We start from the raw sequence: 56099 nt of genomic DNA, 5'->3' as shown, positions 1-56099 counted from the left end.
GGAGATCGAGTACGGCGACCGGGTCGCGGTGCTGGGCTCCAACGGTGCGGGCAAGTCCCACTTCCTGCGGCTGCTGGCCGGTCAGGACGTCGCACACACCGGCGGCTGGCGGCTCGGGTCGCGCGTCGTCCCCGGCTTCTTCGCCCAGACCCACGCGCACCCGGAGTGGCTGGACGAGACCCTGGTCGACCTGCTGTGGCGCGGTGAGGGCGACCGCCCCGGCGTCGACCGGGGCCGGGCGATGGCCACGCTGCGCCGCTACGGCCTCGCGCCGTCGGGCGACCAGCTGTTCCGGTCGCTGTCGGGTGGTCAGCAGGCGCGGTTCCAGGTGCTGCTGCTGGAGCTGTCCGGGGCGACCCTGCTGCTGCTCGACGAGCCCACCGACAACCTCGACGTGCTGAGCGCGGAGTCGCTGGAGGCTGCGATTGGCGCCTTCGACGGCACGGTGATCACGGTGACCCACGACCGCTGGTTCGCCCGCACCTTCGACCGGTTCCTGGTCTTCGGCTCCGACGGCCGGGTCCGCGAGACCCCCGAGCCGGTCTTCGACGAGGGCCGAGTCCAGCGCGCCCGCTGAGGCCCGCAACTCGCCGTCCCTGTTTCCGGGATCAGGTCAGCTGATCGTCCTTGCTCCTGGCTCACGGTGTGCGGTGAGCCAGGAGCAAGCACGCTGAGCTGAGCTGATCCCGGGGCGCCTGATCCCGGGGCGCCTGATCCCGGGGCGCTGGGGCGGCGGGGCTCAGAGGTCGGGGTCGAGGGTGCCGTCGCCGCCGATGCGGTCCAGCTCGGCCATCTCCACCGGGCCCAGCCGGCGCATGCCCGCCTCGAGGTTCTGCTCCAGGTGCTCGATCGACTTCGTGCCGGGGATCAGCAGCAGGTTGGCGGAGCGGGCCAGCAGCCAGGCCAGCGCAACCTGCATGGGCGTCGTCTCCAGCGTGCGGGCCACGGACTCCAGCGCCGCGGACTGCAGCGGGGAGAAGCCGCCGAGCGGGAAGAACGGCACGTAGGCCACGCCGTCCCGGGCGAGAGCGTCGACCAGGGCGTCGTCGGCGCGGTTGACCAGGTTGTAGTGGTTCTGCACGCACACCACCGGCGCGATCGACGCAGCCTCCGCGTACATCTGCGGCGTCACGTTGCTGACCCCGATGTGCCTGACCAGCCCCTCCTGCTGGAGCGCGGCCAGGGTCTCCATCGGCTCGGCCATCGAGCGCTGCACCGGCTCGGCGAACCCGGGCATCCGCAGGTTGACCACGTCCATGGCGTCGACGCCGAGGTGGTCGAGGTTGTCGTGCACGGCCTGGCGCAGCTCGTCCGCGCCCAGCGCCTCGGGCCACTGGCCGTCCGGGGTGCGGCGGGCGCCGACCTTGGTGACGATCGTGAGGTCGTCGGCGTAGGGGTGCAGGGCCTCGCGGATGATCTCGTTGGTGACGTGCGGGCCGTAGTAGTCGCTGGTGTCGATGTGGTCCACGCCCAGCTCCACCGCGCGGCGCAGCACGGCCACCGCGGCGTCCCGGTCGGCCGGCGGGCCCATCACGTGCGGACCGGAGAGCTGCATGGCGCCGTAACCGATGCGGTGCACCGTGCGGTCGCCGAGGGCGAACTGGCCGGACGTGCCGGCCGTCGGAGTGGTCATGAGCCGTGCCTACCCCCGGGCGGCGCGCCCGTACACCGTCAGGCCGGGCACACCGCTCAGGCGGCGCGCAGCGGGGCGGGGGTCTCGGTCGGGGCCTCCACCGGGGTGGCTGCGTCGCGGGCGGTCTCGGCCCGCTGGCTGCGCAGCGCGACCACCGACAGGCCGGCGCCCAGCAGCGCCAGCCCCGCGCCGACCCACATCGGGGCGCGGTAGCCCCAGCCGGCGTCCAGGGTGGCGGCACCCAGCGCCGCGCCGAGGGCGTTGGCGGCGTTGAAGGCGCCCTGGTTGGCCGCCGACACCAGGCTGCCGCCCTGCACCCGGGCCGCCTCGATCGCCCGGTTCTGCACGACCGGGCCGCCGGAGAACGTGATCGCGCCGAAGAGCACCAGCAGGACGACGGCGGCGACCTGGTTGACGACCACGACGGTGAAGACGACCAGGAGCGCGGTGGTGGCCAGCAGGCCGACGGTGACGAAGACGAAGCCGTACCGGTCGCCCAGCCGGCCACCGAGCAGCGTGCCCGCGGTGGTGCCCAGCCCGAACAGCGCTAGCACGAAGACGACGCGGCTCTCGCCCATGCCGGAGAGGTCGGTGAGGATCGGGCTGACGTAGCTGTAGACGGAGAACAGTGCCGCGAAGCCGATGGTGGTGACCCCCAGGGTCAGCCAGACCTGCCGGCGGCGGAAGGCGCCCAGCTCCTGCCGCAGGTCGGTGGGTGCCCCGGCGCCCCGCGGCATCCAGGCGACCAGCCCGGCGATGGTGACCAGCCCGATCGCCGCGGCGCCGCCGAAGACCAGCCGCCAGCTGAGCTGCTGGGCGACGAACGTGCCGATGGGGACGCCGATCACGTTGGCCAGGGTGAGCCCGACGAACATCAGCGAGATCGCCTGCGTGCCCTTCTCCTTGGCCACCAGCCCACGGGCGGCCACTGCGCCCACGCCGAAGAACGACCCGTGGGCCAGTGCGGTGATCACCCGGGCGGCCATCAGCGTCTCGTAGGTCGGGGCCGCAGCGGAGAGGGCGTTGCCCACCGTGAAGACCGCCATTAGCCCGATGAGGGTCTGCCGCGGGGTGAACCGCACGCCCAGCGCGGTCAGCGTCGGCGCCCCGATGACGACCCCGAGGGCGTAGGCGCTGATCAGGATGCCGACCGCGGCGACGGAGACGGAGAAGTCGTCGGCCACCTGGGGGAGCATGCCCATGATCACGAACTCGGACGTGCCGATGCCGAAGGCACCGATGGACAGGGCGAGCAGCGCGCGGGGCACGGCGGGGCTCCTCAGAGGTGGTGCGGGAGGGTGGGGGCGGCGCCCCGCTCCAGCCAAGAGCAGTGCGGCCGGTTCCGCTGCCCCTGACCTGCATGAGGCTGGTCACGTCGCCCTCCGCGACACGGGCCGCGCCGGGACGGACGTCCCGGGCGCGGCCCGTGTCGGTGCAGGTCAGGGCTGCAGCAGCACCTTCACCGCGCCGTCCTGCTTCTGCCGGAAGGTCTCGTAGGCCTGCGGCGCCTGCTCCAGCGGCACGTGGTGCGTGGCGAAGGAGTCCACGCCCAGGGGGTCGGCGTCGGTGAGCAGCGGCAGGATGTCGGGCACCCAGCGCCAGACGTTGGCCTGGCCCATCCGCAGCTCGACCTGCTTGTCGAACATCTGCGCCAGCGGCATCGGGTCGGTCGCGCCGCCGTAGACACCGGACAGCGAGATGGTGCCGCCACGGCGGACGGCCTCGATCGCGGTGTTCACCGCGGCCATCCGGTCGATCCCGGCGACCTGCATGACCTTCTCCATGATCGCGTCCGGCACGATCGCGCTGGCCTTCTGGGCGAACTTCGCGCCGGGGGAGCCGTGGGCCTCCATGCCGACGGCGTCGATGACGGCGTCCGGGCCACGGCCGTCGGTCTTGTCCCGCACCCAGGCGACCACGTCGGCCTGGGTGGTGGTGTCCAGGACGTCGATGCCGTTGGCGCGGGCGCGGGCCAGCCGCTCGGGCACGACGTCGGAGGCGAGCACCTGCCCGGCGCCCAGGTGCTTCGCGATCCGGGTGGCCATGTCACCGATCGGGCCGAGCCCCAGCACCAGCACCGAGCTGCCGGGCTCGACGTTGGCGTACTGCACGGCCTGCCAGGCGGTGGGCAGGACGTCGGAGAGGTAGACGAACCGGTCGTCGGCCGGACCGTGCGGGACCTTGATCGGCAGCGTGTTGCCGAACGGGACGCGCAGGTACTGCGCCTGCCCGCCGGGCACCTGGCCGTAGAGCTTGGTGTAGCCGAACAGCGAGGCGCCGTAGCCCTGCTCGCGGTTCTGCGTGGTCTCGCACTGGCTCTGCAGGCCTTGGTTGCACATCCAGCAGGTGCCGCAGGAGATGTTGAACGGGACGACGACCCGGTCGCCGACGGCGAGCTCGGTGACGCCGGCACCGACCTCGCGCACGACGCCCATCGGCTCGTGGCCCATCACGTCGCCCACGGTCATGAACGGCGCCATCACCTCGATGAGGTGGAGGTCGGACCCGCAGATGCCGGTGGAGGTGATCTCCACGATGACGTCGGTCGGGTCCTGGATCGTCGGGTCGGGGACGGTGTCGACGCGGACGTCGTCCCGGCCGTGCCAGGTGACTGCGCGCATGGGGGTGCTCCTCGGTCTCGGGGGCGCCGGGAGGTCCGCGACGGTGGTCAGCGGGGACCGCGCCCGGTGCGTGTCGTGTCCACCTACCCGGAGCGGCGCGTTCGAGTCATGAACCGCCGGCAGTCATGCCGTAACGGACCGTGCCCGTTTGGCAGTTGGTGTTGTGACGCTCGCCACTTGACCTGATGTGCATGCGTCCCTCGGCAGATCACGAAGTGATCACATCGTGTTTACATGGGCCCCGCCTCAGCAGGACGCCGACGGAAGACAGGTGCATGGACCCGCAACATCTCGCCCGGCTCGACGACGACGGGACGGTGCGCCGCAGTGCCCCCGTCCAGGCCGGCGGCTCCGCTGCCGCCCCGTCGCCCACGAGTCCCGAGGTGCCGGAGCCGGCGCCCGTCGGCACCCTCGTCCGCAGGCTCACGGGGCGGTCCCGGCGCCTGCGGGGCGCCTCGCCGCTGAGCGCCTCGACCACCTGCCCCGTGCGGACCGGCTCGGCCGAGCGGTCGCTGCCTGCCGGTGCCGTGCTGCCGGGGCACAGCGACGCCTGGCCGCTCGCCCTCGACGTCGACGCGCTGCTGGCCGCCGGCGCCGCCCGCCCCGAGCCCGTCGGTCGCACCCCGGTCGCCGAGCTCACCGCCGAGCAGGTCGTGGCACGGCTGGCCACCGGCGGGCGGCGTCACCGCCGGTTCACCCCGGTCAGCCGCCCGCGGCTGGCCGTCGCTGCGGCGCTGCTGGGCGTGACCGGGCTGGCCCTCACCGCCGCCGGCCACCCGGTGGACGTCGCCCGCGCCGCCGACGCCGACCAGCCGACCAGCGTCGCTGCCGAGCTGGGCCTGCTGCAGGCCGAGCAGCCTGTGCTCACCGAGGACGTGGCCGCCTCCCGGCTGCAGCAGCTGCTGGCCAGCCGGGCCGAGCGCGAGGACGAGCAGGCCGCCGCCGCCCGGGTCCAGGCCGAGGCTGACCGGGTCGCCTCCGACGCCGCCGCGGCCGCGGCCGCCGCCGCTGCGGAGGCCGCGCGCCCCGCCGTCGTGCTGCCCGTCCAGGGCGCCCGGCTCACCAGTGGGTTCGGCAACCGCTGGGGCACGCTGCACGCCGGCATCGACCTCGCCGCGCCGATGGGCACCCCCGAGTACGCGGTCATGGACGGCGTCGTCGTCCGGGCCGGCGCGGCCAGCGGCTTCGGTCTGGCCGTCTACGTCCAGCACGAGAACGGCGACGTCACCGTCTACGGCCACATGCAGGAGATCCTGGTCGCCGAGGGGCAGCGGGTGCGGGCCGGCGACCCCATCGCGCTGGTGGGCAACCGTGGCCAGTCCACCGGGCCGCACCTGCACTTCGAGGTGCACGTGGGCGGAATCGACGGCACCCGCATCGACCCACTCCCGTGGCTCCGCGAGCGCGGGGTCGCGCTCTGAGGAGCACCCTGCTACCCGGACGCCGGCACGTTCAGCACGAGCACGTGGCAGGACCGAGCGGCCTACGTCGCTGACGCGCGCAGTGCACGATCGGGGGCTCCTGGCAATCGGGTCTGACATGCGGCATCCTGCATGTCAGGGCACCGGTCAGAGGGGGACGGCGATGGGACACGACCACGGTGCGGCGCACCGTCACGGTGTCGGGCACGGCTCCGGCACCGCGTCGGCCGGGCACCGGCGCCGGCTGGCCGTCGTCCTGGTCCTCACCGGCAGCGTCTTCGTCCTCGAGGTCGTCGGCGCGCTGATCTCGGGGTCGCTGGCCCTGCTGGCCGACGCCGCCCACATGGCCACCGACGCCCTCGGCATCGGCATGGCGCTCGGTGCGGTCACCCTGGCCCAGCGGCCCGCCCGCGGACGGCGGACGTTCGGCCTGCAGCGGCTCGAGGTGCTCGCCGCCGTGGCCAACGGCCTGCTGCTGCTCGGTGTCGGGGTCTACGTGGTCGTCGAGGCCGTCCGGCGGATCGGTGACCCACCCGACATCGACTCCGGCTGGATGCTCGGGGTGGCGCTCGTCGGCCTGGTCGTCAACGTGGGGTCACTGGCCCTGCTGCACGCCCAGCAGGGGGACTCGCTGAACACCCGCGGCGCCTACCTGGAGGTCGTCGGCGACGCGCTCGGCTCGGTGGCCGTCATCGTCGCCGCCCTGGTCATCGCCACCACCGGCTGGACCGGCGCCGACGTCGTCGCCTCGCTGGCCGTGGGTGCGCTGGTCCTGCCGCGGGCCTGGTCGCTGCTGCGCGAGGCCCTCGACGTCCTGCTCGAGGCGGCGCCCCGCGGCGTCGACCTCGACGACGTGCGGCTGCACGTGCTCGGCGTCCCGGGGGTCTTGGAGGTGCACGACCTGCACGCCTGGACGATCACCTCGGGCCTGCCGGTGCTGTCCGCCCACGTCGTCGTGCGCGACGACGTCCTCGCCGAGGGGCACGGGGGCCGGGTCCTCGACGCCCTGTCGGAGTGCCTGGGCGGCCACTTCGACCTCGCGCACTGCACCTTCCAGCTCGAGTCGCCCGCACACCGCGGTCACGAGTCGCCCGTCCACGACTGACGAAGGCCCTCGCTGCCCCCCGCCACTCGCTCCGCTCGCGGCGGGGCCCTGCAGCGAGGCCGAGGGGCCGGACGACGGACGCCCGCCTCCCTGGGGGGAGACGGGCGTCCGCGGGCGGTACCGCTGTCAGCCGGCGTGGACCGGGGCGTCGGTCGGCAGGTCGTCCTTGGTGGCCTTGATCAGCACGGCGGAGACCAGCGCGCCGATCAGCAGCAGCACGGCGGCCCAGGTGAAGGCGGTCGTGTAACCGGCGACCTGAGCCTCCAGCCCGGCGGCCGGGTCCTGCTGGGTGGCCGGTCGGTCGGTCAGCGCCGCGGTGATCGCGCCCACCGACAGCGTGGCCAGCAGCGCCGTGCCGATGGAGGCGCCGATCTGCTGCACCGCCTGCAGCACCGCGCTGGCGGCACCCGCGTCGTGCACACCGATGCCGACCAGGGCCAGGTTCGACAGCGGCACGAACGTGAAGCCCAGACCCAGGCCCAGCAGCAGCTGGCCGGGGAAGGGGATCGTCCAGAACGACGTGCCGACGTCCAGGAAGGACAGCAGGAACAGCCCGCCGGCAGCGAGCAGGCCACCGAGCACCATCAGCGGCTTCGGCCCGATCCGGGGCACGAGCGCGCTGGCGGCACCGGCGGCGATGAGCACCCCGAGGGTGGTGGGCAGCGAGGCGAACCCGGTCGCCACCGGCGTGTAGCCGAGCACCTCCTGGAAGTACAGGCTCAGGAAGAAGAACGCCCCGATCAGCCCGGCACCGACCAGCGTGGAGGTCAGGTAGGCCCCGCCCCGGTTGCGGTCGAGCACCAGCCGCATCGGCAGCAGCGGGTTGCGCACCTTGAACTCGACGACGACGAACGCCGCCACCAGCAGCAGGCCGACTCCGATGAACGTCAGCGCGGTGCCGTCGGTCCAGGCGTTCTGCTGCGGGTCCTCCTGCGAGGCCTGCGCGACCTTGGTGAAGCCGTAGACCAGCGAGGCCAGCCCGACCGTGACGAGGACGGCGCCGGGCACGTCGTAGCTCGCGTCACCGGGGGCCCGGCTCTCCGGCACGACCCGGATCGCGGCCACGACCGCGACCAGCGCCACCGGCACGTTGACCCAGAAGCACCAGCGCCAGTCGGCGTACTCGGTGAGCACCCCGCCCAGCAGCAGGCCCACCGCGGACCCACCACCGGCGATCGCGCCGTAGACGGCGAAGGCCTTGGCGCGCTCGGCGGCGTCGGTGAACAGCACCGTGATCAGCGCGAGCGAGGCCGGGCCGAGGAGCGCGCCGAAGGCACCCTGCAGGGCGCGCGCGGCGAACAGCATCTCCTCGTTGGCCGCGAGACCACCGAGGGCCGAGGCGAGCGCGAAGCCGACGGCTCCGACCAGGTAGGTGCGCTTGCGGCCCCAGAAGTCGGCGATCCGGCCACCGAGCAGGAGGAGCCCGCCGAAGGTCAGGGTGTAGGCGGTGACGATCCACTGCTGGTTCGCCGCGGTGATCCCCAGGTCGGTGGAGACCGCCGGGAGGGCGATGTTCACGATGGTCGCGTCGAGCACGATCATCAGCACCGTCACGGCGATGACGGCCAGCGCCTGCCACCGCTTCGGGTAGGGCTCGTCGCCCAGGACGGGGCCGGAGCCCGGGGATGCGGGGGTCGGGCTGCTCACGGGTGGTCCTCACTCAGTCGAACTGACGGCCGAGTTGTCGGCCGGTGCCCGACGGTATCGGGCTGCGACGATGCACAGGTGCCGATCTCCGTGGTGTTCATCTCCGACACCCACCTGCCCAAGCGGGCGCGTGACCTGCCCGCGGAGCTCTGGCAGCGGATCGAGGACGCCGACGTCGTGGTGCACGCCGGGGACTGGGTCGACGTGGCGCTCCTCGACGAGCTCGAGCAGCGGTCCCGCCGGTTGGTCGGGGTGTACGGCAACAACGACCACGGTGTCCTGCGCCAACGGCTGCCGGCGGTCGCTCGGGTGGAGCTGGCCGGCGTCCGGGTCGCCGTCGTCCACGAGACCGGCGACGCCGCGGGCCGGGAGCGGCGCTGCGCCGAGCGCTTCCCGGACACCGACGTGCTGGTCTTCGGCCACAGCCACATCCCCTGGGACTCGACCGCCCCCGGCGGGCTGCGGCTGCTCAACCCCGGCTCGCCGACCGACCGGCGCAGGCAGCCGCACCCCACCTACCTGACCGCGGTGGTGGGGGAGGGGCGTCTGGACGAGGTCGTGCTGCACCGGCTGCCCGTGCGGACCCGATGAGCCTGCCCGCACTGCCGGCCGCCGCGGTCGCCGTCCTGGCCTGCCCGGTCTGCGGTCAGGGGCTCACCGTCGACGGGGCCGGCCTGCGCTGCCCTGCCGGGCACGCCTTCGACCGCGCTCGCCAGGGTCACGTGACGTTGCTCCCTGTCGGTGGCAGTCCGCACGCCGGGGACTCCGCGGCCATGGTCGCCGATCGCGCGGACTTCCTGGCCGCCGGTCACTACGCCGGGATCACGGGCGCGCTGGCCGACGCGGTGCTCGCCGGGCCGCCGCCACGCACGCTGCTGGACCTGGGCGGCGGCACCGGGGCGCACCTGGCGGGGGTCCTGGACCGGGCGCCGGACGCCGTCGGGGTGGTGCTGGACGCCTCGCGCTACGCGGTCCGCAGGGCGGCGCGGGCGCACCCACGCGCGATGGCGGTGGTCGCCGACTCCTGGGCCGGCTGGCCGGTCCGGGACGCCGCCGTCGACCGGGTGCTGGTGGTGTTCGCACCCCGTAACGGCCCGGAGACCGCCCGGGTGCTCGCGCCGGGGGGCCGGCTGGTCGTGGTGACCCCGGCGGCCGACCACCTCGCCGAGCTGGTGGGGCCGCTCGGGCTGCTCACCGTCGACCCGGCCAAGGCCGACCGGCTGGCAGCCACGCTGGAGCCCCACCTGCAGCCGGTGGCCACCGTCCCGTACCGGGAGGTGCTCTCCCTCGACCACGCCGCGGTGCGCACGCTGGTCGGGATGGGGCCGCACGCCCGGCACCTGGCCGGGGACGAGCTGGCCGGCCGGGTGGCCGGGCTGCCCGACGCCGTCCCGGTCACCGTGGCCGTCGAGGTCAGCACCTGGACCTCCGGCCCCCGCGGCGCCTGAGCCGGACGTGCGGCGAGGGCCCAGCCGGACCGGCTGGGCCCTCGTCGGTGGAGCGGTGCCCGCGGTACGGGCGGCGCGTCAGCGGGTGACGCGGCGCTTGCTGCCGGTGGCGAAGACGTAGATCGCCAGCACGACGATCGCGCCGAGGATCGAGGCCCACCAGCCACCGAGCGCGAACTCGAGGTTGCCGTTCGCGATCAGGTTGTAGATGCCGTTGCCCACGATGGAGCCGATGAGGCCGAGGACCAGAGTGGCGACGATGCCGAGGTCCTGCTTGCCGGGGACCACGGCGCGGGCGATCAGTCCGGCGATGAAGCCGATGACGATCGTCAGAAGGATTCCACCAAGGCTCATGTGAGACCTCCTGTGCCTGACGGCCGTGGCCGTCGTGCGCTGGACTGTCCAGCGCAAGATCATCTGTGCCCTGGCCATGTGGCCCACAAACGCGTCGACCGTCACGACCCGGTCTCGGGACCGCCGGGTCCGGCGCCGCGGGCCGGTGCGTCGACCGGGCTGCTGACCAGCACGGGGAGGCGGATGAGCGGCACACGACCGGGTTGCGTCCGCGGAATGTCCCGCGAGGCGCGCCGAGCGCGCCGCACCGACCCCTCCACCCGCCGTGTCAAGCCCCGCAGGACCGTCTAAGCTCCGGGCGTGACGATCGCACCTGCCCCGATCGTGAGCCGGCCCAGCCCGGCACACGAGGCCGAGAAGGGCTCGCGGCTCCTCGGCCTGCTGCGCACGACGGACCACAAGACCATCGGCCTGATGTACACCACGGTGGCGTTCATCTGGTTCTTCGTCGGCGGGTTCATGGCCCTGCTGATGCGCGGTGAGCTGGCCCGCCCGGAGTTGCAGTTCCTCTCGCCCGAGCAGTACAACCAGCTGGTCACGATGCACGGCACGATCATGCTGCTGTTCTTCGCGACGCCGATGTTCTTCGCGTTCGCGAACCTGATCATGCCGCTGCAGCTCGGTGCGCCCGACGTCGCCTTCCCCCGGCTGAACGCCTTCTCCTTCTGGCTGTTCTTCTTCGGGGCCTCGATCGCGGTCTCCGGCTTCCTGACCCCTGGTGGTGCCGCCGACTTCGGCTGGTACGCCTACACCCCGCTGTCGACCGGGGCGCACAGCCCGGGCGCCGGTGGTGACCTCTGGATCGCCGGCCTCGCCGTCAGCGGGCTGGGCACGATCCTCGGTGGGGTCAACTTCATCGCCACGATCATCTGCCTGCGCGCACCTGGCCTGACGATGTTCCGGATGTCGATCTTCACCTGGGCGTCGCTGGTCACCAGCATCCTGATCCTGCTGGCCTTCCCGATCCTGACCGCCGCGCTGATGGCGCTGCTGGCCGATCGGCACCTGGGTGCACAGATCTTCACGGCCGAGAACGGCGGGCCGATGCTGTGGCAGCACCTCTTCTGGTTCTTCGGTCACCCCGAGGTCTACATCATCGCGCTGCCGTTCTTCGGCATCATCAGCGAGGTCATCCCGGTCTTCAGCCGCAAGCCGCTGTTCGGCTACAAGGGCATGGTCTTCGCGCTCATCGCGATCACCGCCCTGTCGCTGGCCGTGTGGGCGCACCACATGTACGCCACCGGCGCGGTGCTGCTGCCGTTCTTCGCCTTCCTGACGTACCTGATCGCCGTCCCGACGGGCATCAAGTTCTTCAACTGGATCGGCACCATGTGGCGCGGCCAGCTGACGTTCGAGACCCCGATGCTGTTCGCGGTGGGCTTCCTGATCACCTTCCTCCTGGGTGGGCTGACCGGTGTCCTGCTGGCGAGCCCGCCGCTGGACTGGCAGGTCAACGACAGCTACTTCGTCGTGGCCCACTTCCACTACGTCGTCTTCGGCACCGTGGTGTTCGCCGCCTATTCGGGCCTGTACTTCTGGTTCCCGAAGATGTGCGGTCGGATGATGGACGAGAAGATCGGCAAGCTGCACTTCTGGCTGACCTTCATCGGCTTCCACGCCACGTTCCTCATCCAGCACTGGTTGGGCAACAGCGGCATGCCGCGCCGGTACGCGGACTACCTGCCGTCCGACGGGTTCACGACGATGCACACGATCTCCACGATCGGGTCGTTCATCCTCGGCGCCTCGGTGATCCCGTTCGTCTACAACGTCGTCAAGTCGTGGAAGCACGGCAAGCTGGCGCTGCGCGACGACCCCTGGGGCCACGGCAACTCGCTGGAGTGGGCGACGTCCTCCCCGCCGCCGCGCCACAACTTCACCGAGATCCCGCGGATCCGCTCCGAGCGCCCGGCGTTCGAGCTGCACTACCCGCACCTGAGGGACCGGATGGAGATGGAGGCCCACGCGGGCAAGGGCCACGGCCCCTATGCCGGCGAGGCCGGGCTCACCGGTGGCAGCCGGCAGGGTGCCAACGACAAGGACCCGACCTGAGTCGTCGGATCAGCACGGGAACGCCCCGTCGGCCAGTGGCCGGCGGGGCGTTCCCGCGTCCGGGGCCGGTCCCGAGGAGCACACCCAGGGCGCTCACCACGGGAGCACGGCGTTCCGGCACGATGACGGCGTGACCGACCGCGCCGCCGTCCCCGCGCCGACCGACCTCCCCGAGGGACCCGAGACGGGGCCCGGTCCCGAGGGCGCGCTGCTGACCGTCACCGGCGCCGACCGGCCGGGGGTCACCGCGACGCTGTTCGCCGCGCTGGAGGCGCTGGGCGGCGAGGTCGTCGAGGTGGTCGACGTCGAGCAGGTCGTCGTGCACGGCCAGCTGGTGCTCGGCGTCGTGGTGCGCGGGCCGGGCGTCGCCGGCGCGGGCACGCTGGCCGACCGGCTCACCCCGACCGCCGCCGACGTCGCGGCCACGACCGGCCTCGCCGTCACCGCCGAGCCGGCCACCGCCAGCGAGCCGCCCGAGCGCGGCCCCCGCCACCACGTGACCGTCCTGGGCCGGCCCGTGCCACCGGCCGCCGTCGCCGGGGCAGCGCGCGCCATCGCCGAGGTCGGCGGCAACATCGAGGCCATCCGCCGGCTGTCGGACTACCCGGTGACCAGCTTCGAGCTCACCGTCTCCGGGGCGGGCTCGGCACCGCTGCGCGCCGCCCTGGGCGCCGTGGCCGCCCGGACCGGCACCGACGTCGCCGTCGAGCAGGCCGGGCTGGGCCGACGGAGCAAGCGGCTGATCGTGTTGGACGTGGACTCGACGCTGGTTCGCGGCGAGGTCATCGACGAGCTCGCCGCCCGCGCCGGCCGGGCCGACGAGGTCGCCGGCATCACCGCGGCGGCCATGAACGGCGAGCTGGACTTCGAGGAGTCGCTGCGCGCCCGGGTCGCCCTGCTGGCGGGCCTGCCCGTCGGCGTGCTGGACGAGGTGCGCGAGCAGCTGGTGCTCACCCCCGGCGCCCGCACGCTCATCCGCACCCTGCAGCGGCTGGGCTTCCGGTGCGGGATCGTCAGCGGCGGGTTCACCCAGATCACCGACCCGCTGGCCGCGGCGCTCGGGCTCGACTTCGCCGCCGCCAACACCCTCGAGGTCGCCGACGGCCGGCTGACCGGCGGGCTGGTCGGGGAGATCGTCGACCGGGCGGGCAAGGCGCGGGCGCTGGCCCGGTTCGCCGCCGAGCACGGCATCCCGCTGGAGCAGACGGTCGCGGTCGGTGACGGGGCCAACGACCTGGACATGCTCGCCGCCGCCGGGCTCGGCATCGCCTTCAACGCCAAGCCGGTGGTGCGCGAGCAGGCCAACGCCGCGCTGAACCAGCCCTACCTCGATGCCGTGCTGCAGGTGCTCGGCTTCACCCGCGACGAGGTCCTCGACGCGAGCTGAGGCTCAGCCTGCCTGGGAGACCGTGCCCTCGAGCTCGACCCCGGCAGCGCGGAGCTGGTCTAGGGCCGCGGCGGTGGTGCCCTCGGCCACCCCCGCGGTCAGGTGCAGCAGCACCCGGGTGGACAGCCCGGCGCCGACGGCGTCCAGGGCGGTGGCCCGCACGCAGTGGTCGGTGGCGATGCCGACGACGTCGACGCTGTCCACGTCGTGCGCCCGCAGCCAGTCGGCCAGGCCCTGCCCGTCGTAGGAGCCCTCGAAGCCGGAGTAGGCGGCGGCGTACTCGCCCTTGTCGAAGACCGCCTCGATCGGCCGGCGGTCCAGGTCGGAGTAGAGCTCCACCCCGGGCGTGCCCACCACGCAGTGCGGCGGCCAGGTGTCGAGGAAGTCGGGGGTGGTCGAGAAGTGCGCCCCCGGGTCGACGTGGTGGTCCCGGGTGGCGACCACGTGGTCGTAGCCGCCGGTGGCAACGTGCGCGCTGATGGCCCGCGCGACCGCGGCACCACCCCCGACGGCGAGGCTGCCGCCCTCGCAGAAGTCGTTCTGGACGTCGACGATCACCAGTGCCCGCGTCATCCGCCCATCCTGCCCGGCTCCGCGCCGCCCCGCGACCGTCGGCGACCCGTTCCGTTCGATCCGGACCCGGCCAGACCGAGGCGGCGAGCACGGCACCCTCGCGGGGGCCCGCTGCGAGTGGGAGGACCCCGTCCTCCTCGTCCCTCGCACGCTCGGGACGGGGCCGGGGGGCCTCTCTAGGCGGGAACGGTGTCGATGGCCGGCTCGCCGCGGGACAGCGACCAGGCCTCGGTGGGCAGCGTGTCCCGCACCCGGGCGTGCAGCTCCCGGGCGGCGGCCAGCGTCTCGGCCGGGCTCCGCGGGTCGACCACCGCACCGCCCCGCACCAGGGGCACGAGCAGCTCGCGGTCGTGGGCGGCGGCGGCCACCGGCCCTGTGCTGACCACCTCGGCGGTCGCCGTCCCGTCCGCGTCGTGCCGGCGGACGGCGGTCTTGCGCCCGCCCACCGAGCGCTTGCCCTCGGAGTTCTTGGCCACCGGGACGCCGTCCCGCTCGACCAGCTTGTAGACCATCCCGACGGTGGGGGAGCCCGAGCCGGTCACCAGCGAGGTGCCCACGCCGTACCCGTCGACGGGGGCGGCGGCCAGGGCCGCGATCGCGTACTCGTCCAGGTCGCTGGTGACGATGACCCGGGTGCTGGTGTTGCCCAGGGAGTCCAGCAGTGCGCGCGCCCGGGTGGCCTCGATCGCCAGGTCGCCGGAGTCCAGCCGCACGGCCCCCAGTTCCGGGCCCGCGACCTCGACCGCCGTCCGGATGCCCTGCTCGGTGTCGTAGGTGTCGACCAGCAGCGTCGTCCCGGTGCCCAGGGTGGCGAGCTGGGCGCGGAAGGCCGCGGCCTCGTCGTCGTGCAGCAGGGTGAAGGCGTGCGCGCTGGTACCGGTGGTGGGGATGCCGTACCGGGCACCGGCGGCCAGGTTGGACGTCGCGGCGAAGCCGACCAGGGCCGCGGCCCGGGCCGAGGCGACGGCGGCCTCCTCGTGCGTGCGCCGGGAGCCCATCTCGATGCACGGGCGGCCGGCGGCGGCACCGATCATCCGGGCGCCGGCCGCGGCGATCGCGCTGTCGTGGTTGAGGACCGACAGCGCCAGGGTCTCCAGCAGCACGGCCTGGCCGAACGGTGCGCGCACGGTCAGCACGGGGGAGCCGGGGAAGTAGAGGTCGCCCTCGGCGTAGCCGTCGACGTCGCCGGTGAAGCGGAAGCCGGCCAGGTGGTCGAGCAGCCGTGGGTCGTCGATGCCCTGCGCGGTCAGCGCGGCCAGCTCGGCGTCGCCGAACCGGAAGTGCGGGAGGGCCTCCAGGAGACGCCCGGTGCCGGCCAGCACGCCGTAGCGGCGGCCGTGCGGGAGGCGGCGGGCGAAGACCTCGAACACGCAGTCCCGTTCCGCGGTGCCGTCGGCCAGCGCGGCCCCGAGCATCGTCAGCTCGTAGCGGTCGGTGAGCAGCGCGGGGCTGAGCGGGCTCGACATGGACGCAGACGATAGGTGCCCACCGTCTGCGGTGCCCGGGGGAGGCGTCCTAGAGTGATCACGTGGCCGGACCGCTCGCGCCGGTGTGGACGCCGGAGACCGTCAGTCGGGAGGAGTCCGACCTCGACCGCCCGTGGGTGACCGTGGTCTGGGACGACCCGGTGAACCTGATGACCTACGTGACGTTCGTGCTGCAGGAGCTCTTCGGCTACGACGAGGCCACCGCCACGAAGCTGATGCTCCAGGTCCACCATGAGGGCCGGGCGGTCGTCAGCTCCGGGCCGCGGGAGCGCATGGAGCACGACACCAGCCGGCTGCACGCCTACGGCCTGTGGGCCACCTACCAGAAGGACGCCTGAGTTGCGGCCCTTCCGCCGCAAGGGCGACGTGCTGGTGGCCAAGCTGGTGGCCGCCGAGGTGGGCATCCTGAGCCTGCTGCTCGACCAGCTCGAGCAGCTGCTGGCCGCCGACCCCGACGACACCGGCGGCGACCCGGTCGTCGAGCGGCTGCTGCCGCCGGGACACGTCGGCGACCCGGAGATGGCCGCGGACTACCGCGACCTCACCGAGGCCGGGCTGCGCAGCGGCAAGGCCGACGACCTGGCGATGGTGCGGGCCACGCTGCCGTTCGAGGGCGGGGAGGTGCGGCTGGACGCCGACCAGGCGCGGGCCTGGCTGCGCACCACCAACGACCTGCGGCTGGCCCTGGGCACCCGGCTGGGCATCACCGCCGACACCGAGCCCCCGGACGACCCCTCCGGTGAGGAGGGCTCGCAGCTGGCCGTCTACTACTGGCTCACCGCCGTGCAGGGCTCGTTGATCGACGCCCTGGTCGCCGGTCGCGGCGGCCGACGGTGAGCAGCACCAGGGTCGCGACGAGCAGGTCGGCGACGAAGAAGACGTAGACCAGGCTCGGCAGCGTCCGCTCCCGGACGAGCGCGCCGATGCAGGCCAGCAGGGTGACCGCCGACAACCCGAGCAGCAGCAGCAGGCCCAGCAGCCGACCGGTCACCAGCAGCGCCAACTCCACCCGGTCGGCGCGATCGTGGACGCTCGACCGCCCGAGCCGGTGCTGCACCCGGGTCGCGCCCAGGACGAGGGCGGGCCCCGGCAGCAGGAGCACGCCCGCCACCATCAGCGCCTCGACCACCACGGGACCCGACGCTAGCGGTCCCGGCAGCGGCCGGTGAGCCCCCCGGGCGCCGGCTCACCCCTGCGGGAGGGGGAGCGGTGGGAGCCCGGGGCCCGGCGGCCTAGACTGATCCCGTGCTGCGCATCGACCGCGCGACCTATGACGCCATCGTGGCCCACTCGCGCCGGGACCACCCGGACGAGGCCTGTGGCGTCGTCGCCGGGCCCGAGGGCAGCGACCGGCCCGAGCGGCACATCCCGATGCTGAATGCGGCGCGCTCGCCCACGTTCTACGAGTTCGACAGCGCCGACCTGCTGAAGCTGTACCGCGAGATGGACGCCCGGGACGAGGTCCCCGTGGTCGTCTACCACTCGCACACCGCCACCGAGGCCCGCCCCTCGCGCACGGACATCAGCTACGCCTCCGAGCCCGAGGCGCACTACGTGCTGGTCTCGACCCGCGAGCACGGTGCGCAGACCGGCCTGGCCGGTGACGACGTCGAGTTCCGGAGCTTCCGGATCGTCGACGGTCAGGTCACCGAGGAGGACGTCGACGTCGTCGAGTCCTACCTGTTCGGCCACTCGCCGACCACCGTCGTCTACGACTGAAGGACCTCCCTCCCCCCACCGCGAGCAAGCTCGCGGCGGGGCCCTGCAGGGATGCCGGAGCGCGGCTGGAATCTCCCGCTCCGCACCGGCGTTCCCCCGGACAGTCGTCACCCCCGCGCGCGCTGCGCGTGAACACCCCACCCCCGCGAGAAGGAGCTCTCCCGTCATGGCCATCCAGGTCCGCATCCCGACCATCCTGCGCACCCACACCGGCGGCAACAAGACCGTCGAGGGCTCCGGCGCCACCCTCGCCGCTCTGGTCGACGACATCGACAAGTCCCACCCCGGGATCAAGAACCGCCTGGTCACCGAGGAGGGCAAGCTGCACCGCTTCGTCAACGTGTACGTCAACGACGAGGACGTGCGCTTCACCGGTGCGCTGGACACCGCCGTCAAGGACGGCGACTCCGTGACGATCCTCCCCGCGGTCGCCGGCGGCTGCTGACCGGGCCTCCCCGCCCGGCACCCACTCCCCAGGAGACCCCGTTCATGGCCCGCTTCGCCTCCCTCGTCGACTCACTCGGCAACACCCCCCTGGTGGGTCTGCCGTCGCTGTCGCCCACCCCCGACGTGCGGCTGTGGGCCAAGCTCGAGGACCACAACCCCACCGGTTCGATCAAGGACCGGGCCGCCATCGCGATGATCGACGCGGCGGAGAAGGAGGGGCGGCTCTCGCCGGGCAGCACCATCCTGGAACCCACCAGCGGCAACACCGGCATCTCCCTGGCCATGGTCGCCCGCCAGCGCGGCTACCGGCTGATCTGCGTGATGCCGGAGAACACCTCGATCGAGCGGCGGCAGCTGCTGGAGATGTACGGCGCGCAGATCATCAGCTCCCCGGCCGCCGGCGGCAGCAACCAGGCGGTCGCGGTCGCCAAGGGCCTGGCTGCCGAGCACGAGGACTGGGTGATGCTCTACCAGTACGGCAACCCGGCCAACGCCGAGGCGCACTACACCGGCACCGGCCCGGAGATCCTCGCCGACATGCCCTCGATCACCCACTTCGTGGCGGGCCTGGGCACCACCGGCACGCTGATGGGCGTCTCCCGCTTCCTGCGCGAGCACAAGCCCGGCGTCCAGGTCATCGCCGCCGAGCCGCGCTACGGCGAGCTGGTCTACGGCCTGCGCAACATCGACGAGGGCTTCATCCCCGAGCTCTACGACGCCGACCTGCTCGACTCCCGCTTCTCGGTCGGCCCGGACGACGCGATCCACCGCACCCGCCAGCTGGTGGAGCGCGAGGGCATCTTCGCCGGCATCTCCACCGGGGCGATCCTGCACGCGGCGCTGGGCATCGCGGACAAGGAGGTCGCGGCAGGCCGCAAGGCCGACATCGTCTTCATCGTCTGCGACGGCGGGTGGAAGTACCTGTCCACCGGCGCCTACGCCGGCACCCTCGACGAGGCCTCGGCCGCGCTCGAGGGCCAGCTGTGGGCGTGAACGGCGACCTGCTGCTGCCCGCGCGCGGCCTGCTGTTCGACAACGACGGCGTGCTGGTCGACTCCGAGGCCGTGGTCGTGCGGGCCTGGAGCCGCTGGGCGGTGGAGAACGACCTGGACCCGGTCGAGGTGATGCTCGCCGTCCCCGGTCGCCGGGCCGCCGACACCGTCGCCCTGTTCGTGGACGCCGCCGCAGTGCCGGCCGCGGTCGCCGACGTCACCCGCTACGAGCTGGAGGACGTCGCCGACACGACCGCCGTGCCCGGGGTGCTGGAGCTGGTCCCGCAGCTGGACGGCGTCCCGTGGGCAGTGGTGACCTCCGGGGTGCGCGAGCTGGCCAGCGCCCGGCTGACCGCCGCCGGCGTCCCGCTGCCGGCGGTCCTGGTCACCGCCGAGGACGTCACGGCCGGCAAGCCCGACCCGCAGCCCTACCTGACCGGCGCCGCGCGGCTGGGCATCCCGCCGGCCGACCTGATCGTCCTGGAGGACAGCCCCAGCGGCGTGGCCGCCGGGCTCGCCGCCGGCTGCGCGGTGCTCGGCATCGGCGAGCTCGCCCTACAGACGGCCGCGACCGCCGTCGTCGCCGACCTGACCGGCGCGCGCTGGACCGGCGAGGGCCTGCTGCTGCCCGCCGCCGCCCTGCTGCGCTCCTGACCGGGCCGGCCGGGGAGGTCCGGGCGACCGTCGTACCGGCTCGCTAGCCTGGGCTGCGAGATGAACAGCCACGGGACGACGGCAGGGGCGGACGCGCCCATCGGGATCTTCGACTCCGGGGTCGGCGGGCTGACCGTCGCCCGGGCGGTGCTCGACCAGCTGCCGCACGAGTCGATCCGCTACGTCGGCGACACCGCGCACAGCCCCTACGGGCCGCTGCCGATCGCCGAGGTGCGCCGGCACTCCCTCGCCGTCATGGACGACCTGGTCGCCGCCGGGGTGAAGATGCTGGTCATCGCCTGCAACTCGGCCAGCGCCGCCTGCCTCGGCGACGCCCGTGAGCGCTACGACGTGCCGGTCGTGGAGGTGGTGCTCCCCGCCGTGCGCCGCGCGACCGCGGCCACCCGCACGGGGCGGATCGGGGTGATCGGGACGACGGCGACCATCACCAGCGGCGCCTACACCGACGCCTTCGCCGCCGCCCCGCAGGTCACGGTCACCAGCGCCGCCTGCCCCAGCTTCGTCGACTTCGTCGAGCGCGGGACCACCAGCGGCCGGCAGCTCGTCGGGCTGGCCCAGTCCTACCTCGACCCGCTCCTGGCCGCCGACGTCGACACCGTCGTGCTGGGCTGCACGCACTACCCGCTGCTCACCGGCGTGCTGTCGCTGGTGCTGGGGGAGGAGGTCACGCTGGTCTCCAGCGCCGAGGAGACGGCCAAGGACGTCTACCGCGTGCTCACCCGCACCGACCTGCTCCGCGACCCCGACGGGCCACCGCCGGTGCACCGGTTCCTGGCCACCGGCGACCCGGAGCCCTTCGCCCGGCTGGGCCGCCGCTTCCTCGGCCCCGAGGTCGACGAGGTGCTGCGCGCCGGACGGGGGGCGGCGGCGTGAGGCTCACCGTCGTCGGCTGCTCGGGCAGCGCGCCGGGGCCGGCGTCCCCGGCCTCCTGCTACCTGGTCGAGCACGAGGAGTTCGCGCTGCTGCTGGACCTGGGCAACGGCGCCTTCGGGGCCCTGCAGGGCGTCCTGGACCCGGGCATGGTCGACGCCGTCTACCTCAGCCACCTGCACGCCGACCACTGCCTGGACGTCGCGCCGTTCATCGTGTGGCACCGCTACTCCGGGCGCTCCGACGGCCGCACGGTCCCGCTCTATGCACCGGTGGGCGCCGACCGCCGGCTGGCGACCGCCTACGACCCCGACGGCGGGTCGATCGACGACGTCTTCGGCGTGACCGCGATCGGCGCGGGCCGCTGGACCATCGGCCCCCTCGCGGTCACCACCGTGCGCACCCAGCACCCCGTCGAGTGCTACGCGGTGCGGCTGGAGGCCGGCGGCCGGTCCCTGGTCTACACCGGTGACACGGGCCCCAGCGCGGACGTCGTCGAGCTGGCCCGTGGCGCCGACGTGCTCCTGGCCGAGGCCGCGCACCCCGACGTCCCGGGCCTGCCCGACGGCCTGCACCTGACCGGGCGCCAGGCCGGCGAGCACGCCGCCGCGGCCGGGGTGGGCCGGCTCCTGGTCACCCACGTGCCGGCCTGGGTGGACGCGGACGCCCAGCTGGCCGCGGCCCGCGCCGTCTTCCCGGCCAGCGAGCTCGCCCGGCACGCCGGCGTCTACGACATCTGACGTGCGCTCCGCCGGGATCAGCGGACCTGATCGTCCTTGCTCCTGGCTCACGGTGCGGCGTGAGCCAGGAGCACGCGCGCTGAGCCAGGACGGCTTGCCCGCGCGCCCGGCGGCGGGCACGGTGTGGGTGTGGCCACCGGTGACGAGGAACGGGACGGCGTCCGGCTGAGCAGCCTGGACTCCCCGCTGGGCGACGGGCTGGAGGTGACCAAGCGCGACCTGGTCGACCACCTCGACGCCTTCGCCGACCGGCTGGTCCCGCTGCTGTCCGGTCGCCCGCTGACGGTGAAGCGGGTGCGGCCCGGTGCTGCGCCGTTCATCCAGCGCGACGTGCCCAAGGGCGCCCCGGAGTGGGTGCGCACCGTGCCCACCTGGAGCGATCGGGCGCACCGCGAGGTGCACCAGGTGCTGTGCGAGGACCGCCGCACCCTGCTGTGGCTGGCCAACCAGCGGGCGGTGGAGCTGCACGTGCCGTTCGGCCGGGTGGGGGAGGAGCAGCCCACCGGCCTCGTGCTCGACCTGGACCCGCCCGAAGCCGCCGACTTCGGCGTCGTGGTGGCGACCGCGCTGCTCGCCCGCCGCGCGCTGGCCGACGCGGGGCTGGCCGGCGCGGTGAAGACCAGCGGCTCCACGGGCCTGCACGTCGTCGTCCCGGTGCACGGCTCGCCGGTCGAGGACGTCGCCGCGGCCACCCGGGCGCTCGCGGCGCGCGCCGCGGCCCTCGATCCGGGGGTGGCCACCACCGCCTACGTCGTCGCCGAGCGGGGCGGCCGGGTGTTCGTCGACTCCACCCGGTCCGGGCGGGGGACGATCGCGGTGGCCTACAGCCCGCGGGTCCGGCCCGGCCTGCCGGTCTCGGCGCCGGTGACGTGGGAGGACCTCGCTACCTGGGACGACGCGTCGGGCGTGCGGCCCGGCGACGTCACCGTGGCCACCGCGCGGGAGCGGTTCGGCGACGGCGACCCCTGGGCCGCGGCGCAACCGGAGCCGCAGGAGCTCCCGGCCGACCTGGTCGCCGAGGGCCACACGATCCCGGTCGCCCGGGTCGCGGCGATGCACGAGGGGAAGCGGCGGGCCCGCGCCGCGCGGGAGGGCACCGCGTGACGACCGGGCGGCACGGCGTCCCCGGGGCGCGAGCGAGGAGCGCCACCGGGTGACCGGGCCGCCCGGCCGGCCGGTGTCCGGCGCGCGTCGAGCCCTGCCCCCGGTGGAGGGCAGGGCTCGATGCGCGCGCAGGGCACCCCGGGGGCCGGCGTCCGGCTCGTCCCGGCGGGCTCCTCAGCTCACGCGGGGACCTCGCGGCCGTCCTCGCCCCACATCGTGTGGAACGAGCCCTCCTTGTCCACGCGCTGGTAGGTGTGCGCCCCGAAGAGGTCGCGCAGCCCCTGGATCAGCGAGGCCGGCAGCCGCTCGGCACGCAGCCCGTCGTAGTACGAGAGGGCGCTGCCGAAGCCGGGCACCGGGACGCCGTTGCGCGCCGCCCCGGCCACGACCTGCCGCCAGCCCTCCTGGCCGGCGCTGACCGCGGCGCGGAAGTAGTCGTTGGTGAGCAGGGTGGTGACGTCGGGCTCGTCGGTGAAGACCTGGGCGATCCGGTCGAGGAAGTCGGCCCGGATGATGCAGCCACCACGCCAGATCCGGGCGAGTGCAGCCCGGTCGATGTCCCAGCCGTACTGGTCGGCGCCCTGGGTGATCTGGTCGAACCCCTGGGCGTAGGCGACCACCTTCGAGGCGTACAGCGCCTGCCGCACCGACTCGACGAACGCGTCCCGGTCGTCGATGTCCCAGGTGGTACCCGGGCCGGGGAGGACCTGCTGCGCGGCCCGCCGCTGCTCGCGGTGCCCGGACAGCGCACGGGCGAAGACCGCCTCCGCGATCCCGCTCACCGGCACGCCCAGGTCCAGCGCGGACTGCACGGTCCAGCGGCCGGTGCCCTTCTGCTCGGCCTCGTCGACCACGACGTCGACGAACGGGGCGCCGGTCTCGGCGTCGGTGTGCCGCAGCACCTGGGCGGTGATCTCGATGAGGTAGCTGGAGAGGTCGCCGGTGTTCCAGTCGGCGAAGACGTCACCGATCTCGGCCGGGCTCATGCCGAGCCCCTGGCGCAGCAGGTCGTAGGCCTCGGCGATGAGCTGCATGTCGGCGTACTCGATGCCGTTGTGCACCATCTTCACGAAGTGCCCGGCGCCGCTCTCCCCGACGTGGGTGCAGCACGGCTCGCCGTCGACGACGGCCGCGATCGACTCCAGCAGCGGGCCGACCAGCTCGTAGGCCTCCGCCGAGCCGCCGGGCATGATGCTCGGGCCGTTGAGTGCGCCCTCCTCGCCACCGCTGATGCCGGTGCCGACGAAGTGCAGGCCCTGGGCGGTGAGCGCCTCGGTGCGCCGGACGGTGTCGGTGAACAGGGCGTTGCCGCCGTCCATCAGCACGTCGCCCTCCTCCAGCAGGGGGGCGATCTCGTCGATGACGGCGTCGGTCGGGGCGCCGGCCTTGACCATGATGATGATCTTGCGCGGCCGCTGCAGGGTCTGGACGAAGTCGGCCACGGAGCCGGTCGGGACGAAGTCGCCCTCGCTGCCGTGGGCCTCGACCAGGGCGTCGGTGCGGGCCTGGCTGCGGTTGTGGAGCACGACCTGGTGGCCGTGCCGGGCGAGGTTGCGGGCGAGGTTGGCGCCCATGACGGCGAGCCCGGTGACGCCGATCTGATCACTCATGCCCCGACCCTGCCCGACCCGGCGCCGTCCTGCCAGGTCCTCCCGCACCCAGGGACCCGCGATGCCTAGGCGATGTTGAGGTCCCGCATCAGCTTGGCGACGTGGCCGGTGGCCTTGACGTTGTAGGCGGCCTTCTCGACCAGGCCCTCGGCGTCGACGATGAAGGTCGACCGGATGACCCCGACGACCTCCTTGCCGTAGAGCTTCTTCGGGCCGTAGGCGCCGTAGGCGACCAGCACGGCCTTGTCCGGGTCGGAGACGAGGGTGATGTGCAGCCCCTCCTTCTCCCGGAAGGTGCGCAGCTTGTCGGGGGCGTCGGGGGAGACGCCGATGATGTCCAGCCCGGCCTCGGCGAGGTCGCCGGCGGCGGCGGTGAAGTCGACGGCCTGGGTGGTGCAGCCCGGGGTCAGCGCCGCCGGGTAGCAGTAGACGATCACGCGCCGGCCCCGGAAGGAGGCCAGCGAGACCGGGTTGCCGTCGGCGTCGGGCAGGGTGAACTCCGGCGCCGGGTCACCCGGCGCGAGGCGGACGGGGGAGACGCTCGTCTCGGTCATGGCCGCATCTTCCCGCATCCCGGCGACAGGAGCCGAACCGGCTGGTCAGCCCGCCAGGAAGCTGAACCGCACGTGCCGGGTCGGGTTGTCGATGTTGGTGTCGACGAAGCAGATCCGCTGCCAGGTGCCCAGGGCCATCCGCCCCTCGAGGACCGGCACCGTGGCGTGCGGCGGCACGAACGCCGGCAGCACGTGGTCGCGGCCGTGACCGGCGGCGCCGTGGCGGTGACGCCAGCGGTCGTCGCGGGGGAGCAGCTCGTCCAGCTGCGCCAGCAGGTCGTCGTCGCTGCCCGCGCCGGTCTCGATGATCGCGATGCCGGCGGTGGCGTGCGGGACGAACACCTGCAGCAGCCCGTCGCCCTCGCCGCGGACGAACTCCACGCACTCGTCGGTCAGGTCGACGATCGAGGGCACGCCCCCGGTCCGCACGGCTCGCAGCTCCGATCGCATGGCAGGAGCCTGGCAGAGGCATCCGTCGTGCGCTCGTGGTCGTCTCCGGGCCCGGGAGGTGACCACGAGCGCACGACGGTGGGCCGGGGCGGGCGTCAGTACCCTCGGACGGCGTGACCCGCCCCGACGGCCGCAGTGCCGACCAGCTCCGCCCGGTGACCATCACCCGCAACTGGCTCGACCACGCCGAGGGCTCGGTGCTGGTGGAGTTCGGCCGCACCCGCGTGCTCTGCGCCGCCAGCGTCACCGAGGGCGTGCCGCGCTGGCGCAAGGGCTCGGGCCTGGGCTGGGTCACCGCCGAGTACTCGATGCTGCCGCGGGCCACCCACACCCGCAACGACCGCGAGTCGGTCAAGGGCAAGGTCGGTGGCCGCACCCACGAGATCAGCAGGCTCATCGGGCGCTCGCTGCGGGCGAGCATCGACCTGTCTGCCCTGGGCGAGAACAGCATCGCGCTGGACTGCGACGTCCTGCAGGCCGACGGGGGCACCCGCACCGCGGCCATCACCGGGGCCTACGTGGCGCTGGCCGACGCCGTGTCCTGGCTGGGGGAGCGCAAGAAGCTCGCCCGGCCCACCGCGATCACCCAGTCGGTCGCCGCGATCAGCGTCGGTGTCATCGACGGCGAGCCGCGGCTGGACCTCGCCTACGAGGAGGACGTGCGCGCCGGCACCGACATGAACGTCGTCTGCACCGCCGACGGCAACTTCGTGGAGGTCCAGGGGACGGCGGAGGGCGCGGTCTTCGACCGGCCGACCCTCGACCAGCTGCTCGACCTCGCCGTCGCCGGCTGCGCCGAGCTGACCGCGCTGCAGCAGCAGGCCCTCTCGGCATGAGCCGCCTGCTGCTGGCCACCCGCAACGCCGGCAAGCTCGCCGAGCTGCAGCGGCTGCTGACCACCGCCGTCCCCGGGGTCGAGGTGCTCGGTCTGCGCGACGTCGAGGAGTACCCGGAGGCCCCGGAGACCGGCGCCACGTTCGAGGACAACGCGCTGCTCAAGGCGCGCGAGGCGGTCCGGTACACGGGGCTGCCCGCGGTCGCCGACGACTCGGGGATCGCCGTCGACGCGCTCAACGGCATGCCCGGCGTGCTGTCCGCGCGCTGGTCGGGCCGGCACGGCGACGACCCGGCCAACACCGCGCTGCTGCTCGGTCAGCTCGCCGACGTGCCCGAGGAGCGGCGCGGTGCGGCGTTCGTCTGCGCCGCGGCGCTGGTGACCCCGGACGGCGTCGAGCACGTGCTGCGGGCCGAGTGGCGCGGGCGGGTGATCGCCGCGGGCCGGGGGACCCACGGCTTCGGCTACGACCCGGTGTTCGTGCCCGAGGGGCTGGAGCTCACCGCCGCGGAGCTGTCGCCGGCGGAGAAGGACGCGCGCAGCCACCGCGGTCAGGCGTTCACCGCGCTGCTGCCGGTGGTCGCGCAGGTGCTGGGCGGTCGCTGACCGCACTCCTTGCGGAGGTCTTGTGGGTGCGTGGGGCCGGGCGTGCGGTTCCCCGTCGAGGGTCAGCGGTGTCGGCGGGAGGGCCCCCGGCGCACCGAGCCTCGAGGAGTGACGTGAACGCCAGCAGCACCCAGCGCCCCGCCCGGCGGATGACCGCGGCCAGGCTCATCGGGTCGGTCGGTGTCGTCGGCGCCGCCGCGGCCGTTGCCGGGATGGGCACCTTCGGTGCCTTCACCGACAGCACCACCCCCGCTGCGGTCTCCGTCGAGTCCGGCGTGGTCTCCATCGCGCTGTCCGCCGCCGACGGCACGGCCAGCGTCCCGCTCTCCTTCGCCGGCGTGGTCCCCGGCGCCTCGATCACCCGCGCCATCGACCTGGTCAACGACGGGAGCTCGGCGCTGGCCTCGGTCGACCTGACGACCGCCGCCACCACCTCCAGCGTCCTGGACACCGACACGGTCCACGGCCTGCAGATGTCCGTGCAGTCCTGCTCCGTCGCCTGGACCACCGACCTGGACTGCACCGGCACCGTGCGCACCCTGCAGACCGCCGGCCCCGTCGTCCGCACCACCACACTGACCGCACCGGCCAGCCTCGCGGCGGGGGCCACCGACCACCTGGCCGTGACCCTGCAGCTGCCCGCCTCGGCCGGCGACGCGTTCGAGCAGCAGACCAGTGAGCTCGCGCTGACCTTCCGCGCCGTCCAGCGGGCCGGCACCGCCCGCTGACCTGTGCGGCCGCGCGCGGCCCGGTCCGGCGCGGCACAGTGGCGGCATGCGCGTGACGGTGGACGGCGTCCGGGAGCTCCGGTTCGACGACGGGAGCCCGGTGACGGCCGCCTCGGCGGTCGCCCCGCTGGGGAACGGCTGGCTGGTGGCGCAGGACGACGCCACCTCCGCGGCCTGGGTGCGCCCGGACGGAGTCCACCCGGTGGGGCTGCTGCCGCCCGTCGAGGGCCACGACCGGTTCACCGAGGCGGCCGGGACGAAGCAGCTCAAGCCCGACCTCGAGGTCGCCTGCCCGGCCGAGGTCGACGGTGAGCCGGCCGTGCTGCTGCTCGGGTCGGGCTCCACGCCGCGGCGGATGCGCGGGGTGCTGGTCCAACTGGTCGACGGCGAGCCGGTGGTCGCGGCCGCGGAGCTCGGCCCGCTGTACGCACGGGTCGCCGACGTCCTGGGGACGCCGTTGGAGCAGCTGAACCTGGAGGGCGCCAGCCGCTCGGGCGGCACCGTCCGCTGGTTCCAGCGCGGCAACCTGGCCGCCGGCGTGCCCTCGGCCGGTGTCGACGTCCCGCTGGCCGCGCTGGTCGACGCCGTCCGCGGGGGCACCGACCCCGCCGCGGTGGCGGTGACCGCGCCCGGCACCCACGACCTGGGGGAGGTGGCCGGCGTGGGGCTGGCCGTCACCGACGCGGTCGCGCTGCCCGACGGGCGGCTGCTGCTCAGCGCTGCGGCGGAGGACACCCCGAACGCCGTCGACGACGGCCCGGTCGTGGCCGCGGCCCTGGTGCTCGTCGACGGGACCACCGTGCAGGCGGTCGCCCCGCTGCCCGAGGTGGCCGGCCGGGTGCTGAAGGTCGAGGGGCTGGCGCTGCGTTCGTCCGACGACCGCGAGGCCCGACTGCTGGCCGTCGTGGACGCCGACGACCCGGCCGCGCCGTCGGTGCTGCTGGAGCTGACCGTCCAGCTGGACTGAGTGCGAGAGGCGGGAGTCGAACCCGCACGCCCGAGGGCACCAGGACCTAAACCTGGCGTGGCTGCCGTTACACCACTCCCGCGTGACCCCGGAGTCTAGGAGAGGGCTGCCGGCGACCGGCCGCCCGCGGCGGGCCCGGCGTCCCCCGGACGGGTGTCCCCGTCGCGCGGACGTGGGAGGCGGTGGCCGCCGATCGGCCGAGGTGGCCGGCATCTGGCAGGCTGTCGCCCGTGCCACGCAGCCCCGAGCAGATCCAGCAGGAGATCGACGCCGCCCGAGAGTCCCTCGGGTCGACGTTGGACGAGCTGGCGTACCGCACCAACCCGACCCGGCTGAAGGCGCAGGGCAAGGCGAAGGCGCAGGCCTTCCTGGCCAGCCCGACCGGCATCGCCGTGGAGAGCGCCCTCGGCCTGGTCGTCACCCTTGTGGTGACCACCAAGGTCGTCCGCCGTGTGCGCAGCCGCCGCCGGGCGAAGGTCGTGGTCGGGCACACCCGCCGCCGCTGACCGCCTCCGGCGTCACACCCGGCCCGCACGGGCGGGTGGTCGCCGGTCGACGATCCCCGCACGGGGCGTCCGGCAGGGGCACACTCGGGCCCGTGCCGCACCCCACGCCCGCTCCCGCAGGTCCCGGCCAGGAGTCCGTCTGGGACTACCCCCGCCCCCCGTCCGCGCAGGTCACCGGCCGCCGCGTCGAGGTGACCGTCGGCGGGCAGGTCGTCGCCCGCACCGACCGCGCCGTGCGGGTCTGCGAGACCAGCCACCCGCCGGTCTACTACGTGCCGCGCGAGGACGTCGTCCCCGGCGTGCTGGAGCGCGGCGCCGGCTCGTCGTGGTGCGAGTTCAAGGGCCAGGCCACCTACTGGGACCTCGTCGTCGACGGCGTCCGGAGCCCCTCGGTCGCCTGGTCCTACGAGCGGCCCTCGCCCGGCTACGAGCAGCTGCGCGGCGCGCTGGCCTTCTACCCGAGCAAGGTGGACGGCGCGACGGTGGACGGCGAGCCGGTGCGGGCGCAGGCCGGGGACTTCTACGGCGGCTGGATCACCAGCGACGTGGTCGGCCCGTTCAAGGGGGAGCCGGGCACCCGCGGCTGGTGACCGGGCCGGCGACGTGCTGACGCCCCGCGTCGGCGAGCGGTGGCCGGGGACGGCGTACAGGTACCCCCGGGGGGTACCTTGAGGGCGTGACGGGCTACGCGGGGGAGAAGGACCAGCTGCTCGCGCGCCTCAAGCGCGTGGAGGGCCAGGTCCGCGGCATCGCACGGATGGTCGAGGACGACACGTACTGCATCGACGTGCTGACGCAGGTCTCCGCGGCCACCAAGGCGCTGCCGGCGGTCGCGCTCGGCCTGCTCGACGACCACCTCGCCCACTGCGTCCGCGACGCGGTGGCCAGCAGTGCCGCCGACGACGGCGCCGCGGCCGACGCGAAGATCGCCGAGGCCTCCGCTGCCATCGCCCGCCTCGTCCGTTCCTGACCCGACCGACCCTGAGGAGCCCCCTGTGCCCACCCTGGACTTCACCGTCACCGGCATGACCTGCCAGCACTGCGTCGCCTCGGTCACCGAGGAGGTCAGCGAGCTCGGCGTGACCGAGGTCGACGTCGACCTGGCCACCGGCCGCCTGCACGTCGTCGGTGACGTGACCGCCGAGCAGGTGCAGGCTGCGGTCGCCGAGGCCGGCAGCTACACCGCACAGCCCGCATGAGCGCCGGGCCGGAGGCGGCCCGGTCGCAGGCCCCGGCGCCGCTGGACGAGGTCCGCCTCGACATCACCGGGACGATCTGCGCCAGCTGCGCGAACCGGATCGAGCGCAAGCTCAACAAGCTCGACGGCGTCCAGGCCAGCGTCAACTACGCCACCGAGGCAGCCACGGTCCGGTACGACCCCACCGTCGTCGACACCGACCGGCTGCTGGACACCGTCGCCGCGGCCGGGTACTCCGCCGCGCTGCCGGTCCCGCCGGCCGCCGCCGACGAGCCGGCCGCCGACGCCCCCGCCCCGGAGGCCGCGCTGCGGCAGCGGCTGCTCCTCAGCGCCGCCCTCGCGCTGCCGGTGCTGGTGCTGTCGATGGTGCCGGCCTGGCAGTTCGAGAACTGGCAGTGGCTGGCACTGACGCTGGCCAGCCCGGTGGTCGTGTGGGGCGCGTGGCCGTTCCACCGCGCCGCCGTCGTCAACGCCCGGCACGGCGCCAGCACCATGGACACCCTCGTCTCGATCGGCATCAGCGCGGCGTACCTGTGGTCGCTGTGGGCGTTGTTCCTCGGCGACGCCGGCATGCCGGGCATGCGGATGAGCTTGACCCTGCTGCCCGAGCGCGGCGCCGGCACGCACGAGATCTACCTGGAGGTCGCCTCCGCGGTCACCGTCTTCCTGCTCGCCGGCCGGTGGGCCGAGGCCCGCGCCAAGCGCCGCTCCGGTGCCGCGCTGGCCGCGCTGCTCGAGCTCGGGGTGCGGGAGGCCGCCGTGCTGCGCGACGGCGTCGAGGTGCGGGTGCCGATCGCCGAGCTCGCCGTGGGCGACCGCTTCGTCGTCCGGCCGGGGGAGAAGGTGGCCACCGACGGCCTGGTGGTCAGCGGCAGCTCCGCGGTCGACCTGTCCATGCTGACCGGGGAGAGCGTCCCGGTCGAGGTCGCCGAGGGCGACCGGGTCACCGGCGCCACGGTCAACGTCGGCGGCCGGCTGGTCGTCGAGGCCACCCGGGTCGGCGCGGACACCACGCTGGCTCAGCTCGGCCGGCTGGTCACCCAGGCGCAGAGCGGCAAGGCCCAGGTGCGGCGGCCTGAGCCGCGCTGCCCCGGCCGCTCAGCCGGGGCAGCCGGCCCGGCGGGCGGCCAGCAGGGGCAGGACGACGTCGGCCAGGATCTCGTCGGCGTAGGCCTCGGTCACCGGCTGGCTGCTGAACAGCCAGCGCTGCAGGATCGGCGCGCTGGCCGAGGAGGACACCGCGCTGCCGGGCACGGAGTCGTCGACCTCGCCGCGCTCCACGGCGCGTGCCCAGACCTGGCGGTACATGATCGCCCACAGGTCCATCGGCCCGCTGCGGAAGGCCGTCCGCAGCGCCGGCTCGTGCGGCAGCGCCGACATCAGCGACAGGGTCGCGGCACCCAGCGGGCCGTTGACCGCCGACACCAGGCCGCGCAGCAGCAGCCGCAGGTCACCCTCCAGCGACCCGGTGTCGGGCAGCGTGATCGAGGAGGCGCTCAGGTCGGCGACGGCGTCGGCGACCAGGTCGGACTTGGTGCGCCAGCGGCGGTAGATCGTCGCCTTGCCCACCCCGGCGGTGGCGGCCACGGCGTCCATGGTCAGGCCCGCGTACCCCGACTCGGCCAGGACCGCGAGGATGGCCGAGCGGATGGCCCCGTCCCGCGAGGGGTCGCGGGGGCGACCACCGCGACCAGGTCGGTCGCCGTCAGGGGCAGTCAGCTCGGACACGACTAGACCCTAGTCCAGTTGATCATCGTTCCCACTGTGACGCGGACCGCATCTACACCACTGCGCAGAGGCGCCGCGCGCCTGCGGTGAGTCGCGGAGGTGGTCGGTCATCCTGCTGCCGTGACCGGCCCCGTCGACTCCGTGCGTCCCTCGTGGGAGACCCCGCGGTCTGCCCGCCGTCTGCTCCTGGCCAGCACCCTCACCCACGTGCTGCCCAGCATCTCCCGGGTCGCCGGGGCGATGGGCCTGCGGATCGGCACCGCTCCCGGGCTGCTGGACGTCGTCGACGACGAGGGCGGCCGGCGGATCGACCGGCTGCTGCAGCGGCTGGCCCGCGAGCTGACCTCCGCCGAGACCGAGGCCGTGCGGGTGACCACCGACCCGCCCGCGGACGGCGTCGCCCTGGCCACCCGGCTGCTCACCGCGCCGACCCTGGCCGTCGAGCTCGCGCGCCGCGGCATCACCGTGGAGATGGGCCTGCTCACCGGCGCCGAGCTGTGGCCGGTCTACCAGCCGATCATGTCGCTGACCTCCGGCGGGATGGTCGGCCACGAGGCCCTGCTGCGCGGGCGGGTCGACGGCCGCGAGGTCGGCGGCGGCGACCTGTTCTTCCTCGCCGAGCGCGCCGGGTGGGCCGACCGGCTGGACCGGCTGGCCCGGGAGGCCGCGATCCGCAACGCCGCCGGCTGGCTGGGCGGTGCCGACCTGTACGTCAACTCCGACCCGGCCGCGGTCCACCGGCCCTCGGTCTGCCTGGCCAGCACCGAGCGGGCCGTGCACGAGGCCGGGATCGACCCCCGGCAGCTGGTGTTCGAGGTGGTCGCCTCGCACGCGGTGACCGACCGGGAGCACCTGCTGTCGGTGCTGGAGCACCACCGCTCGCTGGGCTGGCGGGTCGCCCTGGACGACGTCGGCGTCGGCTGGTCCAGCCTGGCGCTGGTGTCGGTCGTGCGCCCGGACGTCGTCAAGCTCAGCAAGGCGCTGGTCGCCCGGCTGCACGAGCCCGGCCCCAACGCGATCGCCCGGGCGCTGACCGAGCTGACCCACCTGCACGGCGGCACGGTCGTGGCCGAGGGCGTGGAGTCCGAGCTGATGGCCGACCAGGCGCGCGCCGTGGGCGCCGACCTGGGACAGGGCTGGCTGTTCGGCCACCCGGTGCGCCCCGAGCCGGAGTCCGAGCCGGAGCTCGTCCTCGTCTAGCGGCCCGCGTCCGCCGTCCGCCGTCCGCCGTCCGTCCGTCCGGGATCAGGTCACCTGATCGTGCGTGCTCCTGGCTCAGGGTGTGCGGTGAGCCAGGAGCACGCACGGTGATCTCAGCTGATCCCGGCGAGCCTCAGGGGCGGCCGGTGTTCCAGCCGATGAGGGCCGGCCAGTCGTGCTCGTGGCCCAGGACGCCGTAGCGGCCGGTGGCCAGCGGGAAGAGCGCGCCCTGCTCCGGACCGAAGCCCAGCCAGCGGGCGGTGAGGATGCGCAGCACGTGCCCGTGGGCGACCAGCGCGACGTCGCCGTCGGCCAGCAGCGGCCGGGCCCGCTCCAGCACCCGGTCGACGCGCTCGGCGACCTGGACCAGGCTCTCCCCAGGGGAGTCGCCGGGTTCGGTGCCGTCGGTCCACAGCGACCACGGGTGGCCGAGCTCGTCGTGGATCTGCGGGGTGGTCTTCCCCTCCCACCGGCCGTAGTCGACCTCGACCAGGTCCGGCTCCAGCTCGGCGGTGATGCCGTGGTCGAACAGGCCGGCCAGCTCCGCGGTGCGCCGGGCCCGGGTCAGCGGGCTGACGAAGGCATGCGTGATCTGCCGCTCCGACAGCTCCGCCCGCAGCTTCCGCGCGTCGTCCTCCCCGCCGGGGAGCAGCGGCAGGTCGGTCAGCCCGGTGTGCTGCCCGCTCGTGCTCCACTCGGTCGCACCGTGCCGGACGACGACGATCTCACCCACGACGTGCCTCCTCTGCGGGCGCCGCTGACGGCCCCGCGTCTCGTGCTGCCTCGGTCCGTCCGCCGGCGGACGCCGCCCCGGCGACGGCCATCACGGCCACTGAGCCACAGATGACCAGCAACGGTGCGGTCCAACCGCCCGTCGCGTCGTGCACGGCCCCGACGACCAGGGGTCCGGTGGCCGCCACGACGTAGCCCCCGCCCTGCACCATCGCTGACAGCTGCCGGTTCCGGGTGAGGTCGCCCGAGCGACGCACGATCGCGATGAAGATGACGGTGATGCCGCCGCCCTGCGCCGCGCCGGCGAGGCTGCACCACAGCGGCCACAGCGCCGGGGCGACGAGCAGGCCGATCGGCAGCGTCGCCCAGAACGCGGTGACGGCCAGCAGCACGAGCGCCGGGCGCTTCCACCAGGCGACCAGGGCGGGCACGGAGAACGCGCCGACCACCGCCAGCACCTGGAACAGCGAGGAGCTCACCCCGGCCTGGGCCCTGGTCAGGCCGTTCTCGTCGGCCAGCAGCGTCGGCAGCCAGGCGGTCGCGCCGTAGTAGCTGAACGCCTGGCCGGCGAAGGCCAGCGTCAGGCCCCAGGCCACCGGGCTGCGCCACACCGAGGGGCCCGGGGCGGCGGCCGGCGGCGGGGGAGGGGCGGTGCCCGCGGCCTCGGCGGCGGCGGCGCGGGCCACCTGGCGGCGCAGCGCGGTGGTCCAGACGGCGGCGGCGAGCACGACCAGCAGGCCCCACGTGGCCAGCGCGAGCTGCCAGCCGACGAGGTCGGCCAGCGGCGCGGTGAGCGCGGAGGTCGTCGTCGCCCCGACGTTGAGCGCCGCGGTGTAGGCCGCGGTGACGATGTTGGTGGCGCCGGGGAAGTCACGGCCGATGACCACCGGGACGACGACGTTGCCCACGGTGATGCCCAGCCCGATCACCACCGTGCCGGCGATGGCCGCGGTCGGGCTGCCCAGCGACCGCAGCACCGTCCCGGCGAGGACCCCGGCCAGCGAGACGAGCACCGCCCGGTGCACGCCACTGCGGGCGATCAGCAGCGAGGCCAGCGGGGCGGCCAGGCCGAAGCACAGCACCGGGATGCTGGTCAGCAGGCCGATCGTGCCCGCGCCCACGCGGAGGTCCCGCTGCAGGTCCTCGACCACCGGGGCGACCGCGACCAGCGGCCCGCGGAGGTTCAGCGCGACCAGCAGCACCCCGACCAGGAGCAGCACCGGCAGGGCCGTCGTCCCGGCCCGCCGTGTCGGTTGCACCGGACCACCTTCCCCCACCGGAGCCCGCCGTCCAGCATGCGCACAGCGACTGTGCGGACCCTCACATGACCCGGGGCCGGGAAGGACGGGCGCCCGGGAGCCCTTGTAGGAGCGGGACCCCGCAGGCCGCAGCCGCAGGTCCCACCCGACTCGAGCACCTGGAGGACCCATGACCGCCCCCACCACCACCCCGCTCACCTTCGACCTCGGCGGCGACCTCACCGTCCACCGTCTCGGCTACGGCGCCATGCAGCTCACCGGCCCGGGCGTCTGGGGCGAGCCGGCCGACCGCGCGGGCGCGCTCGCCGTGGTCAAGGCCGCGATCGAGCAGGGCGTCGACTTCATCGACACCGCCGACTCCTACGGCCCGCAGGTCAGCGAGCAGATCATCGCCGAGGCCGCGTTCCCGTACCCGGACGGTCTGGTCATCGGCACCAAGGCCGGCCTGACCCGCACCGGCCCCGGCGTCTGGCCCCCGGTCGGTCGCCCGGCCTACCTCAAGCAGCAGGTGGAGCTGTCCCTGCGCAACCTCAAGGTCGACCGGATCGACCTGATCCAGCTGCACCGCATCGACCCCGAGGTGCCGCTGGCCGACCAGCTCGGTGCCTTCGCCGAGCTCAAGGAGGAGGGCAAGGTCCGCCACATCGGCGTCTCCGAGGTCTCCGTCGACGAGCTCAAGGCCGCCCGCGAGATCACCGAGATCGTCTCCGTGCAGAACTTGTACAACCTGACCAACCGGCAGTCCGCGGACGTGCTGGCCTACGCCGAGGCCGAGGGCATCGCGTTCATCCCGTGGTTCCCGATCGCCACCGGTGACCTGGCCAAGCCCGACAGCCCGGTGGCCGAGGTGGCGCGCGAGCTCGACGCCACCCCCTCGCAGGTGGCGCTGGCCTGGCTGCTGCAGAAGTCGCCGGTCATCCTGCCCATCCCGGGCACGAAGTCGATCGACCACCTGACCGAGAACATGGGCGCCGCGCAGCTGATGCTGTCCGCCGAGGACATGGCCAAGCTCGACGCCCTCGCCTGAGCTCCGGCACAGCCGACGTCGGCCGGGTCCCCGCACGGGGGCCCGGCCGTCGTCGTGTCGGGGCGAGGGGGTCCTTCCTCAGGCGGGGGTGTGCTCCGGGCCGGTGCCCGGGTGGAGCAGCGGGCCCTCGCCACCGTGGCCGGCGCCGAGCGCGGCGACGAAGTCGCGCAGCACGTCACCGCCGCTGTGCTTGGCGCGCCAGCCCAGCACCGTGCGGGCCCGGGTCGTGTCCATCGGCGGCACGCCCAGGCCCAGGTCCAGCCAGCCCGGCTCGATCTGCAGCAGCCGGGACAGGAACGCCGCCTGCATCCCGGTGCGCAGCACCACCGCGGGCACGGCCACCCGCTTCATCCCAAGCGCCCCGGCCAGGCCCGCGGCGTCGAAGTTCGGCGGGGCGGTCACGTTGAACGCACCGCCGGCCCGGCGGTCCAGGGCGCGGGCGATCACGTCGGCCACGTCGTCGGCGTGCACCACCCCGATCGACAGGTCCGGGATCGGCAGCGGGAGCACCTTGGCCACCACGCCGGCCACCGGCGCGGGCAGCGCGCGGGCCGCCGGGAAGAGCACCGGGCCGAGGAAGTAACGGCCGATCTCGCTGGCCGCGTCGGGCTGGAGCACCAGCGTCGGGCGGATCGCGGTGACGGTGGTCCCCGGGTTCGCGGCGTCGAACGCGCGGAGCATCCGCTCGCACTCGGCCTTGAGCCGGCTGTACTGCGAGCTCGGGACGCCGGTGGTGGGCCAGTCCTCGTTGACCGGGTGCGTCTGCGGCCCGGCGGCGTAGGTGCCGATCGAGGACAGGTGCACCACGTGCGTCACCCCGGCCGCGGCCGCGGCGGCCAGCACGCGGCGGGTGCCCTCGATGTTGACCCGCTGCAGCCGCTCCGGGTCCCGGTCGGGGATCAGGGCCCACGCCGAGTGGACGACCGCGTCGACGCCGTCGAGGAACTCCGCCAGCACGGGCTCGCTCTCCGGCGTCCCGAGGTCGGCGGTGTACCAGCGCACCCCGGCATAGGGGGCGGTCTCGGGGGGACGGCGGCGGGCGAGCCCGCGGACCTCGGTGACACCGGCGTCGGCGAGCGCGCGCAGCAGCGCCGTCCCGACGTTGCCGCTGGCGCCGGTGACGGCGACGGTCAGGCCGGGGAGCAGGGACGAGCCGGTGGGTTCAGCCATGACCGGGCGCTACCCGGATCGGCGCACCCCTCAACCGCCGACGGCGAGCCCGGCGAGCTCGGTGCCCCGGACGGCGGCCAGCCGCTCGGCCTCGGCCGCCAGCGCGGCGGCCGGGACGTCGCGCCACGGGTCGACCTGCACGGTCAGCCGCCGGCCTGCCTTGCGCGGCCGCCAGGTGCCGGCGACCTCGCCGTCGACCAGCACCGCCCCGGGGCGGCCGAGGGTGCGCCACAGGTCCGCCGCGTGCGCCGGGTCGGGCACCAGCAGGGCCCGGTCGCGGGTCTGCAGGTACGGGTCGAAGGGGCCCAGCAGCCGGGTCGTCCGTGCCGGGCCGGCACCGAGGCGGTCGGCGTCGGCGGCCAGCGCCCACCGCGGCTTGCCGTCCACCTGCACCTCGACCGCGTCGTCCGGCCAGTGCGCCCGCACGTCCCGCACCGGGGCGTCGAGGTACGCCGCCACCTGCTGCGGGGTGGCCGGGCCGTGCAGCCGCAGGTACCCGCGGACGACGTCCAGGTGCGCGGGCACCTCGGTCACGGGCACGAGCCCGGGGACCGGCTGGAGCACCGGGGGAGAGGTGCCCGGCTGCAGCTCCAGCCCGGCCCGCAGCGCGGCCAGCCGGAACGTCTGCTCGTACACGTGGACGGCGTTGCAGGGCCGGCACGCGCGCAGGTACGGGGCGTCCATCCGCTCGGTGAGCCGCCGCGACATCTCGCCCTTGACGGTGGGCGCGGCGACGATCTCCCGCATCGCCGACGCCATCGTGTCCAGCGCCGTGAGCACCGGGGTGCCGGCGGCCCGCAGTGGCCGTGCGCCGTCGAAGACGCGCTTCGCGGCGTCGGCCTCGGAGAACGGCGCGGTCGCCGCGACCACCCCAAGCAGGTCGGCGCGGCGGTACACGTGCGGCGCGCCGCGCAGCGTCCAGACCAGGGCCAGGTCACCGGCCGGGACGTCGTCCAGGCCGCGGACGGCGAGCGCCCAGCGGGCCGCCTCCGCGCCGGTGTCCTGCACACCGAGGTCGAGGACCCCGGTGTCGGCGAGCGTGCCCGCCGTCCGGTCGAGCTGGTGCGCGCGCACCCGGGACCCCAGCACGTCCGCCCGGGTCACCTGCACGGCCACGACGCCACCGTAGGGCCGGACGGGGGCGTCAGTCGATGCCCTCCGGCAGCCGGTTGGGGCCGGCCTCCGGCGGTCGGGGCCGGTCCTCCGGGTAGGTCCGCAGCGCCACCAGGGCCACGTCGTCCGCGCGGTCGTCGGGCACCAGCCGGGCGAGCAGGGTGTCGCAGAGCTCGTCGAGCGGGACCCCGCCCAGGTCGCCCAGGGCGGCGCGCAGCCGGGCCGTGCCCTCGTCGAGGTCGGACCCGCGGCGCTCGACCAGCCCGTCGGTGAACAGCAGCACGGTGGAGTCGTCGGGCAGCTCGATCGAGTGCTCGGTCCGCCGGGCGTCGGGGTCGACCCCGAGCATCAGGTCCGGCCTGGTGTCCAGGACCCGGCTGGTGCCGTCGGGGGACAGCACCACCGGCGCGGGGTGCCCGGCGTTGGTCCAGCGCAGGGTCCGGGTGCCCAGCACCGGCACGTCGGGACGCCGTTCCACCCGGGCGAGGAGCACGGTGGCCAGCGCGGTGACGGCCAGCCCCCGGGCGGCGTGCTCGGTCCGGGTCAGGGTCGCGGCGAGCGGCTCGTCGTTGTCGTAGGCCAGCGCGCGGAGCAGGCCGCGCAACTGCCCCATCGCCGCGGCGGCGTTGCTGTCGTGCCCGACCACGTCGCCGATGACGAGCACCGTCGCGCCGTCGGGCTGGAGGAAGGCGTCGTACCAGTCGCCACCGACCAGCGCGTGGTGCGCGGCGGGTCGGTACCGCACGACCACGTGCAGGTGGTCCGGCTCCGGCGGCGGGGTGAGCAGCGCCTGCTGCAGCCGGTCGGACAGCGCGCGCTCCGCGGCCGCCTGCTCCTCGAGCCGGCGCAGTTCGGCGGCCTGCGCCCCGGCGACGAGTCGGTCGGTGAGGTCGCGGAAGGAGACGACCACGCCGGTGATCACGCCGTCCTCGACCGTGGGGACGGCGATGAGCTCGACGGGCACCGGCCGGCCGGCCCGGTGCCAGAACACCTCGTCGGTGGCGGTGACCGTCTGCCCCGAGCGGATCGCCCGCCACACCGGGCACTCCTCGACCGGGTAGGGCGACCCGTCCCGCCGCCGTCCGTGCAGCAGCGCGTGCTGGTCGCCCCCGAGGAGCGCCTCCTGCTCGTACCCGGTGATCCGCACGGCGGCCGGGTTCGCGAACTCCACGCGGCCGGCGGCGTCCAGGCCGTAGATGCCGTCGGCGGCGTAGTGCAGCACCCGCTGCGTCAGTGCGAGCGCACGGGACAGCTCCGCCTGGACGGCGTGCAGTGCCGCCAGGTCGTCGCCTCCACCGCTCACCGTGCCCACCGACGTGATCCTCTCAGCCCTGCGGCCCGACGTGCCGCGGCGGCGGACAGCCCGCCCACGGTCGCCGCCGGCGCCGCTCTCAGCCGTGGGTCCGGACGTGCGCGGTGACCAGCTCCGCGGCGCGGTCGGCGGCCAGCTCCGGGATCCAGTGGTCCGTGCCCTCGAGCACCTCCAGGGCGTAGGGGGCGTCGACGAACTGCGCGGTCGCCTCGGTCGCCGCCCGGCCCAGGAAGGCGTCGCCGTCTCCCCACAGGTGCAGCGTCGGCACCCGCACGGTGCCCACGGGCGTGCCCGACAGCGGGAGCGCCCGGTACCAGTTCAGCGCCGCGGTCAGCGCGCCCGGCTGCCGCAGCCGCTCGACGTAGCGGTCGGCGAGCTCGGGCGGCAGCCCGCCCTGGCACAGCATCCGCCGCAGCACCGCGCCCCGGCCGGCCAGCAGCACTGCCTCGGGCACGGCGGGCACCTGGAAGAAGCCGATGTAGCTGCTGCGCAGGGCCTGGTCGCTGTGCCCCAGCGCCTGGGTCATCGCCGCCGGGTGCGGCACCGACAGCGAGGTCAGCGTGCGCACGCGCCACGGGTGCCACGCCGCCAGCGCCCAGCCGACGATCCCACCCCAGTCGTGCCCGACCACGTGCGCGCTGGTCAGCCCGGCGGCCTCCAGCAGGGCCAGCACGTCGTCGACCGACTCGCGCAGGCGGTAGGCCGAACGGCCCGTCGGCCGGGCGCCGGGGGAGTAGCCGCGCTGGTCGGGGGCCAGGGTGCGCAGCCCGGCCGAGTGCAGCGCCGGGGCCATCCGGTCGAAGGCCGAGGAGTCCTGCGGGAAACCGTGCAGCAGGACGACGGGCTCTCCGTCCCCCGGCCCGGAGTCGCGGACGTCGAAGACCAGCCCACCGCGGATGAAGATGTCCATGCCCGTTCCGTGCCCGCTGCGGGCCCGGCCCACGCTCGGACCGGGACGTCGAGGTGGTGGTCGTGCGTCCTGGGCCGGTCGACCATGGCCCCCGTCTCCGATCACGCCACCGCTTCCCTGTGGGTACGCACCGTGACGATCGAAGCTCACCCCGACCGAGGTGATCATGGTGTCGGGGCCGCTCCTGCGACCGCGATCGCCGTCGGGGGAGGATGGACCCGTGGTGGCCCCTCCGACGACAGAGCTGATCGTGTTGGTCGACGACCACGGGACGGCGATCGGCACGATGCCCAAGCCCCTGGTGCACACCGGGGAGACCCCGCTGCACCGGGCCTTCTCCGCCTACCTCTTCGCCGACGACGGCCGCCTGCTGGTCACCCGGCGCGCGGAGTCGAAGGCGACCTTCCCCGGGATGTGGACCAACACCGTCTGCGGGCACCCCGGCCCGGACGAGGCCGACGTCGACGCGATCGCCCGTCGCGCGCAGTACGAGCTCGGGCTGGGCGTCGCCGAGGTGCGGTCGGCGCTGCCCTCCTACCGCTACCGCGCGGAGTTCCGGGGCGTCGTGGAGAACGAGATCTGCCCGGTCTACGTCGGCCGCTTCACCGGCACGCCCGCGCCCGACCCCACCGAGGTGGGCGAGTGGGAGCTGCTGGACTGGGCCACCTTCCGCGACCGCCAGGAGACCCAGGAGTACGAGGCCTGGTCACCGTGGTGCCGCGAGCAGGCCCGCCTCATCGAGGCCAACCACCTGCTCCCGATCTGACGACGCCCGCCGAGCGCCCCGCCGCCCCGCGAGCCGGCGGCGGGGCCCTGCAGCGGCCTTCAGGCGTTGACGACGAGGCGGACGGTGCAGCCGTCACCGGAGTCGTCGGCGGGGGCGGCGGTGAGGCTGTCGACCGAGCGCCGGGCCAGCCACAGGCCCATGCCGCCCACGGCCATGTCCCCGTGGGCCGGGCCGTACCCGACCAGCGGGTCGTCGAAGGCCGCGCCGCGGTCGGTGACCGCGCACAGCAGGCGCTCGGGGGTGCACCACAGCCGCACGTCGACCGGCGGGATGCCGTGCTCGGAGGCGTTGGCGGTCACCTCGTCGATGGCCAGCACGAAGTCCTGGGCGGCGTCCTCGGACAGCGAGCTGTCGGCGAGCACCCGGGTCAGCGCCCGGCGCAGGGCGCGCATGTCCTCGAGGTCGACCATGGCCAGGGTCGGCTCGGTCTCCTCCAGCGGGTCGGGCACCGCGGCCCGCTGCACCTCGCGGAGCAGCTCGGCCGGCAGCCGGTAGGCCGGGTTGCGCACCGTGCCGACCTCGGTGAGCAGCCACGGGTGGGTAGCGTGCACGACGGCGTCGACGTCCACGACGGGCCCGGCGGACCGGTCGGGACCGGCGTCCAGGGGGCCCAGCAGACAGATGTGGTCGACCGGACGCTCGGCCAGCACGTGGTTGAGCAGCGCCTCGGTCTGCATCCACACGGCCGGGTCGGTGTGCGGGCCGCCGGGGCCGGTGACCAGGTGCAGCCTCCGCCCTGCACCGGGCGCGCGTGCGTCGACGAGCTCGGCGATCGCGGCGAGCGCGGCCGGGGGTCGGTCGTCCAGCGGGTCGGTCGGGGCGACGTACACGTCACCGACGCCCTCGAGCGTGGCGAGCACGGCAGCGGCGACGGCCTCGGGACAGGCCACCACCACGGGCTCGCCGGCGGCGACGGCACGGCGAAGGACCGGGCCCACCACCGTCGTCATGTCCAGGTCGACCCCGAGCACGTGTCCCACGTGCCGGTAGCCCTGGTGCTCCTCGATGCTGTGCGTCACGGGACCACCACCTTCTTCCGCCGGCTTCTTGACGTCTCGTGGTCCCTGCCCGCTCCGCACGTCCGGGACACATGACGCGCCCACGTCACACCCCCGGCGTTTCGCCCAGCGCCCGGGCGGACAGCGTCCGGGGGTGACCGCGGTGGAGCAGATCCCGGACGGGATCCGCGCCGGGTGCCCGAAGCGGATGGTCTTCGGCCCCTGCGGCGGGGTGCGCGACGACGGCGGGTGCGAGGTCGCCGCTCAACCGTGCGTGTTCCTCGACCCACCGCTGCCGCGCTGGACCGGCCCCGTGCCGCCGCGTCCGGCGCCGTCCGCCGACGGGCTGCTGGCCCGGTCGCGCCGTGGTCCCGTCGTCCTCTCCGACCTCACCGTCCGGCCCTTCGACCGCGCCTGCGTGCGCGCGGTGGTCGGCGCGCTGGCCCCGGTCAGCGACGGCCTGCTGATCGGTGAGCACCAGGACCGCCCCGACCTCCCGCCCACGCTGATGGCCGCCGACGTGCTCGCCGCCGGTGGGCGCCCCTGGACGACGCTGGCCTGCCGCGACCGCAACCGGCTCGTGCTGGAGCAGGAGCTGGCCGGGCTGGCCGAGGTGGGCGTCGACGGCGTCCTGTGCGTGACCGGGGACGCCCGTGGTCCCGGGGTGCGACCCGGCGTCACCTCGGTGTTCGACCTGGACGGCACCCGGCTGGCCGCCCTGGCCGCCGAGGCCGGGCTGACCGTGGCGGTGCCCGAGTCCCCGGACGCGCCCCCGCTGGCGCTGCGCCCGGCGCGGGTGGCGGAGAAGCAGCGGGCCGGCGCCCAGCTGGTGGTGCTCAACCACGTGGCGTCCGCGGCCCGGCTGGCCGCGTTCACCGCGGCCGCCCGGGCCGCCGGCGCCACGCTGCCGTTCGTCGCCGCGGTCGCGGTCTACACCGACGAGCGGTCGGCGCGGGTGCTGCAGCGCTTCCCCGGCCTGCACCTGGACGACGCCGCCGTGCAGCGGGTGCTCGACGCGCCCGATCCGGTGGCAGCGGGCATCGTGGCGGCGGTGGCCGAGGCCCGGGCGCTGCTCGCCGTCCCCGGGGTCGTCGGGGTCAACCTGTCCGGGCTGGCCTCGGCGCGGGACGAGGAGACGGCCGCGGCGGTCAAGGCCGAGGTCGCCACGAGGATCCGGGAGGGTGCATGAGCGAGATCGCCAGCGAGGCCATGGAGACCGAGTTCGGCACGGTCGCCGGCTGGACCGCCGAGGCGGTGCGGGCACTCGGCCCCGAGCACGCCGTGCCGGCCGGGTGCCGGGGCAGCGGCAGCGAGGGCGCGCTGCGCTGGCTGGCCGACGCCCTCGACCTCCGCGCCGGGGCGCGGGTGCTGGACTCCGGTGCGGGCGTCGGTGGCCCGGCGGGCTGGCTGGCCGCCGAGCGCGGCGTGCGGCCGGTCTGCGCCGAGCCGATGGTGGACGCCGTGCGGGCCAGCGCCACGCTGTTCGGGCTGCCGTCGGTGGTGGCCCTGTCGCAGTCGCTGCCGCTGGCCGACAGCACCTTCGACGCCGCCTGGTGCCTGGGCGTGCTGTGCACCACGGAGGAGAAGGCCGCGCTGCTCGCCGAGCTGCACCGGGTGCTCGTGCCCGGCGGCCGGCTGGGCCTGCTGGTGTTCGTGGCCGACGAGCCGCTGCCCCCGCCGCTGCCCGAGGGCAACAGCTTCCCCTCCTCCGCGGAGGTCGACGCGCTGCTGGCCGGAGCCGGGTTCACCGTCGCCGCCCGCGCCGAGGCCGACCTGTCCGACAGCTCGGCGCAGTGGCAGGAACGCGCCGACGCCGTCGACGCCGAGGTGCAGCGGCGGCACGGGGAGGACCCGCGGTGGGCGCAGGCGCAGGAGCAGTCCGGCCGGGTCGGCGCGCTGCTGGGCTCGGGCGCGCTGCGGCCCCGCCTGCTGTCCGCCGTCCGCGACTGAGGGCGTTCTCGATCAGGTGACCTGATCATCACCACGGCATGCCGGGCCGCTGCGCGGTGTTGGGCGAGGCGTGCACAACGACGTCGTGGTGATCGGGGCGGGTCAGGCCGGGCTCTCCGCGGCGTACGAGCTGCACCGGCGGGGCGCCGACTCGGTGGTGCTCGACGCCGACGCGGGGCCGGGCGGGGCGTGGCAGCACCGCTGGCCCTCGCTCCGGCTGGACAAGGCGCACCGGATCGCCCCGCTGCCCGGGATGGACCTGCCCGACGCCGACCCGGCCGCACCGGCCAGCGAGGTGGTGAGCGCGTACTTCGCCGAGTACGAGCGGCGCTTCGAGCTGCCGGTGCGCCGGCCGGTCGCCGTCCGTGCGGTGCACCGCACCGACGAGGGGTTCGTGCTGGACACCAGCGCGGGGGAGTGGACGGCGCGTGGGCTGGTCAACGCCACCGGCACCTGGACCCGTCCCTTCTGGCCGGCCTACCCCGGGCGCGAGCTGTTCGGTGGCCGCCAGCTGCACGCCGCCGACTACCGCGGTGCGGCGGAGTTCGCCGGGCAGCGGGTGGTCGTGGTCGGTGGGGGCACCTCGGCGGTGCAGCAGCTGATCGAGATCAGCGAGGTCGCCGCGGCCACCACGTGGGTCACCCGGCGGGAGCCGGTCTGGCGCACAGGCCCCTTCGACGAGGACGCCGGCCGGGCCGCGGTCGCCCTCGTGGACGAGCGGGTGCGGGCCGGGCTGCCGCCGGTCAGCGTGGTCGGGGTGACCGGGCTGATGGAGACCGAGGCCGTGCACGCCGCCCGGACCCGCGGCGTGCTGGACCGGCTGCCGGTGTTCGACCGGCTCACCGCCGACGGCGTGGCCTGGGACTCCCCGGCCCGGTCCGTCCCCGCCGACGTGGTCCTGTGGGCGACCGGCTTCCGGGCGGCGCTGGACCACCTGGCCCCGCTGCACCTGCGCAGCGCAGGTGGGGGCGTCGTGATGGACGGGACCCGGGTGGTGGCCGAGCCGCGGCTGCACCTGGTCGGCTACGGGCCCTCGGCGAGCACGATCGGGGCCAACCGGGCCGGGCGCAGCGCGGTCCGGGAACTGTTGCGCACGCTGGGTGACGGTCTCGCCGCCTGAGCAGGACCTGCCGAAGACGGGGCACCGACTCCGTCACTCGTTGGGCTTACAGTCCGTGATCGGTCGGCTACCCGTGCGTAGGGTTCGAGCGGAGGGCACCCCGAGCTCCGGCGGCCAAGCCGGCGACGTCTTCAGCGCACTGCGAGTCCGACGCCCCCGGCGTCGGGGACAGGAGCGCCGACGTGACGTCGGTCCCCAGCACGCTGCCCCGCCCCACCACCTCCCGCCGCGGCCGGGTCGCCGTCGCCTCCACCGGCCTGGTGGCCGTGTCGACGGCCGTCCTGCTCGCCGGGCTGACCGGCACCGCCCAGGCCGCCACGGCCGTCCCGCTCGGCGCGGCCCAGGGCTTCGCCGTGCTGGCCGGCGGTGGCATCACCAACACCGGTGCCACCACCGTCAGCGGCGACATCGGCAGCTTCGCCACCACCTCGATCGACGGCGGCATCACCCTGGACCCCGGGACCGACCACGGCGGTGACACCGTCACCCAGGACGCGAAGACCGCACTCACCGCGGCCCTGGTGGCCGCCGCGGACGCCGGGCCGAAGACGCCCGTCACCGCCGGCCTGCTCGGTGGGCAGCTGCTGTCGCCCGGTGTCTACAACTCCGGCTCCGACCTCGACCTCACCGGCGTGCTCACCCTCGACGGCGGCGGCAGCTACGACTCGGTCTTCGTCCTCCAGGCCGGCAGCTCGCTGACCACCGCGACCAGCAGCACCGTCGTGCTGACCGGTGGCGCGCAGGCCTGCAACGTCTTCTGGCAGGTCGGCGACGCCGCGACCCTGGGCAGCTACTCCACCTTCGTGGGCACCCTGCTGGCCGACCAGGAGGCGATCACCCTCGGCACCGGGGCCACCGTCGAGGGTCGCGTGCTGGCCAGCGTCGCCGCGGTCACCCTGGACGACAACACGATCAGCCTGCCCGAGCCCTGCCGCACCGGGTCGGTCGCACCCGTGGTCGACGCCCCGCCGACCACCACCCCGCCCACCGCGACCCCCACGGCCACGCCGCCGCCGCTGGCGGGTGCCACCAGTGGCGCGCCGGCCCCCACGCCCACCGCCGCGGGGACGCCGTCCTCCACGGCGAGCGCGCCGGGTCCGGAGCGCGGCACCGGCGACTCCGGGCGGACCACCTTCGGCCAGGTCGGCCGGGTGCCGGTCGGCTCGGTCGACACCGGCGACGGCAGCACCTCCTGATGCCCGGCCGGCCGCAGCCGTGCCTGCGGCGCCGGCTGGCCGCCGCGGCCCTGGCCCTGGGGCTGCTGTCCCTCGCCGGGTGCGGCGATGCGGCGACCCCGGCAGCCGCCCAGGTCACGGCGTCGCCCGTGCCCGCGACCGCGTCGGTGGCCCCGTCGACGGCCGTGGCCGCCCCGCTGGTCATGGCCGCCGCGCGACCGGTCCGGGTGCGGATCCCGGCGATCGGCGTCGACTCGGACCTGATGGACCTCGGCCTGCAGGACGACGGCACGCTCGAGGTGCCGCCCGACGGCTTCCCGGCCGGCTGGTTCACCGGTGCCCCGACGCCCGGGGAGCAGGGCCCGGCGGTCATCGCCGGGCACGTCGACTGGGCCGGTGCGCCCGGGGTGTTCGCCGCGCTGCGCGACGTGGCCGCCGGTGACGAGATCACCGTGTCCCGCGCCGACGGCAGCACCGCCGTCTTCCGGGTCACCGAGGTCGGGCAGTACGACAAGGACGCCTTCCCGACCGCGGCCGTCTACGGCGACCTCGACCACGCCGGCCTGCGCGTCATCACCTGCGGCGGGGAGTTCGACGACGCGGCGCAGAGCTACCTGGACAACACGGTCGTCTTCGCCGACCTGGTCGCCTCCGCCTGACCGGCGATCACCGCGGTCGTCCGGGGGGTTACCGCCCGGGCGGGGCGGGGAGTGAGGAGGGCATGAGCGAGCAGAGCGACACCCCCGACACCACCCTGCCCGACACTTCCCCGTCCGACGCGTCCCTGTCCGACGCCTCGCTCCCGGACACCGCGATGGCCACCGGCAACGACGACGGCGAGCCCGGCCACCCCGACACCCGCCCGCTGGCCAAGGAGGAGCGGAAGCTGCTCAAGGCGCTGCAGAAGCCGGGCAAGGGCGAGGCCGAGCCGGCCGTCGAGGACTCCCCGCAGGTCGCCGCCGCCGTGGCCGACGACGCACCGCTGCCCGTGGGCGAGGACGTCGCCGGCGGCAACGCCGACGGGCTGGACGCCGAGTTCACCGACCGCTGAGGGGTCCGCGGACCCGGGGCTCAGGCCTCGAGCTGGGGGTTGAGCCGCACGGCCACGAGTGCCACGTCGTCCTCGGCGCGGTCGGGCACCATCCGGGCCAGCAGCTGGTCGGCGATCTCGGCGACCGGGGACTGCCACAGCGTGCGCAGCTCCTCGCGCAGCTGGTCGACCCCGGCGTCGAACAGCTGGTCGCGGCGCTCGACCAGCCCGTCGGTGTACAGCAGCACGGTCGCCCCGCGGGACAGCGTCACCACGTGGTCGCGCCGCGGGGCGCTGGGCTCGACACCGAGCAGCAGGTCGGCCCGGGCGCCGTCCAGCACCTGGACGTCGCCGTCGGCGTCCGCCACGACCGGCGGCAGGTGCCCGGCGTTGGACCAGCGCAGCCGGGTGACGCCCTGGGCGACCTCGTCCGGGGTCTGCTCGAGCCGGGCCACCAGCACCGAGGCCATGGTCTTCAGCTCCAGCCCGGTGATGGCCCGGTCGAGCCGGGTGAGCACGCCGGCGGGGCTGTCGGCGCTGTCGTAGGTGATGCCGCGCAGCAGCCCGCGCAGCTGGCCCATGCAGGCCGCCGCCTCGGTGTCGTGACCGACGACGTCACCGATCACCAGCACGGTCGCCCCGTCGGGCTGCTGGAACACGTCGTACCAGTCGCCGCCGACCTGGGCGTCCTGCGCCGCCGGGACGTAGCGGACGGCGAAGTCCAGGTGGTCGGGGTCCGGGGGCTCGGACAGCAGGCTGCGCTGCAGCGTGATCGCAGTCCGCGCCACCCGCCGGGAGCGGGCGTACAGCGCCTCGAGCAGGTCGGCACGGAGCTCACCGGCCTCGGCCAGCTCGGCCGGCGCCCACGCCTCGGCGCGGTTGCGCACGGTCTCCCGCCACCGGTCGAAGGACTTGCGCGGGGAGAGCCGGATCCCGTCGCCCTCGCGCTCGGCGATGGCCTTGTTGTGCGGGTCGCCGCCCCAGTCGACCGAGTGCACCTGTTCCGTGCGGGTCCAGATGACGTACTGCCCCTCCGCCAGCGGCAGCGCGAGCACGCCGCACACCAGGCCGCCCGGGACGTCGAGCTGCGGGGCGACCAGCGGCAACCGGTCGGTGCTCACCACGTCGCCGTCCTGGTCGGCGACCCAGGCGGCGAGCGCGGCGGTGACCTCCGGGGCGAGCGGGATGCCCGCGCCACCGGTGGAGCCCTGCAGGTGCACCACGACCGAGTCGGCCGGGACGACATCGAGCAGGCCGGGCCGCCCGAGCATCGTCTCGGTCAGCGGGCGCTCCTCGTCCAGCGCGGCCGCGGTCAGCCAGGCCATGGTGGAGCGGACCCGCAGCGCGCGCCGGTGCTCCTCGTCCTCGGTGCGGTCGACCAGGCGCAGCGACAGCGTGGAGCCCAGGAACTCCGCGGCCGCGCGGGTGGCGTACGGCGGGGCGTGCGGACCGGTGTAGTGGTGGCAGGCGATGAGCCCCCACAGCTTGTCGTCGCGCAGCAGCGAGATCGACATGGAGGCCGCCACGCCCATGTTCTGCAGGTACTCGCAGTGGATCGGGGAGACGCTGCGCAGCGTGGAGTAGGTGAGGTCCAGCGGCTGCCCGGTGGCCGGCAGGTCGACCGGTTCCAGCCGGGACGGCGTGTAGGTCACGTCGTTGATCAGCCGGACCCAGTTCTTCTCGTACAGCGCCCGGGCCTGCGCGGGGATGTCCGAGGCGGGGTAGTGCAGCCCGAGGAAGGAGTTCAGCTCCGGCAGCTTCGCCTCGGCGACGACCTCGCCGTTGTAGTCGGCGTCGTAGCGGTAGACCATCACCCGGTCGAAGCCGGTGAGGGTCCGCACCGCGGTGGCGGTGATGTCGTAGAGCTCCTGCAGCGAGCTGGCGCGGTTGAGGTCGGTGATCGTGCCGCGCACCGCCTGGTAGGTGTTCGGGAAGGAGAACGGGCGGGGCCCGTAGGCCGGCTCGAGCTCCACGACCAGGGTGCTCGCGCTCGGCAGGTCGGCGCTGATGCCCGCGTGCGAGACCCGGTGCAGGATCGCGTCGACCGGGCACGGCGTGCCGTCGCAGTCGAGGATCAGCTCGACCGGGTTGCGCTCGCGCAGGTCGCCGAAGGCGCTCGCCGAGCGGGCGATCGCGTCGGCCGGGGCGATGCCCACGACCTCGGCCAGCGGGCGGCCCAGCGCGTCGTCCCAGGCCACGCCCACCACGTCGGCGAGGTTGCGGGACACCTGGCGCACCACCATGTCGGGCTCGCTGACGGCCAGGAGGACGCCGCGGGGCTGGATGCTGCCGGGGACGTGGATCGGTTCGCGTTCGCAGTTGGTCAGGTCGACCGTCTCGCCGGGTGCCAGCCACGGGCCTGACTGCAACTGGTCCGTCACGCGACGACCTCGTTCCCTCGGGTGCTGCTGTGCGTCGAACGGGCCGGTGTCCAGGGTGCCCCGTCGGGCGGTGGTGCGCCGCACCAACCGGCCAGGGCACCGAAGGTCTCCCGGGCAGCAGCGACCAGCCGGTCGGCATTCCCGCCGTCGGCGATCCGCGCGCGGGTGACGGTGCGGAAGGCGTGCCACATGGCACCGGTGGCCTCGCCGTAGGGGGAGAAGGCCGACAGCCGGCCGACGTCGGCGAGCTGGGGGAGCGTGGCCAGGTGCCGGTCGATGAACACCCCGCCCAGCGAGGAGCCCTCCAGCACGTACATCCGGCCCAGCGCCGCGTCGGTGTCGGCGACGTCGGACAGCGCGGGCTGCGGCGTGCGGCCGGTCGCGCCGAGCGCGGTCAGGTCGGCGGCGAACAGCGCGGCCCGGCGGCGGCGGGGCCACTCGACCCCGGCGGCGTCGGCGGGCTCTGCCTGCGCCCAGGCGTCCAGCGAGGCCTCGGCCGCCAGCCAGAAGCCGTGCATGGCGGTCAGGACGTCGATCAGCCGGTCGCGGGTCAGCGCGGGCGACAGCAGGTCCAGGGTGTCCTCGACGGCCTGGTGTTCCACGGCGGTCTCGGTGCGCAGCCGGCGCAGCACGTCGGTTCCGCGGTCCTCCTCGACCACCGGCACCTCGCCGTCCCGCGCCTCCGCCCCGTGGGACGTGGAGGCGCCGTGTGCTGGAGTCATGAGCCAGTCGAGCTTAGGTCACTGCTGGTAGTCGAGGTCGTTGCCCCGGCGAACGAACGGTGTGAGCCGTGCCGCACGCACGCCCAGGTGCAGCAGCAGCCGGTCGGCGCCCTCGGCGAGGTCCAGACCGGTGAGCTCCTCGATCCGGCCCAGCCGGTAGTACAGCGTCTGCCGGTGGATGCACAGCTGCGCCGCGGCCCGCTGCGGGCTGCCCGCGCAGTCGAGCCACACCTCCGCCGTCGCGGTCAGCACCGGGTCGGCCAGCAGCCGTCTGAGCGCCGGGTCCGGGCCGTCGAGGGCGGCCACCTGCCGCCACGCGCCGAGCTCGGACCAGGACGCCGCCGGGGCCAGCCGCGGGTCGACGGCCGCGACCCGGGCCGCCGTCCGCGCCTCGTGCCACTGGGCGGGCAGGTCGCCGCAGCCCCGGCGCGCGGCCGCGACGCCGGCGGTGCTCCCCGGCGGCAGCCCGGTCAGGGCGGCGGCGGCCAGCGCGCCGGCCGGCCGGGTGTCGCCACCGGTGCGCAGCGGCAGCAGGACGGCGACCTCGGCACCGTCGGCCAGCTCCGCCGGCACCGCCCCGGCGGCCGGGGGCGCCCAGCCGGCGGGCACCCCGGGCGCGGGCACGAGAAGTGCCACCAGGGTCACGGGCGCCTCGGTGCCGAGGGCGGTCCCCAGCGCCCGGGCGGCGCGGGGCGCGGGACCGGTGAGGACCTCGCGCAGGGCCGCGGACAGGTCCGCGGTGCCCGGGCGCCCCGCGGCCAGCAGCCGGCCGGCCGAAGCGGCCACGGCCACGGCCGCCGCGAGCCCGGGGGCCGCCGGGTCGGTGAGGTCGGTGCGGCCCTCGTCGAGCAGCCACAGGTACCCGTGCAGCTCGCCGTCGGCGCGCACCGGCAGGCAGAGCCGGGTGAGGATGCCCGCGGCCGGGTCGGCCGGCACCCGCACCGGGGCGGTGGCACCGGCGATGCCGTGGCTCTCGAACCAGGCGCGCACCGCAGGCGTGGAGCTGCGGCCGAGGATCGAGCGGGTGCGGACGGCGTCCATCGTCGTGGTGCGGTCGTCGTCGTGGGCGCAGAAGGCCAGCAGGGTGAAGTCGCGGTCCTCCAGCGTCGCCGGTGCGCGGAGCATCCGGGAGACGTCGTCCACCAGTTCCTGCAGGTCGTCGCGCACGCTGGCCCCTCCCGTCGCCGTTCAGACGATCGTACGAGGCGCGGGTCACGAGTCCGGACATCTGTCGGTGGTGCGCCGGGGCCGCCGTCCCTAGCGTCTGTCCCGTGCCCGTCCTGCAGAAGGCCCTGCTCTCCGCCTCCCGCCGTCCCGGCCTGCGCCGGGTGGTCACCGGCACGCCGGTCAGCCGCCGGGTGGTCGACCGGTTCGTCGCCGGCGAGACGCTGCCCGACGCGCTGGGCGCCGTCCGGGAGCTGGCCGCCGACGGCATCGCGGTCACCCTCGACCACCTCGGCGAGGACGTGACCGACCGCGCCGAGGCCACCCGCAGCCGCGACGCCTACCTCGCCGCGCTCGACGGGCTCGCCCCGCTGGGCCTGGGCCGGGCCGCGGAGGTGTCGGTGAAGCTGTCGGCGTTCGGGCAGGCGCTGCCCGTCGGCGGGGACGACGTCGCGCTCGCCCTGGTCCGCCCCGTGGTGGAGGCCGCCACCGCGCTCGGCACCACGGTCACCGTGGACATGGAGGGCTCGCCGACCGTCGACTCCACGCTGGCGATCGTCGCCGAGCTGCGCCGCGAGCACCCCGGCACGGGTGCGGTCCTGCAGGCGATGCTGCACCGCACCGAGGACGACGCCCGCACCCTCGCCGTCCCCGGGTCGCGGGTGCGGCTGGTCAAGGGCGCCTACCAGGAGCCGGCCACCGTGGCGCACCAGGACAAGGCCGCCGTCGACGCCGCCTACGCCCGCTGCCTGGAGACGCTCGTCCGCGGCGGCGGTCACCCGATGGCCGGCACCCACGACCCGGCGATGATCGACCGGCTGCTGGCGCTGGTCGCCGAGACCGGCCGGGCCGCCGACAGCTACGAGTTCCAGCTGCTCTACGGCATCCGCCCCGAGGAGCAGGTCCGCCTCGCCCGCGCCGGGCACACCGTGCGCGCCTACGTGCCCTACGGCGCCGACTGGTACGGCTACTTCATGCGCCGGCTGGCCGAGCGCCCCGCCAACCTGCAGTTCTTCCTCCGCTCCCTCGCCACCCGTTCCTAGAAGGACCACGCTTCCCCCCACGCCTCGCAGGCTCGGCGCGGGCCCCTGAAGCGTGGCCGTCGAGCACGTCACGACCCCTGAGGAGCACCCCATGGACGCCGTCACCCAGGTCCCGCCGCCGCGCAACGAGACCGTCGAGGACTACGCGCCCGGCTCGGCCGAGCGCGCCGAGCTGCAGCAGCGGCTCACCGAGCTGGCCGCCACCCCGTACGAGCTGACCGCCACCGTCGGCGGCGTCCAGCGGATGCCGGGCGGTGAGTCCTTCGACGTCGTTGCCCCGCACCGGCACGCCCAGGTCCTCGGGACGTCGGCGCACTCCACCACCGCCGACGCGCAGGCCGCGGTGGCCGCGGCGAAGGCGGCGGCACCCGGCTGGTCGGAGCTGTCCTTCGACGACCGGGCCGCCGTCTTCCTCAAGGCCGCCGACCTGCTGGCCGGGCCGTGGCGGCAGACGCTCAACGCGGCCACGATGCTCGGGCAGAGCAAGACCGCCTACCAGGCCGAGATCGACGCCGCCTGCGAGCTGATCGACTTCTGGCGCTGGAACGTGCACTTCGCCCGCGAGGTCCTCGCCCAGCAGCCCGTCTCGGGTCCCGGCGTCTGGAACCGGGTCGACCACCGCCCGCTCGAGGGCTTCGTCTACGCGGTCACGCCGTTCAACTTCACCGCCATCGCCGGCAACCTGCCCACCGCGCCGGCGCTGATGGGCAACACCGTCGTCTGGAAGCCCTCACCCACCCAGCAGCTCGGCGCGCACCTGACCATGCGGCTGCTCGAGGCCGCCGGGCTGCCGGCGGGCGTGATCAACATGCTGCCCGGCGACGGCATCCCGGTCTCCGACGTCGTCCTGGCCGACCGCGACCTGGCCGGCATCCACTTCACCGGCTCGACGCGGGTGTTCCAGCACCTGTGGCGCACGGTCGGGGAGAACATCGCCTCCTACCGCGGCTACCCGCGCGTGGTGGGCGAGACCGGCGGCAAGGACTTCATCGTCGCCCACCCCTCGGCCGACCCCGACGTGCTGCGCACCGCGATGATCCGCGGCGCCTTCGAGTACCAGGGCCAGAAGTGCTCGGCGGCCTCCCGCGCCTACGTGCCGCGCAGCCTGTGGTCGAAGATCCGCGACGACCTGGTCGGCACCGTCGAGGCCATCCCGATGGGCGACGTCACCGACCTCTCCAACTTCATGGGCGCGGTCATCGACCGCCGGTCGTTCACGAAGCTGTCCAAGGTGCTCGAGGCCGCGCACGCCGACGACGCGCTCACCGTCGTCGCCGGCGGGACGTGCGACGACAGCGAGGGCTTCTTCGTCCGGCCCACCGTCATCGAGGGCACCGACCCCGCCCACGAGGTGTTCAGCACCGAGTACTTCGGACCGGTGCTCGCCGTGCACGTCTACGACGACGCCGACTACGACACCGTGCTGCGGCAGATGGAGTCGGTGGCGCCCTACGCGCTCACCGGCTCGGTCATCGCCCAGGACCGGGTGGCCATCGCCCACGCCCAGCGCTTCCTGCGGCACGCGGCCGGCAACTTCTACGTCAACGACAAGCCCACCGGCGCCGTCGTCGGCCAGCAGCCCTTCGGCGGTGGCCGCGCCTCGGGGACCAACGACAAGGCCGGCGCCGCGCAGAACCTGCTGCGCTGGACCAGCGCCCGGTCGATCAAGGAGACGTTCGTCCCCGCGACCGACCACCGCTACCCGCACATGGGGTGAGGACCCCGTGCCCCCACCGCTCGCACGCTCTCGGCAGGCCCCTGCACACGGGCCGGGATCAGGTGACCTGATCGTGCTTGCTCCTGGCTCAGCGTGTGCGGTGAGCCAGGAGCACGTGCGGTGAGCTCAGCTGATCCCGGAGCCGATGGAGTCCCAGCGCCTCAGGATGCGAGCGCTGGGACTCCGTCAGCTCTGCAGCTGGCGCTCTTCGCGGAGGTCGCTGAGCACCTGGGCGACGGTCTGGTCGAGGGGGGCGTTCCCGGCGATGACGTCGCCGGGCTCGTCGTCGCCCAGCCGCTCCAGGGTGGCCAGTTGGCTGTCCAGCAGTGACGGCGGCATGAAGTGCCCACGCCGCGCGGCGAGCCGTGCGGCCAGCACCTCGCGGGGCACGTCGACGTGGGCGAACCACACCGACGGGTTGCCCTCGCGGAGCAGGTCGCGGTAGCTGCGCTTGAGCGCCGAGCAGGTGATCACCAGCGAGCGGCCGGCCGCCTCGTGCTCGCCGATCACCTCGGCGACCCGGCGCAGCCACGGCCAGCGGTCGTCGTCGTCCAGTGGGGTGCCGGCGGCCATCTTGGCGACGTTGGCCGCCGGGTGCAGGTCGTCGCCCTCGATGAACTCCCAGCCGAGCTGGCGGGTGATCTCCTGGGCGGCGCTGGTCTTGCCGGCGCCGGACACCCCCATGACGACGATCGTGGTGGTCGCCGGGATGCTGACGGGAGAGGTCATGGGGGAACCGTAGGCAACGGCCCCGTGCCGCCACCAGCGAGTGACCGGAACGGGGGACGGACGTGTCGACGGCCGAGCGCGTCTCGCTGTGGCGGCTGCCGGCCGTGCGCGCGATGTTCGCCGTCAGCCTGCTGGGCCTGACCAGCTACTCGGTCCTGCTCGCGGCGCTGCCGGCGTACGCGGCGGACGCCGGGGCCGGGCTGGTCGCGGCCGGCTCGGCGACCACCGTCTTCCTGCTGGTCACCGTGCTGGTCCAGGGCACCGTGCCCGCGCTCGTGCGGCGCTGGGGCCTCGGGCCGGTGCTGGCCGCCGGGCTGGTGGCCCTGGGAGCGCCGGCGCCGCTGTACCTCGCCGGGGACGACGTCCGCTGGCTGTTGGCAGTCTCCGCGGTCCGTGGTGTCGGGTTCGCCGTCCTGACCGTGCTGGGCTCGGCGATCGCGGCCCAGGCTGTGCCGGCGGAGCGGCGCGGGGAGTCGATCGGCATCTACGGCCTGGGTGCGGCCCTGCCCACCCTGCTGGCCGTGCCCGGTGGGGCCGCGCTGACCCTGGCCGGGCACTTCGCCTGGGTCGCGGTGCTCGGCGCCTCGGCGGTGCTGGCGCTGCCGTTCGTGCCGGGGCTGGTGCGGGCGCTCGGGCCGCCGCCCCCGGACGCCGGTCCGGGCACCTCACGGGCCGCGGTCCGGGCCTCGGCCGCGCCGTCCCTCGTGCTGCTGACGGTCACCCTCGCCGGCGGCGGCCTGGTCACCTTCCTGCCGATCGAGCGGCCGGACGGCGCACTGGCGACAGCCACGCTGCTGCTGTTCGGCGTCAGCACGGCGGTCTGCCGCTGGCAGGTCGGCGTGCTGGTCGACCGGGTCGGCGCCCGCGTGCTGCTGCCCGCCGCCCTGGGCACCGGCGTCGCCGGGCTGGCGCTGGTCGCCCTGGGGCTGTCGGTCACCGGGCCGGCAGGCACCGGCGCGCTGCTGCTGGGCAGCCTCGGCCTGGGCGTGGCCTACGGCGCGGTGCAGAACCTGACGCTGGTCGTCTCGCTGGCCCGGGCGGGGGAGGGCAGCACCGCCACGGTCAGCGCCGTGTGGAACGCCAGCTTCGACACCGGCACCGCG

The 56099-nt window shown here is 74.8% G+C and carries 59 protein-coding genes, 1 tRNA gene and 1 pseudogene (1 of these 61 running past the window's edge); 37 read left to right on the top strand and 24 right to left on the bottom strand.

Annotation, left to right across the window (positions count from 1 at the left end; all coding sequences use genetic code 11):
* A protein-coding gene (locus GCU67_RS09070; RefSeq protein WP_163610896.1) for an ABC-F family ATP-binding cassette domain-containing protein crosses the window boundary here: on the top strand, window positions 1–577 show its 3' portion. It extends 1043 nt beyond the left edge of the window; 577 of the gene's 1620 nt are visible here — the last part of the coding sequence; its start codon lies beyond the left edge, outside the window; the stop codon is at window positions 575–577.
* Window positions 578–739: 162 nt separating this feature from the next.
* On the opposite strand, the gene GCU67_RS09065 is transcribed toward GCU67_RS09070, so the two are convergent.
* From GCU67_RS09065 to GCU67_RS09055, 3 genes are all read right to left on the bottom strand, one after another.
* A complete protein-coding gene (locus tag GCU67_RS09065; protein WP_163610895.1) occupies window positions 740–1633 on the bottom strand; it encodes an oxidoreductase in 894 nt (297 codons plus the stop codon).
* Window positions 1634–1689: 56 nt separating this feature from the next.
* Window positions 1690–2901 carry an MFS transporter gene (locus GCU67_RS09060; RefSeq protein ID WP_163610894.1) on the bottom strand — a complete coding sequence of 404 codons (1212 nt, stop codon included), beginning with the start codon at window positions 2899–2901 and terminating at the stop codon, window positions 1690–1692.
* A gap of 171 nt (window positions 2902–3072) precedes the next feature.
* Window positions 3073–4254, bottom strand: coding sequence for a zinc-dependent alcohol dehydrogenase (locus tag GCU67_RS09055; protein ID WP_163610893.1), 1182 nt, complete (start codon window positions 4252–4254; stop codon window positions 3073–3075).
* A 275-nt stretch (window positions 4255–4529) separates the two neighbouring features.
* On the opposite strand from GCU67_RS09055, the gene GCU67_RS09050 reads away from it, so the two are divergent.
* Window positions 4530–5675: a M23 family metallopeptidase gene (locus tag GCU67_RS09050; protein WP_163610892.1), complete on the top strand. Its 1146-nt coding sequence runs from the start codon at window positions 4530–4532 to the stop codon at window positions 5673–5675.
* A gap of 163 nt (window positions 5676–5838) precedes the next feature.
* Window positions 5839–6780 carry a cation diffusion facilitator family transporter gene (locus GCU67_RS09045; protein WP_163610891.1) on the top strand — a complete coding sequence of 314 codons (942 nt, stop codon included), beginning with the start codon at window positions 5839–5841 and terminating at the stop codon, window positions 6778–6780.
* A 126-nt stretch (window positions 6781–6906) separates the two neighbouring features.
* Here GCU67_RS09045 and GCU67_RS09040 read toward each other — a convergent pair whose 3' ends face one another.
* Window positions 6907–8427, bottom strand: coding sequence for a DHA2 family efflux MFS transporter permease subunit (locus GCU67_RS09040; protein WP_163610890.1), 1521 nt, complete (start codon window positions 8425–8427; stop codon window positions 6907–6909).
* A gap of 78 nt (window positions 8428–8505) precedes the next feature.
* Here GCU67_RS09040 and GCU67_RS09035 point away from each other — a divergent pair, with 78 nt between their 5' ends.
* Window positions 8506–9018 carry a metallophosphoesterase family protein gene (locus GCU67_RS09035; protein WP_338104889.1) on the top strand — a complete coding sequence of 171 codons (513 nt, stop codon included), beginning with the start codon at window positions 8506–8508 and terminating at the stop codon, window positions 9016–9018.
* On the top strand, window positions 9015–9875 hold the full coding sequence (locus GCU67_RS09030) for a putative RNA methyltransferase (protein WP_163610889.1): 861 nt from the start codon (window positions 9015–9017) through the stop codon (window positions 9873–9875). The genes GCU67_RS09035 and GCU67_RS09030 overlap by 4 nt, the downstream gene beginning before the upstream one ends.
* 78 nt (window positions 9876–9953) lie before the next feature.
* On the opposite strand, the gene GCU67_RS09025 is transcribed toward GCU67_RS09030, so the two are convergent.
* Window positions 9954–10229 carry a GlsB/YeaQ/YmgE family stress response membrane protein gene (locus GCU67_RS09025; protein ID WP_163610888.1) on the bottom strand — a complete coding sequence of 92 codons (276 nt, stop codon included), beginning with the start codon at window positions 10227–10229 and terminating at the stop codon, window positions 9954–9956.
* Window positions 10230–10529: 300 nt separating this feature from the next.
* Between GCU67_RS09025 and ctaD the strand changes: the two genes are divergently transcribed.
* Complete coding sequence (gene ctaD / locus GCU67_RS09020; protein WP_163610887.1) at window positions 10530–12281, top strand: aa3-type cytochrome oxidase subunit I; 1752 nt, start codon at window positions 10530–10532, stop codon at window positions 12279–12281.
* Between the two features lie 130 nt (window positions 12282–12411).
* Window positions 12412–13668, top strand: coding sequence for a phosphoserine phosphatase SerB (gene serB / locus GCU67_RS09015; RefSeq protein WP_163610886.1), 1257 nt, complete (start codon window positions 12412–12414; stop codon window positions 13666–13668).
* A 3-nt stretch (window positions 13669–13671) separates the two neighbouring features.
* Here serB and GCU67_RS09010 read toward each other — a convergent pair whose 3' ends face one another.
* Together GCU67_RS09010 and GCU67_RS09005 are read right to left on the bottom strand one after the other, a co-directional pair.
* Entirely contained in the window at window positions 13672–14241 is a 570-nt protein-coding gene (locus tag GCU67_RS09010) for an isochorismatase family protein (protein WP_163610885.1), read from the bottom strand.
* Between the two features lie 176 nt (window positions 14242–14417).
* Complete coding sequence (locus GCU67_RS09005) at window positions 14418–15707, bottom strand: nicotinate phosphoribosyltransferase (protein ID WP_163610884.1); 1290 nt, start codon at window positions 15705–15707, stop codon at window positions 14418–14420.
* A gap of 62 nt (window positions 15708–15769) precedes the next feature.
* Here GCU67_RS09005 and clpS point away from each other — a divergent pair, with 62 nt between their 5' ends.
* Both clpS and GCU67_RS08995 read left to right on the top strand, forming a co-directional pair.
* Entirely contained in the window at window positions 15770–16066 is a 297-nt protein-coding gene (gene clpS / locus GCU67_RS21310) for an ATP-dependent Clp protease adapter ClpS (RefSeq protein WP_163610883.1), read from the top strand.
* 1 nt (window position 16067) lies between these two features.
* Window positions 16068–16565: a DUF2017 family protein gene (locus tag GCU67_RS08995; protein WP_170311029.1), complete on the top strand. Its 498-nt coding sequence runs from the start codon at window positions 16068–16070 to the stop codon at window positions 16563–16565.
* Here GCU67_RS08995 and GCU67_RS08990 read toward each other — a convergent pair.
* On the bottom strand, window positions 16504–16860 hold the full coding sequence (locus GCU67_RS08990; protein WP_163610882.1) for a hypothetical protein: 357 nt from the start codon (window positions 16858–16860) through the stop codon (window positions 16504–16506). The two genes, GCU67_RS08995 and GCU67_RS08990, sit on opposite strands and share 62 nt — an antisense overlap.
* Window positions 16861–16973: 113 nt before the next feature.
* On the opposite strand from GCU67_RS08990, the gene GCU67_RS08985 reads away from it, so the two are divergent.
* The 7 genes from GCU67_RS08985 (at window position 16974) to GCU67_RS08955 (ending at window position 22275) form a co-directional block, all read left to right on the top strand.
* The gene (locus GCU67_RS08985; protein WP_163610881.1) at window positions 16974–17447 is read left to right on the top strand and encodes a Mov34/MPN/PAD-1 family protein; all 474 of its coding nucleotides are present in this window, start codon (window positions 16974–16976) and stop codon (window positions 17445–17447) included.
* A gap of 166 nt (window positions 17448–17613) precedes the next feature.
* Window positions 17614–17892, top strand: coding sequence for a MoaD/ThiS family protein (locus GCU67_RS08980; protein ID WP_163610880.1), 279 nt, complete (start codon window positions 17614–17616; stop codon window positions 17890–17892).
* Between the two features lie 44 nt (window positions 17893–17936).
* Window positions 17937–18887 (top strand): PLP-dependent cysteine synthase family protein, encoded by a 951-nt coding sequence (locus GCU67_RS08975; RefSeq protein WP_163610879.1) that lies wholly within the window; start codon window positions 17937–17939, stop codon window positions 18885–18887.
* The gene (locus GCU67_RS08970; protein ID WP_211661058.1) at window positions 18884–19540 is read left to right on the top strand and encodes an HAD-IA family hydrolase; all 657 of its coding nucleotides are present in this window, start codon (window positions 18884–18886) and stop codon (window positions 19538–19540) included. Before GCU67_RS08975 ends, GCU67_RS08970 begins: the two co-directional genes overlap by 4 nt.
* 60 nt (window positions 19541–19600) lie before the next feature.
* Entirely contained in the window at window positions 19601–20434 is an 834-nt protein-coding gene (gene murI / locus GCU67_RS08965) for a glutamate racemase (protein ID WP_163610878.1), read from the top strand.
* Window positions 20431–21171 carry an MBL fold metallo-hydrolase gene (locus GCU67_RS08960; RefSeq protein ID WP_163610877.1) on the top strand — a complete coding sequence of 247 codons (741 nt, stop codon included), beginning with the start codon at window positions 20431–20433 and terminating at the stop codon, window positions 21169–21171. The genes murI and GCU67_RS08960 overlap by 4 nt, the downstream gene beginning before the upstream one ends.
* A gap of 129 nt (window positions 21172–21300) precedes the next feature.
* The gene (locus GCU67_RS08955; protein ID WP_163610876.1) at window positions 21301–22275 is read left to right on the top strand and encodes a non-homologous end-joining DNA ligase LigD; all 975 of its coding nucleotides are present in this window, start codon (window positions 21301–21303) and stop codon (window positions 22273–22275) included.
* Window positions 22276–22454: 179 nt separating this feature from the next.
* Here the strand turns inward: GCU67_RS08955 and gndA are convergent, their stop codons facing one another.
* From gndA to GCU67_RS08940, 3 genes are all read right to left on the bottom strand, one after another.
* Complete coding sequence (gndA, locus tag GCU67_RS08950) at window positions 22455–23885, bottom strand: NADP-dependent phosphogluconate dehydrogenase (RefSeq protein WP_163610875.1); 1431 nt, start codon at window positions 23883–23885, stop codon at window positions 22455–22457.
* Window positions 23886–23950: 65 nt separating this feature from the next.
* The gene (gene bcp, locus GCU67_RS08945) at window positions 23951–24439 is read right to left on the bottom strand and encodes a thioredoxin-dependent thiol peroxidase (protein ID WP_163610874.1); all 489 of its coding nucleotides are present in this window, start codon (window positions 24437–24439) and stop codon (window positions 23951–23953) included.
* A gap of 45 nt (window positions 24440–24484) precedes the next feature.
* A complete protein-coding gene (locus GCU67_RS08940; protein WP_338104886.1) occupies window positions 24485–24853 on the bottom strand; it encodes a YjbQ family protein in 369 nt (122 codons plus the stop codon).
* A 149-nt stretch (window positions 24854–25002) separates the two neighbouring features.
* On the opposite strand from GCU67_RS08940, the gene rph reads away from it, so the two are divergent.
* From rph to GCU67_RS08920, 4 genes are all read left to right on the top strand, one after another.
* Window positions 25003–25725 carry a ribonuclease PH gene (gene rph / locus GCU67_RS08935; RefSeq protein ID WP_163610872.1) on the top strand — a complete coding sequence of 241 codons (723 nt, stop codon included), beginning with the start codon at window positions 25003–25005 and terminating at the stop codon, window positions 25723–25725.
* A complete protein-coding gene (rdgB, locus tag GCU67_RS08930) occupies window positions 25722–26330 on the top strand; it encodes an RdgB/HAM1 family non-canonical purine NTP pyrophosphatase (protein WP_163610871.1) in 609 nt (202 codons plus the stop codon). Before rph ends, rdgB begins: the two co-directional genes overlap by 4 nt.
* A gap of 113 nt (window positions 26331–26443) precedes the next feature.
* Window positions 26444–27058 (top strand): TasA family protein, encoded by a 615-nt coding sequence (locus tag GCU67_RS08925; RefSeq protein WP_163610870.1) that lies wholly within the window; start codon window positions 26444–26446, stop codon window positions 27056–27058.
* A gap of 46 nt (window positions 27059–27104) precedes the next feature.
* Complete coding sequence (locus GCU67_RS08920; protein ID WP_163610869.1) at window positions 27105–28025, top strand: DUF6910 family protein; 921 nt, start codon at window positions 27105–27107, stop codon at window positions 28023–28025.
* A gap of 1 nt (window position 28026) precedes the next feature.
* On the opposite strand, the gene GCU67_RS08915 is transcribed toward GCU67_RS08920, so the two are convergent.
* Window positions 28027–28107, bottom strand: a tRNA-Leu gene (locus GCU67_RS08915).
* 148 nt (window positions 28108–28255) lie between these two features.
* Between GCU67_RS08915 and GCU67_RS08910 the strand changes: the two genes are divergently transcribed.
* From GCU67_RS08910 to GCU67_RS08890, 5 genes and pseudogenes are all read left to right on the top strand, one after another.
* Complete coding sequence (locus GCU67_RS08910; RefSeq protein WP_163610868.1) at window positions 28256–28531, top strand: DUF3618 domain-containing protein; 276 nt, start codon at window positions 28256–28258, stop codon at window positions 28529–28531.
* Window positions 28532–28623: 92 nt separating this feature from the next.
* Complete coding sequence (locus tag GCU67_RS08905) at window positions 28624–29121, top strand: DUF427 domain-containing protein (protein ID WP_163610867.1); 498 nt, start codon at window positions 28624–28626, stop codon at window positions 29119–29121.
* Window positions 29122–29207: 86 nt separating this feature from the next.
* Window positions 29208–29501 (top strand): metal-sensing transcriptional repressor, encoded by a 294-nt coding sequence (locus GCU67_RS08900; RefSeq protein ID WP_163610866.1) that lies wholly within the window; start codon window positions 29208–29210, stop codon window positions 29499–29501.
* A 25-nt stretch (window positions 29502–29526) separates the two neighbouring features.
* Entirely contained in the window at window positions 29527–29730 is a 204-nt protein-coding gene (locus GCU67_RS08895; RefSeq protein WP_338104885.1) for a heavy-metal-associated domain-containing protein, read from the top strand.
* Window positions 29727–30755 (top strand): annotated as a pseudogene (locus tag GCU67_RS08890) (heavy metal translocating P-type ATPase); the annotation flags it as partial. The gene GCU67_RS08895 and the pseudogene GCU67_RS08890, both read left to right, overlap by 4 nt.
* A 72-nt stretch (window positions 30756–30827) precedes the next feature.
* On the opposite strand, the gene GCU67_RS08885 reads toward GCU67_RS08890, so the two are convergent.
* Window positions 30828–31325 (bottom strand): TetR/AcrR family transcriptional regulator, encoded by a 498-nt coding sequence (locus GCU67_RS08885; protein ID WP_246214846.1) that lies wholly within the window; start codon window positions 31323–31325, stop codon window positions 30828–30830.
* A gap of 252 nt (window positions 31326–31577) precedes the next feature.
* On the opposite strand from GCU67_RS08885, the gene GCU67_RS08880 reads away from it, so the two are divergent.
* A complete protein-coding gene (locus GCU67_RS08880; RefSeq protein ID WP_163610865.1) occupies window positions 31578–32657 on the top strand; it encodes an EAL domain-containing protein in 1080 nt (359 codons plus the stop codon).
* 133 nt (window positions 32658–32790) lie between these two features.
* Here GCU67_RS08880 and GCU67_RS08875 read toward each other — a convergent pair whose 3' ends face one another.
* Together GCU67_RS08875 and GCU67_RS08870 are read right to left on the bottom strand one after the other, a co-directional pair.
* Window positions 32791–33390: a histidine phosphatase family protein gene (locus tag GCU67_RS08875; protein WP_163610864.1), complete on the bottom strand. Its 600-nt coding sequence runs from the start codon at window positions 33388–33390 to the stop codon at window positions 32791–32793.
* On the bottom strand, window positions 33383–34648 hold the full coding sequence (locus tag GCU67_RS08870; RefSeq protein WP_211661057.1) for an MFS transporter: 1266 nt from the start codon (window positions 34646–34648) through the stop codon (window positions 33383–33385). The genes GCU67_RS08875 and GCU67_RS08870 overlap by 8 nt, the downstream gene beginning before the upstream one ends.
* 169 nt (window positions 34649–34817) lie before the next feature.
* Here GCU67_RS08870 and GCU67_RS08865 point away from each other — a divergent pair, with 169 nt between their 5' ends.
* Entirely contained in the window at window positions 34818–35675 is an 858-nt protein-coding gene (locus GCU67_RS08865) for an aldo/keto reductase (protein WP_163610862.1), read from the top strand.
* 78 nt (window positions 35676–35753) lie between these two features.
* Here GCU67_RS08865 and GCU67_RS08860 read toward each other — a convergent pair whose 3' ends face one another.
* The 4 genes from GCU67_RS08860 to GCU67_RS08845 form a co-directional block, all read right to left on the bottom strand.
* Complete coding sequence (locus tag GCU67_RS08860) at window positions 35754–36845, bottom strand: NAD-dependent epimerase/dehydratase family protein (RefSeq protein WP_163610861.1); 1092 nt, start codon at window positions 36843–36845, stop codon at window positions 35754–35756.
* Window positions 36846–36875: 30 nt separating this feature from the next.
* On the bottom strand, window positions 36876–37961 hold the full coding sequence (locus GCU67_RS08855; RefSeq protein WP_163610860.1) for a DNA glycosylase AlkZ-like family protein: 1086 nt from the start codon (window positions 37959–37961) through the stop codon (window positions 36876–36878).
* Between the two features lie 28 nt (window positions 37962–37989).
* Window positions 37990–39261 carry a PP2C family protein-serine/threonine phosphatase gene (locus tag GCU67_RS08850; protein WP_338104884.1) on the bottom strand — a complete coding sequence of 424 codons (1272 nt, stop codon included), beginning with the start codon at window positions 39259–39261 and terminating at the stop codon, window positions 37990–37992.
* 88 nt (window positions 39262–39349) lie between these two features.
* Window positions 39350–40180, bottom strand: a complete 831-nt coding sequence (locus GCU67_RS08845) for an alpha/beta fold hydrolase (protein WP_163610858.1) — start codon at window positions 40178–40180, stop codon at window positions 39350–39352.
* Window positions 40181–40400: 220 nt separating this feature from the next.
* On the opposite strand from GCU67_RS08845, the gene idi reads away from it, so the two are divergent.
* Window positions 40401–40946: an isopentenyl-diphosphate Delta-isomerase gene (gene idi, locus GCU67_RS08840; RefSeq protein WP_338104882.1), complete on the top strand. Its 546-nt coding sequence runs from the start codon at window positions 40401–40403 to the stop codon at window positions 40944–40946.
* Between the two features lie 59 nt (window positions 40947–41005).
* On the opposite strand, the gene GCU67_RS22760 is transcribed toward idi, so the two are convergent.
* On the bottom strand, window positions 41006–41986 hold the full coding sequence (locus tag GCU67_RS22760) for an ATP-binding protein (protein ID WP_163610856.1): 981 nt from the start codon (window positions 41984–41986) through the stop codon (window positions 41006–41008).
* A gap of 133 nt (window positions 41987–42119) precedes the next feature.
* Between GCU67_RS22760 and GCU67_RS08830 the strand changes: the two genes are divergently transcribed.
* The 6 genes from GCU67_RS08830 (at window position 42120) to GCU67_RS08805 (ending at window position 47261) form a co-directional block, all read left to right on the top strand.
* Window positions 42120–43154, top strand: a complete 1035-nt coding sequence (locus GCU67_RS08830) for a methylenetetrahydrofolate reductase C-terminal domain-containing protein (protein WP_338104881.1) — start codon at window positions 42120–42122, stop codon at window positions 43152–43154.
* The gene (locus GCU67_RS08825) at window positions 43151–43915 is read left to right on the top strand and encodes a class I SAM-dependent methyltransferase (protein WP_246214839.1); all 765 of its coding nucleotides are present in this window, start codon (window positions 43151–43153) and stop codon (window positions 43913–43915) included. The genes GCU67_RS08830 and GCU67_RS08825 overlap by 4 nt, the downstream gene beginning before the upstream one ends.
* A gap of 70 nt (window positions 43916–43985) precedes the next feature.
* Window positions 43986–45035 (top strand): FAD-dependent oxidoreductase, encoded by a 1050-nt coding sequence (locus tag GCU67_RS08820; protein ID WP_163610854.1) that lies wholly within the window; start codon window positions 43986–43988, stop codon window positions 45033–45035.
* A gap of 182 nt (window positions 45036–45217) precedes the next feature.
* Window positions 45218–46231 (top strand): ice-binding family protein, encoded by a 1014-nt coding sequence (locus GCU67_RS22370; RefSeq protein WP_163610853.1) that lies wholly within the window; start codon window positions 45218–45220, stop codon window positions 46229–46231.
* On the top strand, window positions 46231–46869 hold the full coding sequence (locus GCU67_RS08810; RefSeq protein ID WP_163610852.1) for a class F sortase: 639 nt from the start codon (window positions 46231–46233) through the stop codon (window positions 46867–46869). Before GCU67_RS22370 ends, GCU67_RS08810 begins: the two co-directional genes overlap by 1 nt.
* Before the next feature lie 62 nt (window positions 46870–46931).
* Window positions 46932–47261 (top strand): hypothetical protein, encoded by a 330-nt coding sequence (locus tag GCU67_RS08805; RefSeq protein WP_163610851.1) that lies wholly within the window; start codon window positions 46932–46934, stop codon window positions 47259–47261.
* A 20-nt stretch (window positions 47262–47281) separates the two neighbouring features.
* On the opposite strand, the gene GCU67_RS08800 is transcribed toward GCU67_RS08805, so the two are convergent.
* Genes GCU67_RS08800 through GCU67_RS08790 form a run of 3 tightly spaced genes read right to left on the bottom strand, consistent with a single transcriptional unit; the run spans window position 47282 to window position 51510 of the window.
* A complete protein-coding gene (locus GCU67_RS08800) occupies window positions 47282–49621 on the bottom strand; it encodes a SpoIIE family protein phosphatase (RefSeq protein WP_338104879.1) in 2340 nt (779 codons plus the stop codon).
* Complete coding sequence (locus tag GCU67_RS08795) at window positions 49618–50343, bottom strand: biliverdin-producing heme oxygenase (RefSeq protein WP_246214838.1); 726 nt, start codon at window positions 50341–50343, stop codon at window positions 49618–49620. The genes GCU67_RS08800 and GCU67_RS08795 overlap by 4 nt, the downstream gene beginning before the upstream one ends.
* 18 nt (window positions 50344–50361) lie before the next feature.
* Window positions 50362–51510 carry a helix-turn-helix domain-containing protein gene (locus GCU67_RS08790; RefSeq protein WP_163610850.1) on the bottom strand — a complete coding sequence of 383 codons (1149 nt, stop codon included), beginning with the start codon at window positions 51508–51510 and terminating at the stop codon, window positions 50362–50364.
* Between the two features lie 104 nt (window positions 51511–51614).
* Here GCU67_RS08790 and GCU67_RS08785 point away from each other — a divergent pair, with 104 nt between their 5' ends.
* Entirely contained in the window at window positions 51615–52550 is a 936-nt protein-coding gene (locus GCU67_RS08785) for a proline dehydrogenase family protein (protein ID WP_163610849.1), read from the top strand.
* 91 nt (window positions 52551–52641) lie between these two features.
* Complete coding sequence (gene pruA / locus GCU67_RS08780) at window positions 52642–54267, top strand: L-glutamate gamma-semialdehyde dehydrogenase (protein ID WP_163610848.1); 1626 nt, start codon at window positions 52642–52644, stop codon at window positions 54265–54267.
* A 186-nt stretch (window positions 54268–54453) separates the two neighbouring features.
* On the opposite strand, the gene GCU67_RS08775 is transcribed toward pruA, so the two are convergent.
* Window positions 54454–54996, bottom strand: coding sequence for a gluconokinase (locus GCU67_RS08775; protein WP_163610847.1), 543 nt, complete (start codon window positions 54994–54996; stop codon window positions 54454–54456).
* 62 nt (window positions 54997–55058) lie between these two features.
* Here GCU67_RS08775 and GCU67_RS08770 point away from each other — a divergent pair.
* The coding region (locus tag GCU67_RS08770) for an MFS transporter (protein ID WP_338104878.1) at window positions 55059–56099 on the top strand (1041 nt) is incomplete at its 3' end.

Source organism: Modestobacter muralis (genome assembly GCF_010682105.1).
In the GTDB taxonomy this organism is placed as follows: domain Bacteria; phylum Actinomycetota; class Actinomycetes; order Mycobacteriales; family Geodermatophilaceae; genus Modestobacter; species Modestobacter muralis.
Note: the sequence above shows the minus strand (reverse complement) of the source record. Positions and strands in the feature narration are given on the sequence as shown.

Coding starts and splice junctions, on each gene's coding strand:
- GCU67_RS09065 (WP_163610895.1), bottom strand. CDS start 1,633: ATGACCACTCCGACGGCCGGCACGTCCGGCCAGTTCGCCCTCGGCGAC.
- GCU67_RS09055 (WP_163610893.1), bottom strand. CDS start 4,254: ATGCGCGCAGTCACCTGGCACGGCCGGGACGACGTCCGCGTCGACACC.
- GCU67_RS09050 (WP_163610892.1), top strand. CDS start 4,530: ATGGACCCGCAACATCTCGCCCGGCTCGACGACGACGGGACGGTGCGC.
- GCU67_RS09045 (WP_163610891.1), top strand. CDS start 5,839: ATGGGACACGACCACGGTGCGGCGCACCGTCACGGTGTCGGGCACGGC.
- GCU67_RS09030 (WP_163610889.1), top strand. CDS start 9,015: ATGAGCCTGCCCGCACTGCCGGCCGCCGCGGTCGCCGTCCTGGCCTGC.
- GCU67_RS09025 (WP_163610888.1), bottom strand. CDS start 10,229: ATGAGCCTTGGTGGAATCCTTCTGACGATCGTCATCGGCTTCATCGCC.
- GCU67_RS09010 (WP_163610885.1), bottom strand. CDS start 14,241: ATGACGCGGGCACTGGTGATCGTCGACGTCCAGAACGACTTCTGCGAG.
- GCU67_RS09005 (WP_163610884.1), bottom strand. CDS start 15,707: ATGTCGAGCCCGCTCAGCCCCGCGCTGCTCACCGACCGCTACGAGCTG.
- GCU67_RS08980 (WP_163610880.1), top strand. CDS start 17,614: ATGGCCATCCAGGTCCGCATCCCGACCATCCTGCGCACCCACACCGGC.
- GCU67_RS08975 (WP_163610879.1), top strand. CDS start 17,937: ATGGCCCGCTTCGCCTCCCTCGTCGACTCACTCGGCAACACCCCCCTG.
- murI (WP_163610878.1), top strand. CDS start 19,601: ATGAACAGCCACGGGACGACGGCAGGGGCGGACGCGCCCATCGGGATC.
- gndA (WP_163610875.1), bottom strand. CDS start 23,885: ATGAGTGATCAGATCGGCGTCACCGGGCTCGCCGTCATGGGCGCCAAC.
- bcp (WP_163610874.1), bottom strand. CDS start 24,439: ATGACCGAGACGAGCGTCTCCCCCGTCCGCCTCGCGCCGGGTGACCCG.
- rdgB (WP_163610871.1), top strand. CDS start 25,722: ATGAGCCGCCTGCTGCTGGCCACCCGCAACGCCGGCAAGCTCGCCGAG.
- GCU67_RS08920 (WP_163610869.1), top strand. CDS start 27,105: ATGCGCGTGACGGTGGACGGCGTCCGGGAGCTCCGGTTCGACGACGGG.
- GCU67_RS08885 (WP_246214846.1), bottom strand. CDS start 31,325: ATGGACGCCGTGGCCGCCACCGCCGGGGTGGGCAAGGCGACGATCTAC.
- GCU67_RS08865 (WP_163610862.1), top strand. CDS start 34,818: ATGACCGCCCCCACCACCACCCCGCTCACCTTCGACCTCGGCGGCGAC.
- GCU67_RS08860 (WP_163610861.1), bottom strand. CDS start 36,845: ATGGCTGAACCCACCGGCTCGTCCCTGCTCCCCGGCCTGACCGTCGCC.
- GCU67_RS08845 (WP_163610858.1), bottom strand. CDS start 40,180: ATGGACATCTTCATCCGCGGTGGGCTGGTCTTCGACGTCCGCGACTCC.
- GCU67_RS08825 (WP_246214839.1), top strand. CDS start 43,151: ATGAGCGAGATCGCCAGCGAGGCCATGGAGACCGAGTTCGGCACGGTC.
- GCU67_RS08810 (WP_163610852.1), top strand. CDS start 46,231: ATGCCCGGCCGGCCGCAGCCGTGCCTGCGGCGCCGGCTGGCCGCCGCG.
- GCU67_RS08805 (WP_163610851.1), top strand. CDS start 46,932: ATGAGCGAGCAGAGCGACACCCCCGACACCACCCTGCCCGACACTTCC.
- GCU67_RS08795 (WP_246214838.1), bottom strand. CDS start 50,343: ATGACTCCAGCACACGGCGCCTCCACGTCCCACGGGGCGGAGGCGCGG.
- pruA (WP_163610848.1), top strand. CDS start 52,642: ATGGACGCCGTCACCCAGGTCCCGCCGCCGCGCAACGAGACCGTCGAG.
- GCU67_RS08775 (WP_163610847.1), bottom strand. CDS start 54,996: ATGACCTCTCCCGTCAGCATCCCGGCGACCACCACGATCGTCGTCATG.